General features: G+C 73.6%; 53 protein-coding genes and 1 pseudogene (1 of these 54 cut by a window edge). 21 read left to right on the top strand and 33 right to left on the bottom strand.

Features of this window, described 5'->3' with window-relative positions:
* Positions 1 to 30 precede the first annotated feature (30 nt).
* Positions 31 to 408, top strand: a complete 378-nt coding sequence (locus tag ACQEVU_RS38415; protein ID WP_433332537.1) for a MarR family winged helix-turn-helix transcriptional regulator — start codon at positions 31 to 33, stop codon at positions 406 to 408.
* Entirely contained in the window at positions 408 to 1,277 is an 870-nt protein-coding gene (locus tag ACQEVU_RS38410; protein WP_433332535.1) for an aldo/keto reductase, read from the top strand. The genes ACQEVU_RS38415 and ACQEVU_RS38410 overlap by 1 nt, the downstream gene beginning before the upstream one ends.
* On the opposite strand, the gene ACQEVU_RS38405 is transcribed toward ACQEVU_RS38410, so the two are convergent.
* Positions 1,241 to 1,723, bottom strand: coding sequence for a DUF2306 domain-containing protein (locus ACQEVU_RS38405; protein WP_433332533.1), 483 nt, complete (start codon positions 1,721 to 1,723; stop codon positions 1,241 to 1,243). The genes ACQEVU_RS38410 and ACQEVU_RS38405 overlap by 37 nt on opposite strands.
* Positions 1,724 to 1,745: 22 nt before the next feature.
* Here ACQEVU_RS38405 and ACQEVU_RS38400 point away from each other — a divergent pair, with 22 nt between their 5' ends.
* Positions 1,746 to 2,297: a TetR/AcrR family transcriptional regulator gene (locus ACQEVU_RS38400; protein WP_433332531.1), complete on the top strand. Its 552-nt coding sequence runs from the start codon at positions 1,746 to 1,748 to the stop codon at positions 2,295 to 2,297.
* A 75-nt stretch (positions 2,298 to 2,372) separates the two neighbouring features.
* Here the strand turns inward: ACQEVU_RS38400 and ACQEVU_RS38395 are convergent.
* The 3 genes and pseudogenes from ACQEVU_RS38395 to ACQEVU_RS38385 all read right to left on the bottom strand — a co-directional run bounded on the left by ACQEVU_RS38395 (position 2,373) and on the right by ACQEVU_RS38385 (position 6,135).
* Positions 2,373 to 2,882, bottom strand: a pseudogene (locus ACQEVU_RS38395) (nucleotidyl transferase AbiEii/AbiGii toxin family protein).
* Positions 2,883 to 3,233, bottom strand: a complete 351-nt coding sequence (locus tag ACQEVU_RS38390; protein WP_433332529.1) for a hypothetical protein — start codon at positions 3,231 to 3,233, stop codon at positions 2,883 to 2,885.
* Positions 3,234 to 3,375: 142 nt separating this feature from the next.
* Complete coding sequence (locus tag ACQEVU_RS38385) at positions 3,376 to 6,135, bottom strand: LuxR C-terminal-related transcriptional regulator (RefSeq protein WP_433332527.1); 2,760 nt, start codon at positions 6,133 to 6,135, stop codon at positions 3,376 to 3,378.
* A 98-nt stretch (positions 6,136 to 6,233) separates the two neighbouring features.
* Here ACQEVU_RS38385 and ACQEVU_RS38380 point away from each other — a divergent pair, with 98 nt between their 5' ends.
* From ACQEVU_RS38380 to ACQEVU_RS38370, 3 genes are read left to right on the top strand one after another with little or no spacing between them, the layout of a single operon-like run.
* Positions 6,234 to 6,593 (top strand): VOC family protein, encoded by a 360-nt coding sequence (locus ACQEVU_RS38380; RefSeq protein ID WP_433332525.1) that lies wholly within the window; start codon positions 6,234 to 6,236, stop codon positions 6,591 to 6,593.
* 26 nt (positions 6,594 to 6,619) lie between these two features.
* Positions 6,620 to 7,048, top strand: coding sequence for an iron chaperone (locus tag ACQEVU_RS38375; protein WP_433332523.1), 429 nt, complete (start codon positions 6,620 to 6,622; stop codon positions 7,046 to 7,048).
* Positions 7,045 to 7,494: a pyridoxamine 5'-phosphate oxidase family protein gene (locus ACQEVU_RS38370; RefSeq protein WP_433332521.1), complete on the top strand. Its 450-nt coding sequence runs from the start codon at positions 7,045 to 7,047 to the stop codon at positions 7,492 to 7,494. Before ACQEVU_RS38375 ends, ACQEVU_RS38370 begins: the two co-directional genes overlap by 4 nt.
* Before the next feature lie 16 nt (positions 7,495 to 7,510).
* Here ACQEVU_RS38370 and ACQEVU_RS38365 read toward each other — a convergent pair whose 3' ends face one another.
* From ACQEVU_RS38365 to ACQEVU_RS38315, 11 genes are read right to left on the bottom strand one after another with little or no spacing between them, the layout of a single operon-like run.
* The gene (locus ACQEVU_RS38365; protein ID WP_433332519.1) at positions 7,511 to 8,017 is read right to left on the bottom strand and encodes a hypothetical protein; all 507 of its coding nucleotides are present in this window, start codon (positions 8,015 to 8,017) and stop codon (positions 7,511 to 7,513) included.
* A gap of 14 nt (positions 8,018 to 8,031) precedes the next feature.
* The gene (locus ACQEVU_RS38360) at positions 8,032 to 8,697 is read right to left on the bottom strand and encodes a hypothetical protein (RefSeq protein ID WP_433332517.1); all 666 of its coding nucleotides are present in this window, start codon (positions 8,695 to 8,697) and stop codon (positions 8,032 to 8,034) included.
* Positions 8,698 to 8,722: 25 nt separating this feature from the next.
* A complete protein-coding gene (locus ACQEVU_RS38355) occupies positions 8,723 to 9,898 on the bottom strand; it encodes an MCE family protein (RefSeq protein ID WP_433332515.1) in 1,176 nt (391 codons plus the stop codon).
* Positions 9,895 to 11,250: an MCE family protein gene (locus tag ACQEVU_RS38350; RefSeq protein ID WP_433332513.1), complete on the bottom strand. Its 1,356-nt coding sequence runs from the start codon at positions 11,248 to 11,250 to the stop codon at positions 9,895 to 9,897. Before ACQEVU_RS38350 ends, ACQEVU_RS38355 begins: the two co-directional genes overlap by 4 nt.
* Complete coding sequence (locus ACQEVU_RS38345) at positions 11,247 to 12,374, bottom strand: MCE family protein (RefSeq protein ID WP_433332511.1); 1,128 nt, start codon at positions 12,372 to 12,374, stop codon at positions 11,247 to 11,249. Before ACQEVU_RS38345 ends, ACQEVU_RS38350 begins: the two co-directional genes overlap by 4 nt.
* Entirely contained in the window at positions 12,374 to 13,360 is a 987-nt protein-coding gene (locus ACQEVU_RS38340; protein WP_433332509.1) for an MCE family protein, read from the bottom strand. The genes ACQEVU_RS38345 and ACQEVU_RS38340 overlap by 1 nt, the downstream gene beginning before the upstream one ends.
* Positions 13,357 to 14,370, bottom strand: coding sequence for an MCE family protein (locus ACQEVU_RS38335; RefSeq protein WP_433332507.1), 1,014 nt, complete (start codon positions 14,368 to 14,370; stop codon positions 13,357 to 13,359). The genes ACQEVU_RS38340 and ACQEVU_RS38335 overlap by 4 nt, the downstream gene beginning before the upstream one ends.
* Positions 14,367 to 15,656, bottom strand: coding sequence for an MCE family protein (locus ACQEVU_RS38330; RefSeq protein WP_433332505.1), 1,290 nt, complete (start codon positions 15,654 to 15,656; stop codon positions 14,367 to 14,369). The genes ACQEVU_RS38335 and ACQEVU_RS38330 overlap by 4 nt, the downstream gene beginning before the upstream one ends.
* Complete coding sequence (locus ACQEVU_RS38325; RefSeq protein WP_433332503.1) at positions 15,653 to 16,456, bottom strand: MlaE family ABC transporter permease; 804 nt, start codon at positions 16,454 to 16,456, stop codon at positions 15,653 to 15,655. Before ACQEVU_RS38325 ends, ACQEVU_RS38330 begins: the two co-directional genes overlap by 4 nt.
* Position 16,457: 1 nt before the next feature.
* On the bottom strand, positions 16,458 to 17,207 hold the full coding sequence (locus tag ACQEVU_RS38320; protein WP_433332500.1) for an MlaE family ABC transporter permease: 750 nt from the start codon (positions 17,205 to 17,207) through the stop codon (positions 16,458 to 16,460).
* A 5-nt stretch (positions 17,208 to 17,212) separates the two neighbouring features.
* Positions 17,213 to 18,148, bottom strand: coding sequence for an ABC transporter ATP-binding protein (locus ACQEVU_RS38315; RefSeq protein WP_433332498.1), 936 nt, complete (start codon positions 18,146 to 18,148; stop codon positions 17,213 to 17,215).
* Positions 18,149 to 18,293: 145 nt separating this feature from the next.
* On the opposite strand from ACQEVU_RS38315, the gene shbA reads away from it, so the two are divergent.
* The 4 genes from shbA (at position 18,294) to ACQEVU_RS38295 (ending at position 22,397) form a co-directional block, all read left to right on the top strand.
* Entirely contained in the window at positions 18,294 to 18,872 is a 579-nt protein-coding gene (gene shbA / locus ACQEVU_RS38310; protein WP_433332496.1) for an RNA polymerase sigma factor ShbA, read from the top strand.
* Positions 18,869 to 20,272, top strand: a complete 1,404-nt coding sequence (locus ACQEVU_RS38305) for a hypothetical protein (RefSeq protein ID WP_433332494.1) — start codon at positions 18,869 to 18,871, stop codon at positions 20,270 to 20,272. Before shbA ends, ACQEVU_RS38305 begins: the two co-directional genes overlap by 4 nt.
* A gap of 527 nt (positions 20,273 to 20,799) precedes the next feature.
* Positions 20,800 to 21,015 carry a hypothetical protein gene (locus ACQEVU_RS38300; RefSeq protein WP_433332492.1) on the top strand — a complete coding sequence of 72 codons (216 nt, stop codon included), beginning with the start codon at positions 20,800 to 20,802 and terminating at the stop codon, positions 21,013 to 21,015.
* Between the two features lie 128 nt (positions 21,016 to 21,143).
* Entirely contained in the window at positions 21,144 to 22,397 is a 1,254-nt protein-coding gene (locus tag ACQEVU_RS38295) for a condensation domain-containing protein (RefSeq protein ID WP_433332490.1), read from the top strand.
* A gap of 19 nt (positions 22,398 to 22,416) precedes the next feature.
* On the opposite strand, the gene ACQEVU_RS38290 is transcribed toward ACQEVU_RS38295, so the two are convergent.
* Complete coding sequence (locus ACQEVU_RS38290) at positions 22,417 to 22,710, bottom strand: hypothetical protein (RefSeq protein WP_433332488.1); 294 nt, start codon at positions 22,708 to 22,710, stop codon at positions 22,417 to 22,419.
* A 215-nt stretch (positions 22,711 to 22,925) separates the two neighbouring features.
* On the opposite strand from ACQEVU_RS38290, the gene ACQEVU_RS38285 reads away from it, so the two are divergent.
* Complete coding sequence (locus ACQEVU_RS38285; RefSeq protein ID WP_433332486.1) at positions 22,926 to 23,420, top strand: YcxB family protein; 495 nt, start codon at positions 22,926 to 22,928, stop codon at positions 23,418 to 23,420.
* Here the strand turns inward: ACQEVU_RS38285 and ACQEVU_RS38280 are convergent.
* Both ACQEVU_RS38280 and ACQEVU_RS38275 read right to left on the bottom strand, forming a co-directional pair.
* The gene (locus ACQEVU_RS38280) at positions 23,415 to 23,846 is read right to left on the bottom strand and encodes a sigma factor (RefSeq protein WP_433332484.1); all 432 of its coding nucleotides are present in this window, start codon (positions 23,844 to 23,846) and stop codon (positions 23,415 to 23,417) included. The genes ACQEVU_RS38285 and ACQEVU_RS38280 overlap by 6 nt on opposite strands.
* Positions 23,847 to 23,895: 49 nt before the next feature.
* Positions 23,896 to 24,657: an SDR family NAD(P)-dependent oxidoreductase gene (locus tag ACQEVU_RS38275; protein ID WP_433332482.1), complete on the bottom strand. Its 762-nt coding sequence runs from the start codon at positions 24,655 to 24,657 to the stop codon at positions 23,896 to 23,898.
* Positions 24,658 to 25,253: 596 nt separating this feature from the next.
* Between ACQEVU_RS38275 and ACQEVU_RS38270 the strand changes: the two genes are divergently transcribed.
* From ACQEVU_RS38270 to ACQEVU_RS38255, 4 genes are all read left to right on the top strand, one after another.
* A complete protein-coding gene (locus ACQEVU_RS38270) occupies positions 25,254 to 28,295 on the top strand; it encodes a glycosyl hydrolase family 95 catalytic domain-containing protein (protein ID WP_433332480.1) in 3,042 nt (1,013 codons plus the stop codon).
* Between the two features lie 105 nt (positions 28,296 to 28,400).
* Positions 28,401 to 29,462, top strand: a complete 1,062-nt coding sequence (locus ACQEVU_RS38265) for a glycoside hydrolase family 18 protein (RefSeq protein ID WP_433332478.1) — start codon at positions 28,401 to 28,403, stop codon at positions 29,460 to 29,462.
* Complete coding sequence (locus tag ACQEVU_RS38260) at positions 29,441 to 30,064, top strand: hypothetical protein (protein ID WP_433332476.1); 624 nt, start codon at positions 29,441 to 29,443, stop codon at positions 30,062 to 30,064. Before ACQEVU_RS38265 ends, ACQEVU_RS38260 begins: the two co-directional genes overlap by 22 nt.
* Positions 30,065 to 30,069: 5 nt before the next feature.
* Positions 30,070 to 30,234 (top strand): hypothetical protein, encoded by a 165-nt coding sequence (locus ACQEVU_RS38255; RefSeq protein ID WP_433332474.1) that lies wholly within the window; start codon positions 30,070 to 30,072, stop codon positions 30,232 to 30,234.
* Between the two features lie 88 nt (positions 30,235 to 30,322).
* On the opposite strand, the gene ACQEVU_RS38250 is transcribed toward ACQEVU_RS38255, so the two are convergent.
* From ACQEVU_RS38250 to ACQEVU_RS38230, 5 genes are all read right to left on the bottom strand, one after another.
* Positions 30,323 to 30,682: a hypothetical protein gene (locus tag ACQEVU_RS38250; protein WP_433332472.1), complete on the bottom strand. Its 360-nt coding sequence runs from the start codon at positions 30,680 to 30,682 to the stop codon at positions 30,323 to 30,325.
* Between the two features lie 15 nt (positions 30,683 to 30,697).
* Entirely contained in the window at positions 30,698 to 31,084 is a 387-nt protein-coding gene (locus tag ACQEVU_RS38245) for a hypothetical protein (RefSeq protein ID WP_433332470.1), read from the bottom strand.
* 363 nt (positions 31,085 to 31,447) lie between these two features.
* Positions 31,448 to 31,720, bottom strand: a complete 273-nt coding sequence (locus ACQEVU_RS38240; RefSeq protein ID WP_433332468.1) for a DUF4235 domain-containing protein — start codon at positions 31,718 to 31,720, stop codon at positions 31,448 to 31,450.
* On the bottom strand, positions 31,717 to 32,013 hold the full coding sequence (locus tag ACQEVU_RS38235; RefSeq protein ID WP_433332466.1) for a DUF3618 domain-containing protein: 297 nt from the start codon (positions 32,011 to 32,013) through the stop codon (positions 31,717 to 31,719). The genes ACQEVU_RS38240 and ACQEVU_RS38235 overlap by 4 nt, the downstream gene beginning before the upstream one ends.
* Positions 32,010 to 32,417: a phage holin family protein gene (locus ACQEVU_RS38230; protein WP_433332464.1), complete on the bottom strand. Its 408-nt coding sequence runs from the start codon at positions 32,415 to 32,417 to the stop codon at positions 32,010 to 32,012. Before ACQEVU_RS38230 ends, ACQEVU_RS38235 begins: the two co-directional genes overlap by 4 nt.
* A 183-nt stretch (positions 32,418 to 32,600) precedes the next feature.
* Here ACQEVU_RS38230 and katG point away from each other — a divergent pair, with 183 nt between their 5' ends.
* The 3 genes from katG (at position 32,601) to ACQEVU_RS38215 (ending at position 37,287) form a co-directional block, all read left to right on the top strand.
* Positions 32,601 to 34,760: a catalase/peroxidase HPI gene (gene katG, locus ACQEVU_RS38225; RefSeq protein ID WP_433332462.1), complete on the top strand. Its 2,160-nt coding sequence runs from the start codon at positions 32,601 to 32,603 to the stop codon at positions 34,758 to 34,760.
* A gap of 70 nt (positions 34,761 to 34,830) precedes the next feature.
* A complete protein-coding gene (locus tag ACQEVU_RS38220; RefSeq protein WP_433332460.1) occupies positions 34,831 to 37,065 on the top strand; it encodes an MMPL family transporter in 2,235 nt (744 codons plus the stop codon).
* A gap of 63 nt (positions 37,066 to 37,128) precedes the next feature.
* Positions 37,129 to 37,287 (top strand): sigma factor-like helix-turn-helix DNA-binding protein, encoded by a 159-nt coding sequence (locus ACQEVU_RS38215; protein ID WP_433332458.1) that lies wholly within the window; start codon positions 37,129 to 37,131, stop codon positions 37,285 to 37,287.
* 65 nt (positions 37,288 to 37,352) lie between these two features.
* Here ACQEVU_RS38215 and ACQEVU_RS38210 read toward each other — a convergent pair whose 3' ends face one another.
* Positions 37,353 to 38,204 (bottom strand): DUF1996 domain-containing protein, encoded by an 852-nt coding sequence (locus ACQEVU_RS38210; protein WP_433332456.1) that lies wholly within the window; start codon positions 38,202 to 38,204, stop codon positions 37,353 to 37,355.
* 178 nt (positions 38,205 to 38,382) lie between these two features.
* Here ACQEVU_RS38210 and ACQEVU_RS38205 point away from each other — a divergent pair, with 178 nt between their 5' ends.
* Positions 38,383 to 38,667, top strand: coding sequence for a hypothetical protein (locus ACQEVU_RS38205; protein WP_433332454.1), 285 nt, complete (start codon positions 38,383 to 38,385; stop codon positions 38,665 to 38,667).
* On the opposite strand, the gene ACQEVU_RS38200 is transcribed toward ACQEVU_RS38205, so the two are convergent.
* A complete protein-coding gene (locus ACQEVU_RS38200; protein ID WP_433332452.1) occupies positions 38,618 to 39,892 on the bottom strand; it encodes an ATP-binding protein in 1,275 nt (424 codons plus the stop codon). The two genes, ACQEVU_RS38205 and ACQEVU_RS38200, sit on opposite strands and share 50 nt — an antisense overlap.
* A gap of 39 nt (positions 39,893 to 39,931) precedes the next feature.
* On the opposite strand from ACQEVU_RS38200, the gene ACQEVU_RS38195 reads away from it, so the two are divergent.
* Positions 39,932 to 40,924: a glycoside hydrolase family 26 protein gene (locus ACQEVU_RS38195; RefSeq protein WP_433332450.1), complete on the top strand. Its 993-nt coding sequence runs from the start codon at positions 39,932 to 39,934 to the stop codon at positions 40,922 to 40,924.
* A gap of 334 nt (positions 40,925 to 41,258) precedes the next feature.
* Here the strand turns inward: ACQEVU_RS38195 and ACQEVU_RS38190 are convergent, their stop codons facing one another.
* From ACQEVU_RS38190 to ACQEVU_RS38160, 7 genes are all read right to left on the bottom strand, one after another.
* Complete coding sequence (locus tag ACQEVU_RS38190; RefSeq protein WP_433332448.1) at positions 41,259 to 42,332, bottom strand: glycoside hydrolase family 26 protein; 1,074 nt, start codon at positions 42,330 to 42,332, stop codon at positions 41,259 to 41,261.
* Positions 42,325 to 43,644: a glycosyltransferase gene (locus ACQEVU_RS38185; protein WP_433332445.1), complete on the bottom strand. Its 1,320-nt coding sequence runs from the start codon at positions 43,642 to 43,644 to the stop codon at positions 42,325 to 42,327. Before ACQEVU_RS38185 ends, ACQEVU_RS38190 begins: the two co-directional genes overlap by 8 nt.
* Before the next feature lie 6 nt (positions 43,645 to 43,650).
* Positions 43,651 to 45,246 carry a glycosyltransferase family 39 protein gene (locus ACQEVU_RS38180; protein WP_433332443.1) on the bottom strand — a complete coding sequence of 532 codons (1,596 nt, stop codon included), beginning with the start codon at positions 45,244 to 45,246 and terminating at the stop codon, positions 43,651 to 43,653.
* A 23-nt stretch (positions 45,247 to 45,269) separates the two neighbouring features.
* Entirely contained in the window at positions 45,270 to 47,402 is a 2,133-nt protein-coding gene (locus tag ACQEVU_RS38175; protein ID WP_433332441.1) for an acyltransferase family protein, read from the bottom strand.
* 267 nt (positions 47,403 to 47,669) lie between these two features.
* Positions 47,670 to 49,529, bottom strand: coding sequence for an endo-1,4-beta-xylanase (locus tag ACQEVU_RS38170; protein WP_433335232.1), 1,860 nt, complete (start codon positions 49,527 to 49,529; stop codon positions 47,670 to 47,672).
* On the bottom strand, positions 49,529 to 51,421 hold the full coding sequence (locus ACQEVU_RS38165) for a sensor histidine kinase (protein ID WP_433332439.1): 1,893 nt from the start codon (positions 51,419 to 51,421) through the stop codon (positions 49,529 to 49,531). Before ACQEVU_RS38165 ends, ACQEVU_RS38170 begins: the two co-directional genes overlap by 1 nt.
* 28 nt (positions 51,422 to 51,449) lie before the next feature.
* Positions 51,450 to 52,109, bottom strand: a complete 660-nt coding sequence (locus tag ACQEVU_RS38160) for a response regulator (protein WP_433332437.1) — start codon at positions 52,107 to 52,109, stop codon at positions 51,450 to 51,452.
* Between the two features lie 194 nt (positions 52,110 to 52,303).
* Between ACQEVU_RS38160 and ACQEVU_RS38155 the strand changes: the two genes are divergently transcribed.
* The gene (locus ACQEVU_RS38155) at positions 52,304 to 52,711 is read left to right on the top strand and encodes a hypothetical protein (protein WP_433332435.1); all 408 of its coding nucleotides are present in this window, start codon (positions 52,304 to 52,306) and stop codon (positions 52,709 to 52,711) included.
* A gap of 890 nt (positions 52,712 to 53,601) precedes the next feature.
* Here ACQEVU_RS38155 and ACQEVU_RS38150 read toward each other — a convergent pair.
* Positions 53,602 to 55,935, bottom strand: the 3' portion of a protein-coding gene (locus ACQEVU_RS38150) for an ABC transporter substrate-binding protein (RefSeq protein ID WP_433332433.1). Its footprint extends 780 nt past the window's final position; only the last 2,334 of its 3,114 coding nucleotides appear in the window; its start codon lies off the right edge, out of view; its stop codon occupies positions 53,602 to 53,604.

Here is a 55,935-nt window from a genome sequence, read left to right as displayed (position 1 = left end):
TCGCACTCGCGGAAGAGTAGGATGCCGCCCATGAGGTCCGACGGAGTCCTGATCGAGCGTTGGCGGTCGCTGCTGACCAGCTACAACGAGGTCGCGGGCCATCTGGAGCGGGCGCTGTCGGAGCGGCACGGCCTGACGCTGAGTGAGTTCGAGATCCTCGACCGTCTCATCGAACAGGACTGTGAGAAGCGACGCATGCAGGATCTCGCCGCGGACATGTATCTCAGCCAGAGCGCCCTGTCCCGGGCGGTGGCCCGGCTGGAGAAGAACGGGCTCGTCGCGCGGGCGCTGTGCGAGGCCGACCGCCGCGGCGTGTTCGTCAACCTCACGCCGGAGGGCCTGGCCCGCCACGGCGACGCCCGGCGGACCCACCTGGCCATCCTGGCCGAGCACCTGCAGCCCGCCTGATGGGCTTCGACCGCCTCGACACGACGGTTCCGGCGCACCGCATCGGGCTGGGCCTGGCCGCCGTGGGCCGCCCGGGGTACATCAACCTCGGCCGCGACCGGGACCTGCCCGCCGACCGCTCGGTCGCCGCGATGCGCGAGCGCAGCCACGAGCTGCTCGACGCCGCGTACGCCGCCGGCGTGCGCTACGTCGACGTGGCCCGCTCCTACGGCCGCGCGGAGGAGTTCCTGGCCGGCTGGCTGGCCGGTCATCCGGACGTCGTCGTGGGCTCCAAGTGGGGGTACACCTACGTCGCCGGCTGGCGCGTCGACGCCCCCGTCCACGAGACCAAGGACCACTCGGCGGCGACGTTCGAGCGCCAGCTGGCCGAGACGCGGGCGCTGCTGGGGGAGCGCCTCGACGTGTACCACATCCACTCCGTCACCCCGGACAGCCCGGCGCTCGCCGACCGCGAGCTGCACCGCCGCCTCGCCGGCCTCGCCGCCACCGGGGTCACGGTCGGCCTGTCGGTGAGCGGCCCGCGGCAGGCCGAGGCGATCCGCGCCGCGCTGCGCGTCGAGGTGGCCGGCGAGCCGCTCTTCCGATCCGTCCAGGCCACCTGGAACCTGCTCGAGCCGTCGGCCGGACCGGCCCTGGCCGAGGCCCACGCCGACGGCCGGCGCGTCATCGTGAAGGAGGCCCTGGCCAACGGCCGCCTGGCCGCCCACGACGCGGAGGCGATCGCCGCGGTACTGCACCAGCCGTGGGCCGCCGTCGTCCTCTCCGGCGCCGCGACGACCGCCCAGCTCGCCGCGAACCTGCGCGCCCTCGCGCTGGCCGAGCCGCCCGAGGCCTACTGGCGGACCCGCTCCGGCCTGGACTGGTCGTAGCTTCCGGCCCGGATGACGCCCGCCGCCACGGCGACGCAGGCGAGCAACCCCAGCCCGAGCTCCACCGGCCGGTGCACGATCCACTGTGGAATGTCGCGGACCGGCACCACGACCGCGCCGGCGAACGCGCCGAGCAGCCCGAGGTAGGACCCGGTCATGAACCGCCGGTGGGTCTCGGTGCGCCCGGTGAGCGCCGCCCACAGCCCGATGCTGAGCGTGCCGAATGTGAAGACGGACAGCCCGTGGATCCAGCTGAAGTGCCCCGGGTCGAGGGCCCGGATGAAGAACGAGCTGACGATCGAGGCGTACATCGCCCCGACCCACACCCGCCCGACCACCTTGTGCGCCCGGTCCCCGCGGACCCGCCGCAGGAGGTTGTACCCCCCGAGCAGCAACGCCAGGGTCGACGCCGCGGCGTGAAGCGGTATAACGACGTTATTGCTCATAACGCTGTTATAGTCGTCGTTCGTGGCGTACGTCAACCCCGAGCTCACCGCCCGACTCGTCGACGCGGCGGCCCGCATCCTGGTGGAGGAGGGCCCCGCCGGCCTCTCCCTGCGCAAGGTGGCCGCCGCGGCGGGCGTGTCGACGATGCCGGTGTACACCCTGTTCGGCGACAAGCAGGGCCTGCTGGACGCGATGCACCGCGAGGGCTTCCGCCGCCTCGGCCGGGCACTGGCCGCGGTCCCGCGCACGGACGACGCCCTGGCGGACCTGGCCGCACTCGGCTTCGCCTACCGCGAGGCCGCGCTGGCCAGCCCGCACCTGTACGGCCTGATGTTCACGAGCGGCTTCCCGAGCACGGAGGCCGCCGACGCCACGTACGAGCCCCTGGTGACCGCGGTGGCGAGATGCCAGCGCGAGGGCCGCTTCATGCCCGGCTCCCCGGAGCCGGTCGCGCTGCACCTGTGGGCCCTGGCCCACGGCATGGTGAGCCTGGAACTGTCGGGCAAGGTGGACGGCACCCAGTTCGCCGAGCAGCTCGGCTACGCCGGCCTCCCCTTCCTGGCTGGCTCATAGCCCGCTTCGCTCCCGGCGTGGGAGCCGCGCTCCTACTTGAGCAGGTGTGCTGTGCTCACTGAGCGGCCGCAGCGATCAGCGCTGCGGCAGTTGCCGGCGCCAATCGGCGAAGCGGGCTCGCAGGGCGGCGATGTGCTCGCCGTCGACGCCGTAGGCGGCGAAGCGCCGGTCCGGATACCGTTCCAGCACGCCGAGAGCTCGGCCAGCACGCGGCGGTCGAAGCCGGCGTCCGCCTGCTCCGCGAGTTCGCACAGCCGCTCCCGGCTGTAGCGGCCGGAGGCCACCGCGGCGTCGACGTCGAGAAAGTCGCGTGGCTCCGCCCGGGTAAACAGGGCGGACATCTTGCCGGCGACCACGTCGTCGATGTGCAGGACGGGCCCGATCCCATCGCGACCGGTGGCTGGGCTCGCCAGTTGGCTGCCAGCTCGACCTTGTACGGCTCGCCGGGACGGTCCTGATCGGTGACGGCGAGGCGCGCAAACGTCTCGAACCCGCCTGGACTGCATACCCGCCGGCCAGCGCAAAGCCATACTGCGCGGCCACCTGCAAGCCGATCTCCGCCAGGTGGAGGTGGATCGGTTGCATTCAGCTGGCCAGCCTTTGCGGCGGCCCTGCCAACTCAGGGAACCTCGCCTGCCACAGCGCTCGCAGTCGGTGCGGCAGCCACAGGTCCGGCCAGATCCGCCGCAGCGTCGGACCGTCGAGCCACCGGCACAGGTCGTCCACGCTCGACGCCTGGTTCAGCACCGTCTGGTACATCAGCTGGAGATCGCCGGGATCATCGAGGTCGTAGTGCCCGTCGCCGGACCAATCCAGCCGGCGGTCGAGTGTCACCGTTGCGCCGGCGGGACCGCGGAGTTCACGCAGGTCCGTGGCGACGACATAGTGCCGCTGGTCGGCATAGCCCGAACCAGCGGGCGCCACCCTGCCACTCACGTCCTGCCCTCCGATCAGCTCACTCCCGATCGTACGGCCGCGCCGTAGCGGGTTCCAGCCGCGGTCAGGATCAGTCTTGGCCAGGCCGTCGACGATCCAGGGGCCGCGGGGCGAAGGCTCGGGGCTGGCAAGTCGTCGTGGCTCATGCCCCATTGCCGGCGGGCGGCACGGTGGCGGCCAGTGTCAGGCTGCGCGCGTGCTGGTAGTGGGCGCCGGCCGCCTCGAAGGCCGACGCCGTGGCCAGCACGCGGGCCGGGTCGGCGTCCAGGAGGGCCTCGGCGCGGTCCAGCTGGGCCGTCGCGATCGGGTTGCCGGCCACGACCCTGCGGGCCGCGGCGATGCGGGTGCGCGCGTCCGGGTGGGCGGCGAGGACCGCGGCCTCGGCGCGCAGGGCGACGTACCAGTGCAGCCAGATCCACGTCACCCACTTCCACACCTGCTCCGGCTCGGGGGCCAGGACGGCCAGTGCTGCGCCGGCGCGGCCGTGGTGCAGGTGCACGGTCGCGTCGAAGACGGCGCCGTAGCCGACGCTGCGCTCCGGGGTCGCGCCGAGGCGGTCGGCGATGTCGAGCCAGCGGGCCCGCTCCGCCTCGTCGCCGCGCAGGGCGTGGGTCAGCGCCACGCCCGCGGCGGCCGAGGCCAGGCGCGGGGCGCGGAGGCGGCCGGTGCGCTCCCAGGCCTCGAGGAAGCGCTCGCTCGCGGCCAGCACGTCGGCGGTCTCGCCGGCCAGGACGTCGACCATGAGCCGCCACGACAGCGCGTAGTGGCCGACCTCCGCCAGCTGCGGCAGCTCGGCCAGCCGGCGGCTCCAGCGGCGGGCCGTGGGCAGGTCGCCGACGCCGACGCTGGTGTCGACGCCCGAGACGAGGGCGTCGGCGAGCTCGTGCAGGCTGGCGGGTGTCGTCGGTACCGCGGACAGCATCGCGATCCGCCCCCGCGCCGTGGCGGCGGCGGCGAAGCTGTCCCCGGCCCAGCTGTGCGCGCCGGCGAGGGAGTCCAGCGCCGCGGACTCGGCCAGGGGGTCGCCGGCGCGGCGGGCCAGGGCGACCGCGCGCTCGGCGGCGGCGAGGGTCTCGGTCACCGCGTTGTCCGACGGGCCCTGGTCGGAGCCGAAGGCGTCGGCGAGTACCGCCGCCTCGGCCAGCACCACCGCGGCCTCGGTGGCCGGGTCGTCGCCGGCCAGGTCGCGGGCCTCGCGCAGCAACGCCGGCGGCTCGTCGTCCGGCGGGACGCGGGTGAACGCGCCGGAGAAGCGGTGGGCGGCGGTGGCCGCCGCCGCGAGCTGCCGGGCGGCCCCGGTCGCGTCGCCGGCCCGGCGGTAGGCCTCGGCGGCGGCGCGGTGCAGCCGGTACATGTCGTCGCCGAGCAGCCGGCATCCGGCCACGGCGGCGGCGCCGCGCAGCGCCTCGGCGGCGTCCGCGGGGTCCCCGGCGAGGGCGGCCGCCTGCTCGTAGCGCTGCTGCGCCTCCCCGACGAGGTTGCGCGCGAACGCGAGCTCGGCCAGCGCCTGCGCCAGCCCGCGAGCGTCCGCGCGGTGCTCGGGGACGCCGGCCGCCCAGCCCAGCGCGGCCCGCAGGTCGTCGGCGACGGCGTCGAAGCGGGCCCGCCACGGCCCGTCGCCCGGCCCGGCCGCGCCGGTGAGCTCCGCGGCGCTGGCCACGCACCACGCGAGGTGCGCCGAGCGGACGGCGTCGAGCTCGCCGGCGGCGGCGAGGCGCTCCGCGCCGTACTGCCGGATGGTCTCCAGCGTCCGGTAGCGGGTGCCGCCGGCGCCGGGGGCCGCGGTGAGCAGGCTCTGCTCGGCCAGCCGGGACAGGCCGTCGGCGACGGCGGCCAGGCTCGAGCCGGTGACGGCGGCGGCGGCGCCGGCGGTGAACGGCGCGACGAAGACGGCGAGGCGGCGCAGCAGCGCGCGGTCGGCGTCGTCGAGCAGGGCGTAGCTCCAGTCGAGCACGGCCCGCACGGAGCGGTGCCGGTCGTCGGCCCGGGCGCCGCCGGTGAGCAGCCGCAGCTGGTCGCCGAGCACGGCGGCCAGCCCGTCCAGGCCGAGGGTGGGCAGCCGGGCGGCGGCCAGCTCGATCGCCAGCGCGACGCCGTCGAGCTGCCGGCAGATCTCGGCGGCCGCGGCGTGCTGCTCGGCGGCGACGGGCCAGCCGACGGCGGCGGCCCGCTCCAGGAACAGCGCGAGGGCGTCGCCGTCGCCGGTCAGCGACAGCGGCGGCACCGGCTGGACCCGCTCGAAGGGGACCATGAGGCGGGCCCGGCTCGTCGCGAGCACCGTCAGGCGGGGGCAGGCGGCCAGCAGCCGCTCCAGGAACGGGGCGACGCCGTCGCGGACGTGCTCGCAGTTGTCGAGCACGAGCAGGGCGTGGCGGTCGGCGAGCGCGGCGGCGACGGACTCGTCCAGGCCGCGGCCCTGCTGCTCGCCGATGCCGGCCGCCGCGGCCACCGCGGCGCCGACCATCGCCGGGTCGGTGATCGGGACGAGGTCGACGAACCAGACACCGTCGGCGAAGTCTCCGGCCGCGTCCGCGGCGACGGTGAGGGCCAGGCGGGTCTTGCCGACGCCGCCCGGGCCGACCGCGCTGACCTGCCGGTGCGCGCGGATCGCGGCGGCGAGCTCGGCCCGCTCCCGGGCGCGGCCGACGAAGCGGGTCACCGGCGCCGGCAGCCCGGCCGCGGCCCGGCCGCCGCGCGCGGCCCGGCCCCACTCGGCGGCGAGCGCGGCGAGGGCCCGGCGGTCGGCGGCGCCGAGCTTGCGCAGCAGGGACGAGACGTGGGTCTCGACGGTGCGGACGGAGATGTACAGCTTGGCGCCGATCTCGGCGTTGCTCATGTGCTCCGCGAGCAGCGTGAGCACCTCCGCCTCCCGGCCCGAGATCCCCGCCTGCGTCGCCTCCACGGCCCCCATCCTGCCGCACCCCCGCGGCCGGGCTCCGTGGTGCTCTCCGTGGTCGCCACGGATGTCCGCGGGCGGGTCGCCGGGCGAGGCTTGGTGCCATGAACGACGCCACCGCAGGAAACATGATCAAGACCGTGCTGCACCCCGTGTCGGACCTGGCCAAAGCCAAGGAGGTGTACGCCGCCCTGGCCGGCGTCGCGCCGCAGACCGACAGCTCCTTCTACGTCGGCTTCGAGGTCGGCGGCCAGCAGATCGGGCTCGTGCCGGGCGGCGGGCCGCAGGCGATGGCGGCGCCGGTCGCGTACTGGCACGTGCCCGACATCGAGGCCCGGCTCGCCGCGGTCGTCGCCGCCGGCGCCACGGTCAGCGACCCGGTCCGCGACGTCGGCGGCGGCCGCCTGGTGGCCACCGTCACCGACCCCGACGGCAACGTGCTCGGCCTGCTGCAGGACTCCTGAGAACCCCCACGGAAGGGACTTTCGCCATGAAGACCACGTTTTCGGACGCCGAGAAGGCCGCGATGCGGGAGCACGCGCGGGAGGTCCGCACGAGCGCGAAGCGCGACCCGCGCACGGCGCAGGCGGAGGCCGAGCGCGACGTGCTGGCCAAGATCGCCGAGATGGAGCCGGCCGACCGCGCGATCGGCGAGCGGCTGCACGCCATCATCACGGCCGCCGCGCCGGGGCTGGCGCCGAAGCTGTGGTACGGCATGCCGGCGTACGCCCGCGACGGCAAGGTCGTGTGCTTCTACCAGTGCGCGCGGAAGTTCAACTCGCGGTACGCGACGCTGGGCTTCAGCGACGAGGCGAACCTCGACGACGGCGCGATGTGGCCGAGCGCGTTCGCGCTCACCGAGCTGACCGCCGCCGACGAGGAGCGCATCGCCGCGCTCGTGGCCCGGGCGGCGCGATGAGCGGGGCACCGCCGCGGCCGCGCGAGCAGCGCCGGCTGGACACCCTGCACCGGCTCGAGCAGGACGTCGACGCCTGGGTGGCCACCGCCGGCGCGGACGCCACCCCGTACCTGGTGCCGCTGTCGTTCCTCTGGGACGGCGAGACGCTGCTGATCTCCACCGCCGCCGCCAACCCGACGGCGCGCAACCTGCGCGCCGGCGGGCGGGTGCGGCTGACGATCGGGCCGACCCGCGACGTCGTGCTGATCGAGGGCACCGCGGAGACCCTCGACGCGGTCAGCGACGAGGCCGGGGACGCGTTCGCCGAGAAGACCGGGTTCGATCCGCGGCGCGAGCGCACCCACTACCCGTACTTCCGGATCCGCCCGTCGCTGATCCAGGCCTGGCGAGAGGTGAACGAGCTCGCCGGCCGCGACGTCATGGTCGCCGGAGCGTGGCTGCCGTAGCGGCGCCTGAGCGTCGTCACAGGGCCACGGCGTGGGAGACCTTCCAGGTGCCGTCGGCCGGGACCATGGTCAGCACGACGCGGTTCTGGTCGACCTTCTCGCCGGTGATGTTCGTGTTGCGGCGGTACTGGTTCACGTACAGCAGCAGGTCGACGCTCTGCGCGGACGCGGTGACGACGCCGGTCGCGGAGACCTCGGCGCGCACGATCGCCTGCTCGGCGACGGCGTTCGATTTCAGGGCGGCCGTCGTCTTCGCGTACTCGGCGGCGAAGTCGCCGGTGATGAACGCGCGGGCGTTGGACGTGCTGGCGTCGAAGCTGCGGTAGTCGTAGGAGAAGATCGCCTGGGCCGCCGCGGGGGCCGCGGCCAGGGACTGGCGCACGGCCACGTCGCGCCGGTGGGACTCGTCGTGGGCGTACCAGGCGGCGGCTCCCGCGCCGGCGGCCAGCACCAGCGCCAGCAGGAGCGCGGCGGTCGAGCGGCGGCCGCGGCGGGCGGTCAGCAGGTCCTTGAGCTTGGCCATGGTCGAAGGTCCTTTCAGCCGACGAACTGCAGCTTGTTGACGAGCCAGCGGTCGGAGTCGCGGTCGTGGGTCAGGTCGAGCTGGATGCGGTAGTGGGAGGCGCGGCCCTCCGGGGACTTGGCGTTGCGGACCGTGGCGTCGATCGCGACGAGCACGACGGCGGTGTTGCGGTCGCCGGAGACGAGCGCGGCGCGCAGGACGGTGCCGCGGGAGTCGACGTTGTTCTCCACGACCGCGGCCCGGACCTGGGCCTGGCCGCGGGTGAACTCGTCGTGGAAGTCGCCCGTCGCGGCGGCCACGATGCGCTGCAGGTCGCGGTCGACCGTGGCCGCGCTGACCGAGACGAAGTCGACCGTCGCCTGCTTCGCGGCGGCGACGGCGCGCTGGTGGGCGCTGTCCAGGGCGCGGTCCTCGTACCAGCGGTACCCGAGGAAGGCCGCCGCGGCCAGCACCGCGCACAGCACGGCGGCCAGCGCGACGGTGACCCACCGAAACGTTGCCGGCGGTTCCTCGGCGGCCGGCTCCTCGTCCAGCCGGGACAGCAGCTCGACGATCGGGTCGCGGCGCACGGTGGCCCGGCGGCGGGTGGCGGCCCGCCGCTGGACGCTTCGGGGCGGGGGCGAGGGCTGCTCGGCGCCGCCGGGGACGAGCCGCAGGGCGCGCTTCGAAACGGTTGACACGGCAGTGCCTCCGGGGGTCGGGGGGTCAGGGGGTGAGGCCGGACAGCAGGAGCTGTTTCCAGGACTGGTCGCCGGCCAGCGCGTACTGGCCGCCGGTCGCGCCGAACAGCAGCGGGCTGCCGTCGGAGCCGTTCACCGTCGTCGCGGGCGGCGGCGGTGCCGGGTCGGTGCCGCCGGGCCGCGGTGCGTTGTTCGTGCCGCGGACGGCGGTGCAGCGCGCGCCCTGGCCGTACTGGCACGACGGCGGGTTGTCGACGTTGAGCACCAGGCCGAAGTGCGCGGTGCCGTCGCCGGGCGTGACGGTGAAGCCGCCGGCGACCGCGAGCGGGTACACCACCAGCAGCTGCTCGATGCCGGGCAGCCGGCGGGCGGCGACGCCGTCGACGGCGATGAGGTTGGCCAGCAGGGTGCCGATCTGCGGGTTGAGGTCGTCGAGCAGGCCGACGAGCTCGCGCGCGGCGGGCGGGGCGTCGGCGATGATGCGGCGCAGGTCCGGGTCGGCCGAGCGCAGCGTCGCGGCGATTTGGGCCAGGCCGGCGGCCCACTGCCGGATGGCGGCCGCGGACTGCTCCTGCGTGGCCAGCACCGTGCGGGCGTCGTCGATGAGGGTGCGGGTCTGCGGCAGCGTCGCCGAGGCCTCGCGCAGGATGAGGTCGCCGGCGTCGATGATGCGCCGCAGCGCCTGCTCGTTGCCCTCGAACGCGGTGCCGAGCTCGTCGATGACGGTCGACAGGGCGTCGGGGTCGACGGAACGTACCAGCGCGTCGAGGTTGGCCAGCAGCGTCTCCGGCGCCAGCGGCGTGCCGGTGCGCTCGCGCGGGATGACGGAGCCGTCGCGCAGGTACGGCGCCGCGTCGGCGTCGGGGCGCAGGTCCAGGAACTGCTCGCCGACCGCGGAGCGCTGGGCGACCACGGCGCGGGTGGCGGCCGGCACGCGGACGCCGTCGTCCAGGTGCAGCCGGGCGCGGGCGCCGCCGCGGTACAGCCCGACGTCCTCGACCCGCCCGACCGGCACGCCCCGGTAGGTGACGGGCGCGTTCGCGAACAGCCCGCCGGCCTCGGCCAGGTCGACGTAGACGGTGGTGCCGCGGCCGAGCAGGAGCTCGCCCAGGCCCACGTAGTTGAGCCCGACGTAGGCGATCCCGACGGCGCCGACGACGAGGAAGGCGAGGACCCGCAGCTTCGTGGAGAGCCGTATCACGGCAGCAGGCCTCCTCCGAGGACGTCGCTCACGCCGCCCTGGACCCCGTCGATCGCGCCGGTGACCGGCGGCAGCAGGCAGGCCGGGGACAGGGCGTAGCCGGGCGGCAGGACGGTGCCGGGCGGGAACACGGTCCCGGGCGGGACGATGCCGCCGGGCGGGCGCAGGCTGCCGGGCGGCGCGGCGGTGCCCGGCGGGATGAGCAGGCAGTCCTTCGGCAGGCCGCAGCCGTCCGGCGGCTTCCAGCCCGGCTTGAGGATGCCGTCGACCGGCAGGCACTGCAGCGGCAGGACCGGCGGCTTGGCCGCCCCGCCGCCCCCGGACGAGGAACCCGGGGACGACGACCCGCCGGAGGCCGACGCCGGCGGCTTGGCGGTGGCTGTGGCCGCGGTCGGCGGCGGGGCGATGAGGAGGTTCGACAGGATCGTCGCGGCGTCGAGGTCGGCGGTGGCGCCGAGGTTGACGTAGTCGCCGACGATCGCGCCGCTCACGTTGGGCGGGAACGGGAACGTGAGCATGAAGTCGAGGGACTTCGGCAGCGCGTCGCCGGCCTCCGCGAGCCGCTGCAGGATCGGCTGCAGCGCGCGCAGCGACGCGACGGTGTCGTCGCGGCTCTGCTCGACGACCCGCGTGCCGACCCGGCCGAGGTCGCCGAGCGCGGTCAGGGCGACCGTGAGCTGGCGGCGCTGCTCCTCCAGGACGGTCAGGCCGGGGGCGAGGGACTGCAGTGCGGTACCGATGACGTCGCGCTGCCTGGACAGAGAGGCGGTGAGGCGGTCGAGCGCGTCGAGGGCCCGGACGATGTCGGCCTTCTGCGCGTCGAGGCCGCCCACGAACGCGTCGAGCTGGACCAGGGCGTCGCGGGCCTCGGGCTCGCGGCCGTCGAGGGCCTTGGCGAGCTCCTCGTTGATGGTCTTGAGCTGGGCCAGGCCGCCGCCGTTGAGCAGCAGCCCGAGCGCGGCCAGGACCTCCTCGACCTCGGCGCCGCGCTTCGTACGGCTGAGCGGGACGACGGCACCGTCGGCGAGGCGGCCGCGGGGCGCCTCGGTGGCGGGGGCCTGCAGGGCGACGTACTTCTCGCCGAGCAGGCTGCTCTGGCGCACGGCGGCGGTCGCGTTCGCCGGCAGCTCGACGCCGCGGCCGATCCGCAGCCGCACGCGGGCGGTCCAGCCGGACAGGGAGATGTCCTCGACGCTGCCGACGGTCACGTCGTCGACCTTGACGGCGGCCCGCGGTACCAGATCCAGCACATCGGCGAACTCGGCGGTCACCTCGTAGCCGTCGCCGGCCGGCACCCGGCACCCGCCGGCGAGCAGGGCCGCGGCGATGACGATCGCAACCTTGGCTCTCATGGCAGGATCCCGCCCAGCGTGAGGTCGTGCGTGACCTCCGGAGCCCGGGCCACCTCGGTGGCCTTGGGGTCCGGCGCGGCGGGCGGCTTCTTGTTGCCCAACGCGAGGCACTCCTTCGGAAGCTGGGCGACCGGCAGGGCGTCGGCCAGCGCGGCGCAGACGTAGGTGGCCGCGTCGTAGGGGCCGAGCGCGTTGTCGCGGGTGTCGAGGGTGCCGGAGCGGGCGTTGTACGCCAGGTGGAGGTTCGACACCGCCAGCGGCGCGACGTCGAGGATCTCGATGATGGCCTTCTGCTGGCGCACCAGGATGCCGGTCACGTCGGCGAGCGCGTCCACATTGGACTTCAGGGCGTCGCGGTTGTCGCGGATGAACCCGGTCACCTGGGACAGGGCGGTGGCCAGGCCGTGCAGGGCGGCGGCGAGGTCGTCGCGCTCCCCGGCGAGTTGGCCGGCGACGTCGGCGAGGCGCTGGTTGAACAGGCGCACCTGCGCGTCGCTGCGGGCCAGGGCGGTGGTGAACGCCTGCAGGTTGACGAGCGTGCCGAAGAGGTCCTGGCGGCCGTCGGCGACGGTGGCGAAGGCGCGGTCGAGGCCGGCCAGGGCGGCGTGCAGGTCGTCGCCGTTGCCCTCCAGGTTCGCCTTGCCGGCGGCGACGAGGTCGGTGAGGGCGCCGTCCGCGTTGGCGCCGCCGGGGCCGAGGGCCCGGTTGAAGTCGTCGAGCGCCCGGTAGATGTCGTCGATCTCCAGGGGTACCGCGGTGCGCTCCACGGGCAGGTCGGCGCCGTCGGCGAGGGTGGGCCCGCCGGTGTACGCCGGGGTCAGCTGGACATAGCGGTCGCTGACCACGCTCGGCGGCACGATGAGGGCCTGCGCCCCGGCGGGCAGGGGCCAGCCGGCGTCGTAGCGCATGTCGACCCGCACGGTCGAGCCCTGCGGCGTGACGGCGACGACCTCCCCGACCCGCACCCCGAGGACGCGCACGGACGAGCCCGGGTGGATGCCGACGGTGCGGGTGAAGTGCGCGACGAGGCGCCGCGGCGGCGGCCCGCCGCTGCCGTGCAGCGCGAGGACGGCGGCGGCGACCACGAGGGCGGCGCCGACCGCGACGGCGCGACGTCTACGCATCAGCGGCCTCCGGTCGTTGGCGTGTAGGGCTGGAGCAGGCCCGCGACGTAGGAGTCGAACCAGCGCCCGGTGCCCACGACGTTGGCGAACGCGTCGACGAACGGGCCCATGCGCTGCAGGGTCTGCTCGAGGTTGTCGCGGTTGCGCTGCAGGATCGCGACCACGCCGCGCAGCTGCTCCAGCGCGGGCCTGAGCTTGTCGCGGTTGTCGGCCACGACGCCGGACAGCTGCGTGGCCAGGGCGTTGGTGCCGACGAGCAGGTCGTGCACGGCGTCGCGGCGGCGGCTCACCTCGTCCAGCAGCGCGGCGCCGTCGGCGACGAGCTTCTGGAACTCCTCGTCGCGGGCGGCCAGGACGCCGCTGACCTCGTGCGCGCGGGCCAGCAGGGCGCGCAGCTCGGCGTCGCGGTCGCTGACCGTCTTCGACAGCCGCGACAGCCCGTCCAGCGACGCCTGGACGCTCGCCGGGGTGTCGGCGAAGGTCCGGGCGATGGTGGTGAAGGCGTCGGCGAGCTGGACGGTGTCGATGTGGTCGAGGGTGTCGGCGAGCCCGCTGACCGCCTGGACGACGTCGAAGGGCGCCGCGGTGCGCTCGAGCGGGATCTCGGCGTCCTCGGCCAGGCGGCCGGGGCCGGCGGGGGACAGGGCGAGGTACTTCTGCCCGAGCACCGTCTTGATGCGGATCGTGGCGGCGGTGGCGGTGCCGAGGCGCACGCCGTCGTCGTCGACCCGGAACGTGACCCGCACGTACGCGCCCGAGCGGTTGCGGGCCAGCCCGACGCCGGTGACCTTGCCGACGCGCACGCCGGCGACCCGGACCTCGTTGCCGGGCGCGAGGCCGCTGGCGTCGCGGAACGCCGCCCGGTAGGTGGTGGCGGCGAGCCCCGCGATCGCGTCGATCTTGAAGGCGCCGAGGACGAGGGCGGCCAGCAGGGCGAGGCAGACGGCGCCGACGACGGCGGGGTTGCGCTCCCGGAACGGTTTCATGCCGCACCCGCGCAGCGGGCGGCCGGCGAGCTGAACGTCGCCGGGTTGAGCTTTGTGCCGTTGATCGTCACCGTGCCGTCAAAGTCGCAGAGGTAGAAGTTGAACCAGGAGCCGTAGGAGGCGACGCGGGTCAGGTCGGCGTAGCGCTGCGGCAGCCCGGCCAGCGTCCGGTCGATGACCGCGGCGTTGTCGTTGAGCGTGCCGGCGACGGTGCCGAGCGCGTCGAGGTCGGCGCTCAGCGGCGGCCGGGCGTCCTGCAGCAGCCCGGCCGTGTCGACGGTGAGCGTGCCGAGGTTGGCCAGCGCGTCGCCGATCGCCGCCCGGTCGCCGGCCAGGCCGGAGACGAACTGCTGCAGCCGCGCGATGACGGTGTCGAGGTCGTCGCGGTGGTCGTCCAGTGTGGACAGCACGGCGCTGAGGTTGCTCACGACGCGGCCGATGACCGCGTCGCGGTCGGCGAGCGTGCCGGTGAGCGACGCGGTGGAGCGCAGCAGGCTCGCCACCGTGCCGCCCTCGCCCTGCAGGACCTGGATGATCTCGTACGCCAGCTGGTTGACGGCCTGCGGCGTGAGCGCGGTGAACAGCGGCCGGAAGCCGTTGAACAGCACGGTGAGGTCCAGCGCCGGCGTGGTCTGCGACTGCGGGATGAGCCCGCCGGTGCGCAGCGGCGTGCCGTCGCCGGGGCCCTCGGTGAGGGCGACGTAGCGCTGGCCGACGAGGTTGCGGTACCGGATCTTGGCCCGGACGCTCGTGGTGAGCGAGATATCGCCGGAGACGGTGAACGCGACCTCGGCGGCCGAGTCGTCCACGACCTTGATGCCGACGACCTCGCCCACCCGGACGCCGGAGATGCGCACGTCGTCGCCCTCGAGCAGCCCGGTGACGTCGGCGAAGCGGGCCCGGTAGCGCGTGCCGCCGCCGCCGAACGCGCCGAGCGTCTGGGCGAGCAGCCCGGTCAGCGCGGCGGTGACGAGCGCGAACGCGACGAGCTTGAGCAGCGGGCGCATCATTTCGCGTTCACCACCGCTCCGCGCAGCAGCGGGCCCCACAGCAGCACGGCGATGTCGGGCACCTCGGCCGGCGGCACGCCCATCGCCGCGCCGAGCAGCGGCTGCAGCAGCCGCTTCTCCTCGGCGGTGCCGGCGTCGGCGGACGGCAGCGCGGCCGGTGCTCCGGGGACTGTGCCGGGGACCGTGCCGACCGGGAGCTTCGCGGCCGGCGGCCGGGCGGCGCCGTAGTCGTAGCCGTCGTTGATCGGGGTCTCGGGCGCCGGGACCGCCGGGTTGGGCAGGCCGCGGCAGTCGGGGCCGTTGCGGGCGCCGTAGACGGGTTCGTCGCCGTGGCGGTACGGGCCGTTGTCGCGGGTGATCTCCAGCGTGATGTGCATCCGCCCGCCGGCGAAGACCTGCTCGACGCGCGGCTGCAGCGCGACGAGGCCGCGCATCAGGCAGGGGTACTCCGGGGCGTACGCGGCCAGCAGCTCCAGCACCGGCCGGCCCACGTCGCCGACCTGGATGAGCTGGTCGCCGTGGCGCTCGAGGAAGAACCGGGTCACGTCGGCGGCCTCCGTCGCGTCGGTGTAGAAGGTGGCGAGCTGCGCGCGCTCGTCGGCCACGGTGGTCGCGGTGACCGACGCGTCGCGCAGGATCGAGAGCAGGTCCGGCAGCGCGCCGTCGTAGACGTCGAGCACGGCGGCGAGGCGGCGCACGTCCTCGGCGATGGCCGGCATGTCCTGGTTGAGCGCGGCGAGGTAGTCGTCGAGGGTCGCGATGTCGCCGCCGAGCTGCTCGCCCTTGCCCTCCAGGGCGGTGGCGAGGGCGCCGAGGGTGGCGGCGAGCCGGTCGGGGTGGATCGCCTGCAGCAGTGGCAGGGCGTCGTCGAGGACCCGCTCGAGCTCGACGCCGCTCGCGGTGCGGTCCTGGCCGATGACGTCGCCGTCCCGCATCGGCCGTCCACCCTGGACGGCGGGGGGCACCAGGGCGACGTACCGCTCGCCGAACAGGGTCTTCGGCAGCAGCCGGGCGCTCACGCCGGCCGGGATCTGGGGCAGCAGCGCCGGGTCGAGCGCCAGGCGCAGCGTGGCGCCGGAGCCGTCGGAGGAGACCGTGCGCACCTCGCCGACGACGACGCCGTGCAGCTTCACCTCGGCGCCCGGGTTGAGCTGCAGCCCGGTGCGCTCGGCGCGCAGGGTCACCCAGACGACGTCGTCGAAGGCCTTGCGGTACTGCAGCACGGCCAGCCCCAGCCCCGCCGCCAGCAGCAGCACGAACGCGATGCCGAGCAGCCGCCGCCTCATCCGGCGATCCGGACCGTCGTCGTCGCGCCCCAGATGGCCAGCGACAGGAAGAAGTCCACGACGTTCACCGACACGATCGCCAGCCGCACGGCCCGCCCGACGGCGACGCCGACCCCGGCCGGCCCGCCGGCGGCGGTGTAGCCGTAGAAGCAGTGCACGAGCACGACGATGACGCTGAACACCAGCACCTTGGCGAACGACCACAGCACGTCGCCGGGCGGCAGGAACAGGTGGAAGTAGTAGTCGTAGGTGCCCGACGACTGTCCGAAGTAGACGATGGCCATGGTGCGGGTGGCCAGGTAGCTCGACAGCAGGCCCACCACGTACAGCGGCACCACGGCGATCAGCCCGGCGATCATCCGCGTGGTGACGAGGAAGGGCAGCGACGGCACCGCCATCACCTCGAGCGCGTCGACCTCCTCGGAGATGCGCATCGCGCCCAGCTGGGCGGTGAAGCCGCAGCCGACGGTCGCCGACAGCGCGAGCGCGGCCACCAGCGGCGAGATCTCGCGCGTGTTGAAGTAGGCCGAGACGAACCCGGTGAACGCGCTGCTGCCGATCTGGTCGAGGGCCTGGTAGCCCTGCAGCCCCACCTCCGTACCGGTGAAGAACGTCATGAAGCAGATGACGCCCACGGTGCCGCCGGCCACGGCCAGCGCGCCGCCGCCGAAGCTGACCTCGGCGAGCAGGCGGACGATCTCGCGCTTGTACCGCGCCAGCGTCCGCGGCGTCCACGAGAACGCCCGCAGGTAGAACGCGAGCTGCCCGCCGAGGTCGTCGAGGGCACGCAGGATGGCCATGTCAGCTCCCCTTCTGCGGCACGATCTGGAAGTACACGGCCGTGATGACGAAGTTGAGCGCGAACAGCAGCATGAAGGTGATGACCACGCTCTGGTTCACCGCGTCCCCGACGCCCTTCGGCCCGCCCTTGGCCGTCATCCCCTTGTACGAGGCGACGAGCGCGGCCACCGCCCCGAACACGAGCGCCTTGATCTCGCCGACGACGAGGTCGGGCGGCTGCCCGAGGGCCTGGAAGCTGGCGAGGTACGCGCCCGGGGTGCCGCCCTGCAGCACGACGTTGAAGAAGTACCCGCCGCACACCCCGACGACGCTGACGAGCCCGTTGAGCAGCACCGCGACGAGCATCGTGGCCGCGATGCGGGGCGCCACCAGCCGGTGCAGCGGGTCGATGCCCAGCACCTGCATCGCGTCGAGCTCCTCGCGGATCTTCCGCGCCCCGAGGTCGGCGCAGATCGCCGACCCGCCAGCGCCGGCGATGATGAGCGCGGTCACGATCGGCCCGGCCTCGCGCACCACGGCGAGCACGGCGGCGGCCCCGGTGAACGACTGCGCGCCGAGCTGGCGCACCAGGGAGCCCAGCTGCAGCGCGATCACGGCGCCGAACGGCACCGACACCAGCGCCGCCGGCAGGATCGACACGGAGCTGACGAACCACGCCTGCTGCACGAACTCGCGGAACTGCCACGGCCGGCGGAACAGCCCGCGCAGCGCGTCGAGGGCGAAGGCGAAGAAGAGCCCGGCGGCGGCCATCGGCTTCATCGTTGGAACGACCCTTCCGGCGGGAGCACGGCGTTGGCCGCGCACCACATGCCCGGCCGGCGCTCGGCCCGCCGCGGCCCGCCGTCGCTCGGCCGCAGCTGCAGCGGGATCGGCGGCAGCGGCGGCGGCTCGGCGCCCGCGTCGGCCTCGGCCTGCAGCTCGTCGGCGTCCTTCTCCTCGGCCATGCCGATCGGCCCGATCCGCTGCGCGTTGAGGAACTGCCGGACCACCGGCTCGGTGCTGGACAGCAGCATCTCCCGCGGCCCGAACATCGCCAGGTGCCCGTGGTAGATCAGCCCGATGTTGTCCGGCACCGTGCGGGCGGTGTTGATGTCGTGGGTGACGATGAGGAACGTCGCCTCGATCTGCTGGTTGAGGTCGATGATGAGCTGGTTGAGGTAGGCCGTGCGGACCGGGTCCAGCCCGGAGTCCGGCTCGTCGAACAGCACGATCTCCGGGTCGAGCACCAGCGCCCGGGCCAGCCCCGCCCGCTTGCGCATCCCGCCGGAGATCTCGCCCGGCAGCTTCGCCTCGGCGCCGGCCAGCCCGACCATGTCGAGCTTCTCGGCGACGATCGCCCGGATCTCGCGCTCCGGCTTGCGGGTGTGCTCGCGCAGCGGGAACGCCACGTTGTCGTAGATGTTCATCGACCCGAACAGCGCGCCGTCCTGGAAGAGCACCCCGAAGAGCTTGCGCACCTCGTACAGCTCCCGCTCCCGCAGCCGGGTCAGCTCGTGCTCCCCGACCCAGATCGCGCCGCGGTCGGGCTTCAGCAGCCCGACGAGGGTCTTGAGGAACACCGACTTGCCCGTGCCCGACGGGCCGAGCAGCACCGAGATCTCCCCGGCCGGCAGGGTGAGGCTCACGTTCTCCCACACCGGCTGGGCCCCGAAGGACTTGGCCAGCCCCTCGACCCGGACCTCGACGCCCATCGACCCTCCCTCGTCCGCTCGCTTCGTGGGTTACATCGCGGCGGCCCGCCCGGGCGTAACAGGGCTGACGAAATTCTTTCGTCCGAGTGGTGGTTCAGCACCGCAGCGGTTAGCGTGCGAGCACCCCCTGCAAGCGAAGGCTCCCATGACGGCAGCGATCGACGAGGACCTTGTGCACCGCGCCGTGCACGGTGATCCGGAGGCCACGGCGGCGCTGCTGGCCGGCCTGCGCCCGGGCCTGGTCCGGTACTGCCGCGCGAAGCTGGGCCGCATCGGCGGCGCCTACACCACCGCCGACGACGTCTCCCAGGAGGTCTGCCTGGCGCTGCTGCGCGCCCTGCCCCGCTACCGTGACCAGGGCCGGCCGTTCAGCGCGTTCGTGTACGCCATCGCCGCCCACAAGGTCGCCGACGCCCAGCGGGCCGCGGGCCGCGTCCCTGGTCCCGCCCCGATCGAGCGCCTCGACGACCGCCCGGACGCCGCGCCCGGCCCCGAGCAGCAGGCGGTGAGCACGGACCTGGCCCGGCGCCTGTCGGGCCTGCTCGCGCGCCTGCCGGAGCAGCAGCGCGAGATCGTGGTGCTGCGCGTGGCGGCGGGCCTGCCGGCGGAGGAGGTCGGCGCGATCGTGGGGATGTCGGCGGCGGCGGTGCGGGTCGCGCAGTCCCGGGCGCTGGCCCGCCTGCGTACGCTGGCGGGCGACACGCTGGGCGAGGTGGCGGCATGACGGATCGCAACGACGGTTCCCCGGACCGCGCCGTCGACCTGTCCACCCTCCAGGCCGACGACGCGTTGCTGTCCGCCCTGGCCGCCGGCACCGACCCGGGCCCCGACCCCCTGGCCGACCTGCTGGCCGACTGGCACGACGACCTGTCCGCGGACCTCCCCGCCCTGCGCCCGGACGTGATCGCGGCGCTGTCCTCTGCCGCCTCTTCCTCCACGGCCGCGCCCACGTCGCCCGTGGACATGCCCGCTTTGCGCGCAGACGTGCCCACTCCGCCCGGGGACGTGGCCTCTTCCTCCGCGGCCGCGCCCACTTCCTCCGCGGCCGCGCCCACTCCGCCCGTGGGCATGCCCGCTTTGCGCGCAGACGTGCCCACTCCGCCCGGGGACGTGGCCTCTTCCTCCGCGGCCGCGCCCACTTCCTCCGCGGCCGCGCCCACTCCGCCCGTGGGCATGCCCGCTTTGCGCGCAGACGTGCCCACTCCGCCCGGGGACGTGGCCACTTCCCCCGCGGACGCTGTTCCCTCGCCTTTGGATGTTGCCTCTTCGCCGTTGCGCCTCGTCGAGGGTGCCGATCCGCCGGTGTTGCGCGATGACGTGCCGTTAGAGCCGAGCGTTCCGGACATTTCCGAAATGTCGGATCACCGCGAGCGTCAGGGCCAACGGCGGGCCGCGCGGGCGGCGGGGCCGGGGTCGACGGCGCGGCCGGAGCGGGCGGCGCGGCCGGGGTCGACGGGGCGGCCGGAGCGGGCGGCGCCGACGGGGCGGCCGGAGCGGGCGGCGCCGACGGGGCGGCCGGAGCGGGCGGCGCCGACGGGGCGTGGGCTGCGGCGAGCGTTCGCCGGGACGATCGCCGCGGCCGTGCTGCTGACCGGCGCCGCGCTCGGCGCCCGCCAGTCCGGCCCGGACGGCCCGCTGTGGCCGCTGACCCAGGTGCTGTACCCGGAGCAGGCCCACGAACGCGCCGCCCAGCAGGCCATCGACGACGCCGCCGCGGCGATCGCCAACCGCGACCCCGAGACCGCCCGCCGCCTCCTCGACACCGCCGCCCGCGAGGCCGCGCAGGTCGACGACCCGGCCGCCCGCCAGCGCCTGCTCGACCGCATCGACGCGCTGCGCCGCTCGCTGCCGGCGGCCGCAACCCCGGCCCCCACCGCCACGGCCGGCGCGCCGGGCGCGACCGCCGCGCCGACGACCGCGCCCGGCGCGCCCGGGCCCGCACCGACGGCGACCCCGGCGCCGGGCGGCACGACGCCGGGCACCCAGGGCGGCACCGGCAACCCGACCGGCGGGACCGGCCCGCTGCTCCCCGGCCTGCCGACCCAGATCCTGCCCACCCCGGGCCTGCCGCTGCCCACCCCGAACCTGACCTCGCTGCTCCCGATCCCCAAGCTCGGCGGCTGACCCCTCACGGAGCCGCGCGAGCGGGCCGGCACCCTATCCCCGACCCGCGCAACGCGAATCCGGCAGGCGTATCCCTCGGCGTGCCCCGACGGGCACCTGCGCGGCCGCCGCCGGCGCCGGCTCGGCGGCCCGCCCCGGCATTGCGGAAGCCCGCTTCGCCGCCCGGCGGTGGCCGCATTTCTCGTCGTCATCGGCCTGACTCACGCTCGCGGCAATCTGCGGCCCGCCCCTGAGGCGGGCCGCCGACCGGCCGCCGTTTGCGGCGAGGCGACGACGACAATGGCCGGAACACCCGGTCCGGAAAGACCAATATCATCGATATCGGTCGTTCAGTAGAACTTGCCCGGAAGCCCGGTTCGGTAGTGGTTTGCGATATGTCGGATGCCGTGCAGACGTCGGCGGCCGGATCAGGTCGAACCACCTCAAGCCAGAACAAGCCGGGGTCCAGCCCCGGCATTACATCGGTTGACACGGATCAAACGCGGGGTAATGCTTCTTTCGGCCATCGACGGTTGACGTTTCCGCGAATGGCCGCCTTTCCTGGCTCGCCGCGATTTTCGGACTGGCCAGCGGAAATCGTCGCTGCCTTCCGCGTGCATTCGCTCGATCAGCGTGCACGCCCGTCCAAGGAGGTCAACATGTCGGACACGAAGCAGAGGGTCGTCTCGGGGCGCGTCGTCTCGGGCCGCAGGGTGGTCTCGGGCCGCAAGGTCGTGTCGGGTCGCAAGGTCGTCTCGGGCTGACCCCACCGGGGCCGGGCCGCCGCGCCCTCGGTTGCGGCGGCCCCGCCCCACCTGCACGTCGCGGGCGGACCGGGAACATCCGGCCGCGGGCCGCCCGCCCCGGTCCCGGCGTCCACTGTGGAGGCAGCGTGAAGACGTACCCGGCCACCGTCGGCCAGTTGTCGGTCTGGCGCGACATCGAGAAGATGCCGCCCGGCCGGTCCTGGGAGGCCAACCTGACCTTCGTCTGGGACCTGCCCCCGGACGCGCCGGCGCAGGAGGCGGACGTCTGGCGCGCGCTGGCCCGGCTCGCGCTGCGCCACGGCTCGCTGCGCACCCGCTACGTCGTGGACGACGCCGGGATGCCGCGCCAGTGGCTGTGCGAGGACGGCGAGGCCGGGATCCTCGAGCAGATCCGGCAGGGTACCGCCGACGTCGCCGAGCGGGCCGGCCTTGAGGAGCGGGAGCTGCAGCGGGCCATCGACGTCACCCGCGAGCTGCCCTGGCGGGCCTGGCTGCTGCTCGACGGCCCGCGCCCGGCGCAGGTGCTGGTCATCGTCAACCACATGGCCGCCGACGGCGCCGCGGCGCTCGTGATGCGCGACGACTTCCTGCGGCTGCTCGGCGGCGAGGAGCTGCCCGCGGCCCCCGGGCCGCTGGAGATGGCGCTGGAGCAGCAGGAGGACGGCGGCGGGCGGCTGCGCACCGCCGAGCGGTACTGGCGGCGCACCCTCGCGGCGGCGCCCCGGCTCGCCGACGGCGCCGGCGAGCCCGAGCGGGTCGGCGCCACGCTGCACACCGGCGTGCCCATGCCGGACGCGCACGAGGCCGCCGCGAAGCTGGGCGTGAGCCTGGCCAGCGTGCTGCTCACGGCGTATCACCGGGCGCTGCGCGCGGCGACGGGCGAGGGCACGCACCTGCTGTTCCCGATGTCGTCCAACCGCTACGACGAGCGCAACGCGAGCCTCGTGACGAGCCTGAACCAGTGGGTGCCGCTGCTGGTCGACCTCGACCCCGCCGAGCCCTTCGACGCCGCGGCGGGCAGGACGCACTGGAAGTCGTTCAACGCGCTGAAGAACGGCGTCTGCTCCCCGGACGCGATCGTGGCGATCCGCGCCGAGCACGCGGACGCCGACCCCGGGTACTACTACAACCCGATCCTGGCCCCGCCCGGCTTCCCCTCGCAGGACGCCCCGGCGCCGGCCACCGTGGAGTGGTACGAGCCGGCGCGCACGACCGGTCCCGGCTTCTACCTCATCGCCCGGGGCCTCACCTCCCTGGACCTGATCCTGCGCGTGAACCGCCCCGGCTGGGACCGCCCCCGCGTCGAGTCGTTCCTGCACGCGATCGCCGGCGAACTGTCGCCCATCGGCGTCGCTCAGCCCGCCGCGATGCTCACCTGAACCGGGCCGGTCGCGGCGATCAGCTGACGCCGGAGACTTCCCAGTGGTCGTCCAGCGGCTCGCGGACCACGCGGCAGGTGTACGGGCTCCGGCCGGCCGAGCCGCGGACCAGGAACGTGTCGTCGTCGACCCGGTCGACCGAGGCGACGCCGGCCGGGGCCGCGAACCGCGCGGTGGCCGCGGCCGTGCACAGGTCGCGGGCCGTGCGCGAGTCACCGCGAGACGTCAGCACGACGGACAGCCCGGCCAGCGCGAGCAGCCCGCCCGCGACCAGGGCGGCGCGGCGCAGGAAGCGCGGCTCGGGCGGCAGCACGCCCACGAGCGTACGCGACGCGCAATCGCCGCGTGACCCCGCGATGCTCGACGCCGGCCGCGGATGAGTCCGCCGACGTCCGGGCCGGCCTGGCCCGGGCGCTCGGCCGGAGCTGCCGGTCCGGCGCCCGCCCGCTCCGCGCGGATCCGGACCGGCGCGTGCGGACCCACGCCGGCGCCGCCCTGAACCGTCGGTGACGCACTATCGTCTTCGACGTGCACATCAGATTCGACGTGCCGGCCGACCCGGCCTATCCGGGCCGCGTGGCCGCGGTGCTCGCCGGCGTCCGGCTGCGGCGGTACACCACCATCGGCGCCTTCCTGGCCGGGCTCGGCGTGGTCGGGCTGGCCGTGTCGCGGTTCGTCTCGTGGGGTGACAAGATCTCGTCGCTGTGCTGGGCGCTGCTCGTCGGCGGGGTGCTGTCGATGCTGTACGCGCCCTGGGTGCGGGCCAAGGCGCGGCGCCGGTCCGGCGACTACGCCGTCGAGGGCGACTACGACATCACCGACGACAACATCATGATGCGCAGCGGCTCGGAGTCCGGCGGGATCGCCTGGGACGGGGTGACCCGGGTGGTGGAGACGCCCGACTTCTGGGTCGTGTACGTCGGGCGGATGCCCGCCACCGTCATCCCGCGCTGGCTGATGTCCGATGCGGACGCCGAGACGCTGCGCGCGTTCATGGCCGAACAGGAGCTGCTGCCGTCATAGGTCGCGGCGGGCGAGCAGGGCCAGGCCGCTCACCGGCCGCAGGCGGCCTTCTCGGTGATGCACCGGCGCGATCGCCTGCCGGCGGGGGAGCCGGGCGAGCGCCGCGCGCACGCGGCGGCGCTCGTCGCGGGCCACGACCGCGTCGGCGACGTCCGGGGCGACGCCGTCGCCGGCGTGGGCCCGCTCGCGGGAGGCGCGCCGCCGCCCGGCGCGCAGATGGTTCAGCGCGGTGTGCGCCGCGGCGACGCTGAGCCACCCCAGCGCCTCACCCGCCGGCACCGAGGACCGGCTGAACCCCAGGAACACCTCCTGGGCCACGTCCGCGGCGTGGTCGCGCGCGCCGAGGACGCGGGCGGCGACGGCCACCACCTGCGGGTACGCGGCGCGGAAGCCCTGCTCGAGGTCCGGCCGCACTTCCTTCTGCACACCCACTCAGCACCGCCGCCGCCTCGCATGTGACAGCGTTCTTTGTCGTTCAGGCCTGCTGCTGCGTCGGCCGGATCAGCATCTCGTTGACGGCCACGTAGCGGGGCCGGGTGACGATGTACGCGATGGTGTCGGCGATATCCTCGGCCTGCAGCCGTTCGACCCCTTCGAAGCGCGCCTGGATCGTCTCGCGCACCTCGGGCCGGTTGTGCCCGGCCAGCTCGGTCTCGGTCGCGCCCGGCTCGACGAGCGACACCCGGACGAACCGCCCGGTGACCTCCTGGCGCAACCCCTCGCTGAACGCCCCGACGGCGTGCTTCGTGGCGTTGTACACCGCGCTGCCGTTGCGCGCGACCCGCCCGGCCACCGAGCTGATGTTCACCATGTCGGCCACGTTGCGCGGCCCCTGCTCGGCGGCCTCCAGCAGGTGGGGGAGGGCGGCGCGGGCGCAGTACAGCAACCCCATGACGTTGATCGAGACCATCCGCTCCCACTCGTCGACGGGCGCCCCGACGACGGGCCCGAGCAGCATGACCCCGGCATTGTTGACGAGCGTGTCGAGCCGCCCGAGCCACTCCACGCTCCGCGCGACGGCGTTGTCGGCCTGCTCCCGGTCGGTGACGTCGGCGACGATGACGAGCGCCCGCCCCCCGCGGTCCTCGATCCGCTTGGCGAGCCCTTCGAGCCGGTCACCCCGCCGCGCCGCGATGGCGACCGCGGCCCCACGCTCCGCCAGCGCGAGCGCGGCCGCCTCCCCGATGCCGCTGGACGCCCCGGTGACGAGCGCGACTGTTCCATCCAGAGTTCCCATACCCCGAACGTACGTTACGGCCAGGACCCCGTCTGATCGATCGCCGCCGCCCACCCGACCTCCTCCGTGGGTCCCGTCGGCCGCGCAAACCATCGCCTCGCAACTCCCACGTCGCCGGAGGTTCTCATCGGTCAAGGCGCCGTGCCGCTCCGTCGCCGCCCCAGAGCCGGCGCGACAGCGTTCACCGAGCGGGTGTCGGGCGCTGTGTCCGGCCTGTGTGCGCAGAGGTCGAGCGCGTCCCGGGCGGCGAGGCGGCGAACGGTGGTCCGGCGGCTGTCGGCGGCCGGGTACCAGAGCGACCGTGACTACGCGCGGGCCTGGCTTGGCCCGGGAGTCACGGGCCCGGACCACGGCGGGCGTCGCGGTAGCGCAATGCTTCGAATCGCTGTTATTGACATCACACCGAAATCATCCTATGTTTCGCTTCTGTGTAAACCGCATCTGCCGCCCAGGACCGCCACCGTGGGGCCGCCTACCTCACGGTCATCCAATGAATGTCGGTTCCGGGCGGTGCAGGGATGCGTGGCACACGGGTCGTCGGCGAGGCCCGCACGTTGCCAGCGCGATCGGTCAGCCCCGTCCGACAAGGAGAACCGATGTCTCCCATCCGCTGGCGGCGGGTCTTTGCGCCCGCCGCCGTCGCCGCCACGCTCGCCGGCTTGTTGTTGTATTCGGTCGTGCAGTCCGGGCCCGCCAGCGCCTCGACGACCGACGCGGCCTTCAACTCCAGCACCGGCACGCTCAACGTGGACTACGGCTCGTACCTCGCCAAGCACGATGTCGTGTACAACTCGCCGCAAACCAACCCGCTGTACGGGCTCACCGTCGGCAACGGGAAGACCGGCGCGATGGTGTGGAACGCCAACCAGCTCAACATGCAGGTGTCCGGCGTCGACCTCTCCGAACAGTCGGCCTACGCGGCCGGCAACGTCAACCTCTCCACGACGCCGTCGATCAGCTCCGGGTACTCGACGTTCCAGCAGCGGCTGTCGCTGTACGACGGCACGCTCACGACGAAGTACGACTCGAACCGGACCGTCACGATCATGGGGTCGCCCAACTCCGAGGTCATGGGCATCCACGTCGACGATACCCGCACCGGCGTGTCCAACATCAGCCTCGACCTCGGGCTGTGGGACCTCAACGCGGTCACCAACTCCGCCGACGTGCCCAACCTGACGACCTGGAAGACCGCGTCGACGTTCGCCGACTCGACCGGCGTCGGGCTGTCGCGCGGGCAGGCCGACCCCAACGGGTTCGGGTACACGCTCGCCGCGACCGTCGAGGGCGCGTCCTACACGTCGTCCACCGTGGACGGCACGCACGTGCGGCTGACGATCACGCCGACGTCGAGCTACACGATCTGGTTCACGGCCGCGTCGCGGATCAACGCGGCGAACCGGGACTCGGTCGCCGCGGCCAAGAGCCAGCTCGCGTCGGTGAAGTCGACCGGGTACGCCACCACGTTCACCAACTACAAGAACTGGTGGCACGGGTTCTGGGGCAGGTCGTTCGTGCAGTACTCCAACGGCGGCGGCGACGCCGACTACATGGAGAACGTGTACTACCTGGCGACGTACATGATCGCCGCCGGCGGGTTCGGCAACTACCCGTACCACTTCATCAACGGCGTCTTCCGCGCCACGCAGGACAACACGAAGTGGTCCAACGGCTACTGGTACTGGAACCAGCGCGACGTCTACAACTCGTTCCTGTCTTCCAACCACACCGACATGATGGCGACGTTCAACAAGCTCTACAGCCGCAACCAGGCGGCCATGACGTCGTACACGCAGACCCGCTACGGCGTCGCCAACGCGCTGTGGGTGCCCGAGACGATGGGCTGGGACGGCAACGCCCGCGGCACCATCAACTCCGACTACGTCAACGACATCTACTCCACCGGCACCGAGGCCGCGTACAACATGTACCTGCAGTACCGGTACACCAACGACACCGCGTACCTGCAGAACACCGTGTACCCGTTCATGCGTGACGTGCTGCGCTTCTACCAGAACCGGTTCCAGCTGCAGAACAACGAGTGGGTGATGCCGAGCTCCAACGCCCACGAGACGTACTGGGACGTGCGCAACGCGATCACCGACCTCGCCGCGGTCCGGCTGCTCGCCCCGATCGCGATCCAGGTCTCGACCGACCTCAACGTCGACGCCACGCTGCGCTCGCAGTGGCAGGACCTGGTGAACCGGCTGCACCCGTACCAGGTGTCGGGCGGTGCCTGGCTGCCGCACGACCCGCCGGCCCCGGCCCAGCAGCGCAACGGCGAGAACGTGTCGTCGGAGCTGATCTGGCCGTACGACCGCACCGGCATCGGCGCGAGCGACTACCAGACCGCGCTCAACACGTGGAACACCCGCCCGAACCCGTACTCCAACGTGTGGGCGAACGACGCCGCGCAGGCGGCCCGGCTGGGCCTGGGCGACCAGGCGTACAACGGCATGAAGCTCATGCTGCAGCGGTACCAGAACTACCCCAACGGCATGACGAACAACACCAACGGCGTGTTCGAGTACCTCGGCATCCACCTCGTCGCGATGAACGAGTCGCTGATGCAGAGCTACAACGACAAGATCCGCGTCTTCCCGGCGGCCCCGTCGGTCGGCGGCTTCGTCGGCAAGTTCACGCTCCTGGCCAAGGACGGCTTCCTCGTCTCCTCCGAGCGTGAGGCGGGCGACATCAAGTACGTCGGCCTGCGCAGCCTCTACGGCAAGCAGGCCCGCGTGGTCAACCCGTGGGGCACCCAGCAGGTCCAGGTGCGCCGCACCTCGGACAACGCGATCCTGCAGACCACGACGGCGTCCGAGATCTCCTTCGCCACGGCCGCGAACACCAACTACGTCGTGGAGCGCACCGCGAAGCTGCTGTCGTCGTACAGCGCGACCACCCTGACCGGCTCGCCGAACAACGGCGTCAAGTCCCTGTCCGGCACCGCGTCCACGCTCGGCACCGGCGGCGGCGCGCCCGGCACCGGCCCGACGTTCTACCCGGACATCAACTACGGCGGCACCGGCGTCCAGCTGGCCGCCGGCGACTACGACCTGTCGACGCTGCAGGCGCTCGGCATCGCCAACGACAGCGTCTCGTCGATCCGCGTCCCGTCCGGCTACTCCGTGACCGCGTACGGCGACAGCGGCTTCGCCGGCCCGTCGTGGACCTTCAACGCCGACACCCCGAACCTCGCCACCACGGGCGGCAACGACGCCATCTCGTCGGTGCGGGTGACGACCACGGGCGGGGGCGGCGGCGTCGCGCTGCGCTCGCGGGCCAACAACCTGTACGTCACGGCCGGCACCAACCCGCTCATCGCCAACTCCAGCACGGTCGGCACGGCCCAGCGCTTCACCATCGTCGACCTCGGCGGCGGCAACGTGGCGCTGAAGGCCGCGGTCAACAACCAGTACGTGTGCGCCGAGAACGCGGGCGCGGCGAGCCTCATCGCCAACCGCGCGTCCGCCGGCAGCTGGGAGACGTTCCGCCGGGTCAACAACGCCGACGGCACCGTCTCCTTCCAGGCCACGGTCAACAGCAAGTACGTCACGGCCGAGAACGGCGGCGCCGCCGCCCTCATCGCCAACCGCGACGCGATCGGCCCGTGGGAGGAGTTCGACCTGGTCGCTTAGGATTTTTCCCCAGAGCTCCGCGATGTCCGCCGTGGGCCCGGTCCGTGACTCCCGGGCCCGCGGCGTCCGCCGCCGGTCACCCACCCGTGGTGCTACGGTGCGATGATGATCACGGTCCTCGGCGGGTACCTTCCCGCGACGGCGATCGAATCGTCCGCGATTCCACCCGGCCGGCTGACGCACGTCTTCTACGCGTTCGCCACCATCGAGGACGGCCGCCTGCGCCTCCCACCCGACGCCCCGTCCCACCTGGAGACCCTGCGCCGCCTGGCCCCGAACACGGTCCTGTCCATCGGCGGCTGGGGCGCCGGCGGCTTCTCCGACGCCGCCCTCACCGACCGTTCCCGGGCCGCGTTCATCGAGCAGACCCTGGCCCTGGCGAGCGGGTTCGACGGCGTGGACCTCGACTGGGAGTTCCCGGTCGCGGGCGGCCCGCCGGAGCTGACCCACCGCCCGGACGACCGCCACAACGCCACCCTGCTGGCGCGGGAGCTGCGCGCCGCCCTGGGCCCGGCGCGCCTGCTGACGGCGGCCCTGCCGGCCGGCCGCCTGCAGTCCGCGGGCCCGTACGACCCGGCGGCCAGCTACGGCCTCGAGGCCCTCGCCGAGGTGCTGGACTTCGTGAACCTCATGACGTACGACTTCGGCACCGGCTTCTCCCCGATCGCCACCTTCAACGCCCCCTTCGCCGAGGTCCCCGACGAGCCCATGCCCCCGGCCCTGCGCCGCTGGAACAACGTCACCGCCGCCGTCGACTGCTACACCGCACACGGCGTCCCGCGCGACAAGCTGGTGCTGGGCGTCCCCTTCTACGGCCGCGCCTTCCGCGCCGCGCCGCCCGGCCTGTTCCAGCCCCAGACCGGCACCCTGGAGCCCCCGGACTGGCGCGACATCAAACGCGACTACCTGTCCGACCCGTCCTGGCAGCAGCACCGCCACCCGATCGCCCGCTCCCCGTGGCTCTACCACCCGCAGTCGCAGACGTTCGTGAGCTACGAGGACCCGCAGTCCATCGAGGAGCGCGCGAGGTTCGCCGCCACCAACGGCCTGCGCGGCGCCTTCACGTGGCAGCTCGCGGCCGACGACGACGAGCACACGCTCCTGTCCGCCATGACCCGCCCGTTCGGCCGGGACCATGGAACGGGATGGAACGCCCCACCGGTGTGAGCGAGTTGCTGCTTGAGCTGGAGGCGAAGCCCGGCAAGGCGCGCACCGCGCGCCTGCGGATCACCGGCGACGGTGTCGAGGTCAACGGTGCGGCCTTCGCCTGGCCGGAGATCAGCCGGCTGCTGTACCGCGCCGTCGACCAGCACGTGAACGGCGCCTACCTGCACACGAGCTTCACGATCGGGGTCGGCGACGCCCGGCGTACCGCCACGTTCATGATGTTCTCGGGCACCACCGGCCCCCTGAAGACCCGGGTCGACCACGCCACACGCACCGCGTTCCACGAGCGGTGGGCCCACGCCGTCGACCTCATCGAGCAGCACGCCGGCCTGCGCCTGGTCGCCGACGCCGTCACCACCGTGCACCGCGGCGGCACGACCGAGATGGCCGGCCTGCGCCTCGACCCCGCCGGCGTGCACAAGGGCGGCCTGTTCCGCCGGTCGATCGCCTGGCCGGCGTACGCGGGCGTGCGCCGCGAGAACGCCTACCTGCACCTGCTGGCCCTCCGCGACGGCAGGGCGAGGTCCCGCATCCAGGTCCCCAACGGCACCTGGAACGCGCCACTGCTGCCCCGCGTACTGCAGGCGCTGCACAACACCTGACCCCCGTGGCACGGGTGCTGGTGACGGGCATGTCGGGCGCGGGCAAGTCGACGCTGATCGCCGAGCTGACCCGCCGCGGCGCCACGATCGAGCTGGACGGCCGGCACCCCGTGCCGGCCCGCGCCGACGCCGTCGAGCGGCGGACTTGCCGACGCCGGCGTCGCCGATGACCATGAGCGCTCCGCCGTCCGTGGCGGGCCGGTCGAGGAACGCGCGGACCGCGGCGACGTCGTCGTCCCGCCCGACGAGGGCGGCGGTTTACCGCAGGTGGCGCAGCGCGGCCTCGGCGGTGTCGTCGGGGGTGCTGTTGAAGGCGATGGCGGCGCCCGGCGCGTGGCGGTGGACCAGGTTGACGACGCTCTCGAAGAGGTCCAGGAGCGGCTCGTGCTTGCGGATGCCGCCGCCGATGACGACGCAGGCGTACTCGCGGGCCGTGAGCGCGGCGGTGATCGCGGCCTCCGGGTTGTCGTCGGGGGCGACCAGGCACTGGTCGGCCTCGATGCCGTGCTCGGCGAAGCGGGCGTGGCCGCGGGCGATGGCCGCGATCACCGGGGCCGGGTCCCAGCCGTCGATGCGGGCGGGGTCCAGGCCGATCACGAGTACGGGTCCGCGGGCCATGCGCGCAGCGTACGCCTACGACGGGCGGGGGGCGGCGGACGTGGCGGCGAGGTCGAACTCGGCCTGGCAGGCGCTCTCGTGGTCCACGCGGGCCACCTCGGCGTGGTCGACCTCGATCGCGCAGGTCAGCCGGGGGCGGCCGGGGGCCTTCGCGGTGACGTGCAGGTCGGGGTTGGCGGTGCTGACCGTGGTGCTCCAGGTCTTGCGGGCCGGCTCGAAGCTGGTCTTCGCGGTGCCGCCGTCCTCGCCGGCGTAGGCGACCTCGACCTCGTCGCCGGCGGTCCCGGCGATGGCGATCGAGTAGGTGACGGTGTGCACCTGGTCGATCTCGTCGCGCCGGTCACCGCCGCTCCGGCAGGCGCCGAGCAGCACGACCGCGGCGACGAAGGGCATCAATCGCACGAATGCCACCCTATCGAGGGTCGGGCGGTCGCGCAGGGTGAGCCGCCCCGGGTGACTGCGCGCGGACGCCGCAGGCCCGGGAGTCACGGGCCGCGCCCACGGCGGACGTCGCGGTAGCGCGGCCTATGAACGGGACTGTGCGCGGACGCCGCAGGCCCGGGAGTCACGGGCCGCGCCCACGGCGGACGTCGCGGTAGCCCGGGCCGAGCTCGGCTGGCGGCCCCGGCACGACGCCCGGCTGGCGGTGGTGGCCCTGCGACGGGCGGCGGCCGCCGGCACGGGGACGGGCAGTGCGATCCTGCGTCCCCGGCCCGGCGGCCGCTCCTCGCCCGCGTAGCGCTCGGCGGGCTGCTCCCGCTCCGGTCAGCCCGGCCAGGTGCCGGTCGTGCGCCGCACCGCCGTCGCGCCGGCCCGGTCGACCGCCGCCTTGACCGCCGCGAAGATGGCGCCCTGCAGGGCCGCCGCGACGAGGATCTCGCCCCAGCCGCGCGCCTCGTCGGTGGCGTTGGGCGCGTCGTCGTCGTGCCCGGCCAGGCGCCACACCTGCTTGAACAGCAGCCCCGAGATCAGCCCGGCGCCGGCGCCCAGCAGCAGGCCGACCGGCTTGTACGCCAGCTTCGCCGCCGTGCCGCTCATGACCGCCGCCGCCGTACCGCGATGATCGCCAGCGCGACCAGCCCGATCCCGGCCGCCAGCGCGACGGCCGGCACGGGACGGCGCACCTGCTCGGCCGCCACGACGGCGGCGTCCTTGACGTCGGCGGCGGCGTCCTTGGCGCGCTCCTTGACGTCGGCGGCGGCGTCCTTGGCGCGTGCCTTCACGTCCGTCTTGGCCGCGAGGGCCTCCACCGTGCCGGCCAGCTCGTCGCGGGTCTCCGCGATCTCCTCCTTGAGCCGGCCGGGGTCGGCGCTCGTCTTTTTCCCGCTCATGATGCCCGTCCCTCCCGCACCGCGGTCCTCACCGCGGCGACGTCCGCGTCCACGCTGCGCACCGCCGCCTCCGGCTTCAGCGGCGTCGCCCGCTGCAGCTCCCGCCGCCCGAGCAGCGCCGCCACGCCGGCCGCGGCGAGCACGACCAGGAGCACCACCAGGACGGCCAGCCACAGCGGCCAGGCCAGGTCCAGCAGCACCACCGCGAGCGCCAGCGCCAGCGCGACGGCGAACCAGGCCAGCACCGCCGCGGCGCCGAACAGCCCGCCGCCGACACCGGCGCGCCGGCCCTTCTCGACCAGCTCCGCCTTCGCCAGGGCCAGTTCGTCGCGCACCAGCGTGGATATCTGCTCGGCGGCCCGGCGGACAAGATCGCCGGTCGACTCCTCCACCACGTCCACCACCTCCGATCGTTCGACGTGATTCCCGCGCGGTGGGCACGCAAACACCGGTGGACCATCCCCGGCGCCGCCGACCCGCAGGTCGGCACTTTCAAGGTGCACGCCGGTCAGGCCGGGCGTTTGACCTAGGCTTCGGTGGGTACGGCAACGCGGCCGTATGACGCCCGCGAGCACGGGAGAACCGACGTGTCTGACCACAACAGCGAAAGCGAAAACCCGGCGATCCCCGCCCCCAGCGCCAAGCAGACGCGGCCGCGGACCAACCGGGACTGGTGGCCCAACCAGGTGGACCTGTCGGTGCTGCACCAACCCTCGCCGCGCGCCAACCCGCTCGGGCCGGGCTACGACTACCGGCAGGCGTTCGCCGGGCTCGACGTCGAGGCGCTCAAGCGCGACGTCATCGCGCTGATGACCGACTCGCAGGAGTGGTGGCCGGCCGACTACGGGCACTACGGGCCGCTGTTCATCCGCATGAGCTGGCACGCCGCGGGGACCTACCGCATCGCCGACGGTCGCGGCGGCGGGGGCAGCGGCGCGCAGCGGTTCGCGCCGCTCAACAGCTGGCCCGACAATGCGAGCCTCGACAAGGCGCGGCGGCTGCTGTGGCCGATCAAGGAGAAGTACGGCCGGCAGATCTCGTGGGCCGACCTGCTCGTGTTCGCGGGCAACTGCGCGTACGAGTCGATGGGGTTCAAGACCTTCGGCTTCGGCTTCGGGCGCGAGGACATCTGGGCGCCGACCGAGATCTTCTGGGGGCCGGAGGACACCTGGCTGGGCGACGAGCGCTACAGCGGCGACCGCGAGCTCGCCACGCCGCTCGGCGCCGTGCAGATGGGGCTCATCTACGTCAACCCCGAGGGGCCCAACGGCAACCCCGACCCGCTCGCCTCGGCCCGCGACATCCGCGAGACGTTCGGGCGGATGGCGATGAACGACGAGGAGACCGTCGCGCTCATCGTCGGCGGGCACACCGTCGGCAAGGCGCACGGCGCCGTCGACCCGAGCAACCTCGGCCCGGAGCCGGAGGGCGCGCCGCTGGAGCAGCAGGGGCTCGGCTGGCGCAACGCCGCCGGCACCGGCAAGGGCGGCGACACGCTCACCAGCGGGCTCGAGGGCGCCTGGACGAACGCGCCGACCCAGTGGGACAACGGGTTCCTCGAGAACCTGTTCAAGTACGACTGGGAGCTGACCACCAGCCCGGCCGGCGCGAAGCAGTGGACGCCCAAGGACCCGGGCGCCCAGGGGACCGTGCCCGACGCGCACGACCCGGGCCGGCGGCACGCGCCGATGATGCTCACGTCCGACCTGGCGCTGCGCCTGGACCCGGTGTACGGGCCGATCGCCCGCCGCTTCTACGAGCACCCGGAGGAGCTCGCCGAGGCGTTCGCGAAGGCCTGGTACAAGCTGCTGCACCGCGACATGGGGCCGATCTCGCGGTACCTCGGGCCGTGGGTCGCCGCGCCGCAGCTGTGGCAGGACCCGGTGCCCGCCGTCGAGCACGAGCTCATCAACCCCGGCGACGTCGCCGAGCTCAAGGCGAAGCTGCTCGACTCCGGCCTGTCGGTGTCGCAGCTGGTCGCCACCGCGTGGGCGGCCGCGGCGAGCTTCCGCGGCACCGACAAGCGCGGCGGCGCCAACGGCGCGCGCCTGCGCCTCGCGCCGCAGAAGGACTGGGCGGTCAACAACCCGGCCGAGCTGGCCAGGGTGCTGCCGGTGCTGGAGGGTGTACAGCGGGACTTCGCCAAGCCGGTCTCCCTCGCCGACCTGATCGTCCTCGGCGGCTGCGCGGCGGTGGAGAAGGCGGCCCGCGACGCCGGCTTCGACATCACCGTCCCGTTCGCACCGGGCCGCACGGACGCGACCCAGGACCAGACCGACGTCGAGTCCTTCGCGGTGCTCGAGCCGCGGGCCGACGGGTTCCGCAACTACGTGGGCCCGGGCGAGAAGCTCTCGCCGGAGACGCTGCTGGTCGACCGGGCGTACATGCTGAACCTCAGCGCGCCCGAGATGGCCGTGCTCGTCGGCGGCCTGCGGGTGCTCGGCGCCAACCACGGCGGCACCGCGCACGGCGTCTTCACCGACCGGCCCGGCGTGCTCACCAACGACTTCTTCGTCAACCTGCTGCGCCCCGGCGCCGAGTGGAAGGTCTCGGCGGAGCAGGAGGGCGTGTACGAGGACCGCGGCCGCACGGCGACCGCCGCCGACCTGGTCTTCGGCGCGCACTCGCAGCTGCGGGCGATCGCCGAGGTGTACGCCAGCCGCGACGGCCAGGAGCCCTTCGTCCGCGACTTCGTGGCCGCCTGGGACAAGGTCATGAACCTCGACCGGTTCGACCTCGCGTCGTAGGGAAACCGGCCGGAAAAGCCGATCGATCGGGGCCGTTTTCGGTGCCCGGGCGCCGGGTACCCCATCGTCCGTGACGGATGTTGAGCAGGTACGCAGCGGCTGGCGCCCGAGCCTGTTGCTGCGCGGGTATGCGGGACTGCTCGTCCTGCTGCGGTGGCCGATCGTGCTGGGCTGGCTGGCCGCGGCGGCCGCCTCGGTGGTGTACCTGCCGGCGGTCGGGCAGGGCGGCAGCGACCTGGAGCAGCTGGTGTCGGCGAACAACCCCGCCGTGGCCAACGAGGTCCGCTCGCTGCAGCGCTTCGGCTTCCCGTTGCTCAGCCGCGTCGCCGTGGTGCAGCGCAAGGCCGACGGGCTGCCGGACGCGGTGCAGCGCAAGGCGGTCGAGCGGGCCAAGGCCGTGAGCGACGGCACGATCACCGACGCCGGGCCGATCCGGGCGGCGGTACCCGTGATGAACACGCTCGGGCTGTTCCCCGGCTCGGCGGAGGACGGCACGACGATCGTCACGCTGCTGTTCACCGACCCCGACGTGACGTTCGCCGACCAGGCCGCCGCGGCGCAGCAGTTCGTGGCCGCCCACTACGACGCGGGCGACGCCGTCGTCGGCGTCACCGGGTCGGTGCCGGCCCGGGTCGAGCAGACCCGGCTCGTGCAGCACTCCGTGCCGACGCTCGAGCTGATCACGATCGCGGCCGTGTTCCTCATCGTGGCCTTCGCGTTCCGCTCGCCGGTCGCGCCGCTGCTGGCCCTCGGCGTGGCCGCCGTGGCGACCCTGCTGACCCTGCACGTCGGCGGCGCGCTGGCGCAGCGGCTCGGGGTGCCGGTGCCGCAGGAGACGCAGCCGCTGCTGGTGGCGCTGCTGCTCGGCGTCGTCACCGACTACGTCGTGTTCTACCTGTCGGCCGCCCGGCGCCGGCTCGCCGAGGGCGACACCCGGCTGGCCGCCGCCCGCCTCGCCACCGCGCGGTTCACGCCGATCATCGCCACCGCCGGCGCGACCGCGGCGGCCGGCACCGGCGCCCTCATCGTCGCCGGCGCGCCCACCTTCCGCGCCTTCGGGCCCGGCATGGCGCTGGCCATCCTGATCGGGATGCTCGTCGCCGTCACCCTGGTCCCGGCGGCGCTGGCGATCCTCGGCCGGGCTGCGTTCTGGTCGCCGCTGCGCCCGCGCGCCGCCGATCCCGTCCCGGCGCCCACGGGCGGCCGGTGGTGGGCCCGGCTGCTCACCCGCCGCTGGTTCGCGCTGCCCGTGCTGCTGGCCTGCCTGGCCGCGCTCGTCGTGGCGGCGCTGCCGATCGGGCACATGCGGCTCGGCGTGTCGTTCGTCGAGGCGCTGCCGGCCGGCAACGAGACCCGGGTCGCGGCGCGCGCCGCCGAGACCGGGTTCGCGCACGGGATCCTGTCGCCGACCGAGGTGCTCGTGGAGGGCGACGGCGTCGCCGGGCGGGCCGCCGAGCTGGCCCGGCTGCAGCAGGCCCTGTCCCATGAGCCCGGCGTCGCGGCGGTCATCGGCCCCGGCACGCAGGGCCTGCCCGAGGGCTTCAGCGTCTTCCAGGCGCGCGACGGCGGCGCCGCCCGCTTCCTGCTGATCCTGGCCGACGAGCCGCTCGGCGCCCGGGCGGTGGGCACCGTGCAGCGCCTCGACCGCGACCTGCCGGGGCTGCTGCACGCCGCCGGCCTGGACGGGGCGCACGCCGGCCTCGGCGGCGACACCGCGGTCGCCCGCGTCATCGTCGACCAGACGGTGCACGACCTGGGCCGCATCGCGCTGGCCGCGCTGCTGGCCAACCTGCTCTTCCTGGTGCTGTTCCTGCGCGCCCTGATCGCCCCGCTCGGCCTGCTCGCCTGCAGCGTGCTGGCGATCGGCGCCACGCTGGGCCTGACCACGTGGCTGTTCCAGGACCGGCTGGGCGGCGACGGCCTGACCTTCTATGTGCCGTTCGCGGCGGCGGTACTGCTGGTCGCCCTCGGCTCGGACTACAACATCTTCGGCATCGGCCCGGCGTGGCGGGAGGCCCGCGCCCGCCCGCTGCGCGAGGCCCTCGCCCTGACGCTGCCCCACTCGGCGCGGGCCATCCGCACGGCCGCCTTCACCCTGGCGGTGAGCTTCGGCCTGCTGCTGATCGTGCCGCTGCGCCCGTTCCGCGAGCTGGCCTTCGCCCTGTCCGTCGGCGTGCTGATCGACGCGTTCGTGGTCCGCTCGCTGCTGGCCCCGGCGCTGCTGAGCGTGCTCGGCTCGGCCGTCGCCCCGGCCGTGGAGGAGCCGCCCGTCGCCGAGCCGGAGCCCGTCACCGCGGACGCCTGAACGCCGCCCGCGGCCGCGGCGCTCCTCGATGGCCGGCCCGACCTCGCCCGTTTCGCCGAGCCGGTGCCCCGGAATCGCCGGGCCCGAGCGGTGGCCCGGGTGCGCTTCTACGGCAACCTCTCCCAGCCGCAGATCGCCGAGCGGATCGGCCGCTCGCAGATGCACGTGTCGTGCTCGCTGCGCCACGCCCTGGGGTTCCTGCAGCGCCACCTCGAGTCGTAGGCGCGCGGCGGCCCGGGAGCCGCGGTGGCGGCCGGGCTCCCGGGCCGGTCAATCACGCGGGCGGCTCAGGGCTTCTTCGGATCCTCGCCGAAGCCGTTGCACTGGCGGCCGCCGTTGATGCAGTACGACACCAGGTAGGCCTGCCGCGCCGGGTCCCACCCGTTCATGAAGTCGTAGTGGAACGTGTAGCTGCCTCCCGAGGAGTAGGCCAGGCCGCTCGTGTTGCCGTTGCGCAGCGGGTACGGCAGCTTGATCTCCAGCATCGGCAGCGGCACCGGGTGGTCGGCCGGGCAGACGCCCGAGACCGGCCATGCCATGTGGGACTTGTGGTCGGGCATGTCCAGGTGTACGCCGTCCCAGCAGCTCGGCGCGGTCAGGCGGACCTGCAGGGTGGCCCCGGACGGGCAGGACGGCGGGATGTCGGCGCCCTTGTAGCCGGTGCACTGCCAGTTGCCCTGGAAGTGCGCGACGTCCGGCGTCTTGGCGTCGCCGACGAGCAGCTTGAAGCCGGCCGGGAACGGCTTCACCGTCCGGTAGTCCTTGACGTCGGACTTGTAGTACACGGTCGGCTTGTCGGGCTGCAGCGGTACGCCGTTCTGCAGCAGGGTCGGGAACCAGTACCCGGAGGCGTCGAGGGTGTCCTCGCACGACGTGGCCCCGCCGACCAGCGACTGCGGGGTGGAGTTCGCGTTCGTGGCCGGGTTGCCGATGAACGAGTGGTTGTGCGACGCGCCCGGCAGCCCGGGGAACACGATCGGGTCGTCGCTCAGGCTGTGGTTGACGGTGCAGTTGGCGTGCATTTCGTGGTACGCCGCGCGCGGCGGGTCGTCCGCGGCGAGCGCCGGCCCGGCGAGGGCGATGCCTCCGACGAGGGCCAGCGCGGCCGCGGCAACGGGCAGCGCCGATCGGATGCTCATGTCGACTCCTTGGCGGTGAATCGAGCATCAACTATGGATAGTTGCGGACCGTAGCAGGCGCCGAAAGGGCTAGGAAAGCGCTTGCCAAACAGTTGCCAAGACGATCACGGTCCACAGTGGACTCGCGGAGATCGTCTTGGCAACGCGTGGCAAACGCTTGACGCGCAGGCTCGTGGGCGTGTCGAATGACCCGTACCGCGCCGCCGACGACATCGTGCAGGCCGGCCATCCCGCCGTGCGCGCGGCCGCGGCCCGGCTGCGCGGCGCCCACCCGGACGACGCCGGGTTCGCCCGCGCGGCCTGCGAGTTCGTGCGCGACGAGGTGCGCCACACCTACGACGCCGACGACCCGCGCGTCACCATCGGCGCGGCCGAGGTCCTCGAGCACCGCGTCGGGCTGTGCTACGCCACAGCTAGCCGCGGCGGAGCTTCTCGATCGTGGCGGCGAGGTCGGCCTGGGTGATCGGGGCCGACGCGGCGCCGGTGCGGGCCTCCCGCATCGCCTTGTCCAGCTGGGCCCGGCGCAGCACCTCCTTCAGGTCCGCGCCGGTCAGGCCGGTGGCCGGGGCCGTCAGCGCCGCCACGTCGATGTCGTCGGCGAACATGCGGAAGCCCGGCGTCTCGTGGCGGGCGATCAGCGCGCGGATCTGCTTGGCCAGGATCTCGGCGCGGGCCCGCGGGCCGGGCGGCGGCACCGACAGCTTGAGGTCGAAGCGGCCCGAGCGGGTCAGCGATGCGTCGACGCGGTCCGGGAAGTTGGTCGTGGCCACGACGATGACGTTGGGGTTGGCCTCGATGAGGTCGTTCATCTCCTGCTTGAAGATGCCGGCCACCGCGTTGATCATCTGGCCGGCGGCGTCGAGCGCGGCACCGGTGTAGCTGATGATCGAGTCGAACTCGTCGAAGAGCAGGACGGTGGGGGAGCGCAGCGAGCGGGCCTCGGTGAAGATGCGCTGGATGTTCTTCTCCGAGTTGCCGACCCACTTGTCGAGGATCTCCGGGGTGCGGATCTCGCGCAGCTCGCCGCCGATCTCCGCCGCCAGGGCCTGGGCCAGCATCGTCTTGCCGGTGCCGGGCGGGCCGTAGAGCAGGATGCCCTGCGGACGGGTGGCGCCCCAGCGGGCCATGACGTCGGGGTGGCGGAACGACACGGCCACGTCGCGGAACTGCGCCACCACGTCGTCCAGGCCGCCGATGTCGTCGAGGCGCACGCCCGTCTCCCTGAACGGCACCGGGCTGACCGTGATCGGGCCCGGTGCGCCGGTGAGCTGCATGACGGCCAGCACGAGCGCGGCCAGCGACGGCGAGTCCAGCACCAGGTCGGGGCCGTCCTCGCGGACCGTGACCGTAGGGTCCTCGACGTCGGACGGTTGCGCCGGGCGGCCGGCCCGGGCCAGGCCGACGGCGATGACGGCGCCGAGCACGGCGCCCGGCAGGCCCAGCAGGCGGAACAGCGCCCCGCCGGCCGCGCCGCCGGCGAAGAGGCGGGCGAGCGCGGACGCGCTGAAGGAGCCGCGCACCCAGCGGGCGCGGTAGCCGTCCGGCGTGGTCGTCAGCTCGACGCCCCGGTGGGGCAGGTCATGCCCGATCGGCGCACCGGGCGCCAGCAGGTGCCCGTCGACGATCCGGACGATCCGGCCACCGGCGTCGACGACTTCAACAGCGGGCCGCAGCCCCATCTCGGCCATGTGTTCGAGTCTGCCACGGCCTCTGTACACTGATCGACCGTGATCACACGCCGTCAGCTGCTGCTCGCCGGTCTGGCCGGCGGGGTCGCGACCGTCGCCGGGTGCTCGTCCGGGTCGAAGGAGGCCGGCAACGGCCGGCCGGTGCGGGAGTTCGGCATCGCCTCCGACCCGTGGAAGGCCGCGGACTGGGAGAAGGCGGTCGGTGCGAAGCCCACGATGGTGATGGAGTTCGAGTCGTGGGACCGCAACCGGGCCCTCGACACGCACTTCCAGGCGGCCAAGGACCTCAAGCTGGAGTCCTACGCGATCACCTGGGAGCCGTGGACGCCGGTGGAGCAGTCGGCGACCCAGCAGACCCGGGCGGCGCCGCAGCCGAAGTTCAGCAACCAGTCGATCGCCGGGGGCTCGCTGGACGGCTACATCCGCACCTTCGCCACCGCGGTGAAGAAGTCGGACCTCACGGTGTACATCCGCTACGCCCACGAGATGAACGGCGAGTGGTACCCGTGGAGCCGCGACCCCGCCGTCTACATCCAGGCCTGGAAGCACGTCGTGGACGTCTTCCGCTCGGTCGGGGCGAGCAAGGCGAAGTTCGTCTTCGCGCCGGCGGCCAACCTCTACCAGGCCGACGACGCCGCCTGGATGGCCCAGGTGCAGCGGTTCTGGCCGGGCGCGGACTACGTCGACCAGGTCGGCACCACGATGATCAACATGGGGGGGACGAAGACCTACGCGGTGAAGGACTTCGTGCCGCGGCTGACCCAGCTGCACGACACGTTCAAGAAGGACATCGTGCTCGCCGAGGTCAACAGCGCGGCCGACGGGCGGATCAAGTTCTTCACCGACCTGCGCACCTGGCTCGGCACGCCCGAGGCCGACTGGGTCCGCGGCCTGATCCTGTCGCAGCTGCCGTCGTACGGCCAGGCCAACCTCGGCGACAAGGTCGGCGACCTGAGCTGGCAGGTGCCGACCGACGACGAGTCGAAGCCGGTCATCAAGGCGCTGATCAAGGACATCACGCCGGCCAGCTGACGTGACCCGTCAACATTGACGCGCTCCGTCAATGTTGACGCATGACGTCAATGTTGACCCGGGTGGCGTCAACACGCATCCGCGGCGTCGACACCGATCCGTGGCGTCGACACTGACCCGTGCTGTCGACACCGATCCGTGGCGTCGACACTGACCCGTGCTGTCGACACCGATCCGTGGCGTCGACACTGACCCGTGCTGTCGACACCGATCCGTGGCGTCGACACTGACCCGTGCTGTCGACTCCGAACCGTGCTGTCGACGCCGATCCGTGGCGTCGACACCGAACCGTGGCGTCGACGCTGATCCGTGGTGTCGAGACCGAACCGTGGCGTCAGTGCGGGGGCGGATCGGCCAGCCGCACCGACTTCAGGCCCTGGCCGACCGCCTCGGCGATCGGCGGGTGGTCGGTGAAGCGCCAGTCGGACCGGCCACCGTCGCTCTTGCTGAAGTTGAACCAGATGAAGCCGACCATGTCCGGGTGGGCGTTCATCCACGCGAAGAAGTCGGCGATCCACGCCAGCTGGTGCGGGCCCTTCTCCACCGCCGTCTCGGTGATGACGAACGGCTTCTGCGTGAACTTGCGGATGGCGTCCAGCGTGGAGGAGTACACCTGGGCGGCGGTGCTCTCCTCGATGGCGTAGCCGACCATCCCGACCCAGTCGACGTAGTCGTCGCCGGGGTACAGCGGATCCAGCTTGGTCTGCGGCATCGGCGTGATGACGTTGGGGCTCCAGATCCAGATCACGTTGGTCGCGCCGGCCCGGGCGAAGATGTCGTGGACGTGGCGCCACATCTTCACGTAGTCGCCGGGGCGGTTGCCGGAGTTGCGCTCGGCCCACGGGTACCAGTTGCCGTTCATCTCGTGGGCGAGGCGGATCGCGACCGGCCAGCGCTGGTCGCGCACGCCGGTGGCGAAGCGGGCGATGTAGGCGTCGTACTGCCCGCTGATGATCTTCTCCAGGGCGAACTTGCCCTGGCTGGGGCCCTTCTTGACCCCCTCCCACGGCTCCCAGGAGATGACCGGCAGCGCGCCCTGCTTGTAGCTCTGCGGCACCGAGTCGGGCCGGAACTCCTCGGTCCACTTGACGAAGAACTGCACCATCGTCGGGTGCGCGCCGACGGCCTGCGCGGCCTTGTCGATCTCGACCGACGACCACGGCGCCTGCGGCGTGCTGATGCCGAACCGGACGCCCGGGATGGCGAGGATCTCCGCCTTCGTCGGGGCCGGCTTCTCGGCCTGGCGGCGGTTCTCGGCCTGCACGGCGGCGTTGGAGGTGACCTGCGTGGTGTCGGGGTCCTGGGTGGTCGGGCTGAAGATCCAGGCGGCCAGCCCGACGACGATGACCGTGTTGACGGCCATCCAGACGCGGTACGTCCGCGGCGACTCGTACTGATGCCTAGCCACCGAGCAGCACCGCCCCGCACATCATGACCGCCCCGAGGATGTACGGCAGCACCAGCATCGGGTTGCGCCGGCGCTCCCCGGCGAAGCCGCCGGACCGGGTGCCCCACCCGGCGTTGTGCGCCATGCGGAAGAAGCCCAGCACGCGTACCGGCATGAGGATGACCGTGTTGATGACCATGAAGATCGGCAGGTACGCGATGTCGGCCGCCCGGTAGGCGAAGTGCCGCCCGAAGCGCAGCCCCAGCGACGCCAGCGTCATCAGCGCGGTCAGGGCGAGGATAATGCCGACGCGCTGCCACGACGACTCGGGCAGCATGAGCACGCCGTAGAGCTCGGCCTTGCGGCCGGTGGCGATCGCCACGCCCCAGTTGATGAAGCAGCCGAAGAGGATGAAGGGCACGACGATGTCGGAGAGGTACATCACCGCCAGCACCGGCGCGTTGCGCAGCATCCACGGCAGCATCCGCAGGGTGTTGTACTGCGACCCGCGCGCCCACCGGTACTGCTGCCTGGCGAGCTTGGCCAGCTTCGTGGGCGCGTCGGTGAACACCAGCGACGTGGACTGGTAGACGGTGCGGTAGCCGGCCTGCAGCGTGTAGTTCGTCAGCGTCCGGTCGTCGCTGACCTCCAGGAAGACCCCGAGGAACCGCTCGGACAGGAACCGGTCCATGTACCGCACCAGGATCTCGCGCCGGAAGGCGATCGTCCGCCCGGGCAGGCAGCCGACGGTACCGAGGACACTCATCGCCGGCATCGAGTACTCGTTGCGGACGTTCTCCAGCCAGTCCGCCCACCGGGTGAGCACGGTCCGGGTCGGGTCGAGGATGCGCTGGCGGGTGGTGACCCCGCCGACCTTCGGGTCGCGGAACGGCTTGACGAGCTCCCGCAGCGTGCCGCCGGTCCACATCGTGTCGGAGTCGACGAGCACGACGACGTCGCCGCTGGACATGCCGACGCCGACCCGCACGGCGTTGCGCTTGCCCGGGATGTCGGTCCAGACCCAGCGCACGTCGAGGTCGGTGCAGATCTTCTCGAGGATCTCGTTGCGCGGCCCGTTGATGACCACGACGACCTCGTCCGGGTGCTGCTCGCGGATGCGGCCGATGACCTCGCGGAACAGCTCCTCCGGCTCGTCGACGACCGGCACCACGACCGACGTGCGCACCTGGTGGGCGGCCTGGTACGGGCGGTACTGCGCGGCCAGGGTGATCCGCAGCAGCCACAGGAACCACACCCAGAGCATGAACACCGCGAACGGGAAGATCTGCCCGCTCTTGACGAACGCGTTGACCTGCAGCAGGAAGGCGAGCATCGGCCGCTACGCGCCCGGCTTGAGGGTGAAGAGGGTCAGCGTCAGCCCGGTGAGGTTCCAGGTCTGTGCGGCGGTGTAGCGCACCCGCAGCGCGCCGTCCTTGCCGGCCTCCAGCCCCGTCAGCGGCGAGTCGAGGGTGCCGACGCGGACCAGCCACACCCGGGCGGTGCGGCCGAGGCAGGCGTCGACGTCGGGGCACTCGCGGGGGTGCATGCGCCCGTTCTCGCGCGGCTTCGTCTGGGCCAGGATGTCGCGCGGGCGGTGGCCGGCGGTGAGGTACCGCTCGACGATGTTGCGCCCGGCCGGTCCGTCGCCGTCGGCCGGGCCGTAGACGATGGCGTCGCCGGGCTGGCCCTGGCGGTACAGCACGTTGGCGAGCTCGTGGCTGGCCTGCCCGTGCCCGTCCGGCCGGCGGATCGAGAGCTGGTCGGGGACGCCGATGGCCGCGATGACCAGCACGATGGCCAGGCCGCGGACGATGAGCGCCCGGCCGAGGAACATGCCGGCGAGCCCCACCCAGCCCAGCAGCGACACGATCGCCACGTCGTCGGTGCCGATGGTGGTGAGGCGGATGACGGGGTAGAGCAGCAGCAGCGGTACCAGCGCCCAGGCGGTGAAGACGATGCCGGGCTTGTGCACCGACAGCGCGAGGATGGCCAGGCCCAGCAGCACGCCGCCGGCCAGGACCGAGCCGAACGTGTGCTGGCTGAGCACCGAGACCGCCGGGAACGCCGGGCGGCTCGCGCCGGTCGCCGGCAGCGGGGCCCCGAAGAGCGCGATGAGCGCGGCGGCGGGCAGCGCGCCGATGACCAGGGCGCCGAGCCACGCGCCGATGAGGCGGCGCTTCATGGCCAGCACCACGGCGCCGTGGGCCAGCACGAGCAGCAGGCCGGTGAGGTGGGACAGGCCGGTGAGGGCGACCGCGGCGGCGTAGCCGGCGAACGGCCAGGCCCGCGGGCGGTCCAGGTAGTTGACGAGGGCGAGGGTGGCCAGGGCGGCGCCGAACAGCGTGAACGCCTCGGGTCCGGCCTCGGCGGCGTACCGGCTGGTGACCGGCAGCGTGGCGACCAGCAGCCCGGCGAGCAGGCCGACCCGCGGGTTGACCAGGCGGGTGCCGACCTTCGCGATGAGCGCGGCGGCGCAGGCCATGGCGATGACGGACGGGGCCCGCAGGGCGAAGTCACTGCGCCCGGCGAGGCTCGCCCAGCCCTTGAGCAGCAGGTAGTACGGCACCTCGGCCGGGTCGGCCTGGCGCAGCAGGTTGTACAGGTCGGCCTTCGGCGCGAGCGTGAAGCTCCACGCGGCCAGCTCCTGCACCCGCATGCTCGGGTAGTTGAGCCGCACCAGCGACAGCGCGCCGGTGGCGACCATCGTGATGACCCAGGCGAGGGTCCCCAGCGCCCGCTCGGCGGCGTACGGCGAGCCCTCGATCGCCGCCTCGCCCCGGGCCGGCGGCTCGTCCCACTGCGCCGCCCGCGCCTGCTCGTGCGCCTCGTCGAGCGTCGCCTTGGGCATGACGACGGTCTCGTCGTCGCCGGCCACAAGCTCGTCGGTGGCGGCCCGCTGCCGGGGGAGATGGAACGTCTGCTCTGGATCGCTCACTGCGCTCATCTCAGGAGGGGCGGTCACGGCAGCTGCGCACCCAGCACAGGGGCCAGCACGGAGGCGTACGTCGTCGTCATGTGGCTGTCGTCGCGGTACACCAGGATGTTGCCGACGACGACCGGGCAGGTCTTCGCGGTGCAGAACCACGCGGTGGGGTCGATGACGGTGGCCCCCTCGGCGGCGGCCGCGGCGGCGACCATCTGCCGCCGCTTGGGCAGCACGAGGGCGGTGTCGGCGCCCCGGACGCACTCGCCGACGTCGCCGGTGTGCTCGGAGACGCAGTCGGGCACGTTGGCCTTCGGGTACGGGGTGTCGCTGAGCACGACGAGCTTCGTGCCGTCCTGCTTGACCTTGCGCAGCGAGGCGATCCACGCGTCGGTCCACGCCTTGTCGGGATCGGCCGGGTTGTCGACGAGGCCGCCGGTGTCGGTGCCGTTGCTGGTGAGCACGACCATCGCCGGCTTCGCCGCCCTGACCGCCTCCAGGGTCTGGTCGCGCCACTGCACGCACTCGTTGTAGGCCCGGTTGAGCGCCGACTGGTACACCAGCACGGACGCCGCCGGGCAGGCGCTCTTGGTGTGCACCACGAGCCGCCAGTGCCGCTGCCGGGCGATGCGCTCGAAGGCGGGGAACCACTGGGCGGCGTGGGAGTCGCCGACGAGCGCGACGGTCGTCGGCGAGGCGGGGTCGCCGTAGGCGCACTCCGGGTTCTTGGTGGCGGTGAAGCTGAGGTGGCAGCCGGCGGCGTAGACGGCCGGGCTGTCCTTGGCCACCGCGGCCAGGGTCGGCGTGAGGTTGCTCGGCAGGGCGTCGGTGCCGGTCGAGTCGGCGATGAGCTTCGTCAGCTGCCCGGCCGGGTCGCTCGCGGCGGCCATGACGGCGGCGGTGTCGGTCGCCGGGCCGCCGGTGCCGAGGCCCGGGGTGAGCCGGCCGCCGCCGTAGGCCAGGGCGGCGGCGCACAGCGACAGCGCGAGGCCGAGGGAGATGCCGCGCACGGGCCGGGTCTTGAGGCCCTTGCGGGACCGGACCGGGTTCTCGACGAGGAAGTACGACCCGGCGGCGACGGCGAGGGAGGCGCCGGCCAGCGTCAGGTTGAGGCCGAGGCTCGCGTCGCGGTGCAGCGCGGCCGGTGCGATGACGAGGATCGGCCAGTGCCAGAGGTACCAGCTGTAGGAGAGCTTGCCGAGCCACTGCAACGGCGCGAGGCGGAGCACCGCGACGACGCCGCCGGCCGCCGCGGCGCACCCGCCGGCGATGATGAGGCCCGCGCCGCCGACCGGCAGCGCGGCGGCGTAGCCCGGGAACGGCGTCTTGTCGGTGAACAGCAGCGCGGCGGCGACGACGGCGGCGAGGCCGAGCCAGGTCAGGCCGGCGGCGATCGCCGCGGGCAGCCGGGCCAGCGCCGGCGCGAGGATCGCGATGAGCGCGCCGAGGGCCAGCTCCCAGGCGCGGGTGTGCGCGCCGAAGTACGCCCACGGGGCCGCGTCGCGCGTCTGCGTCACGCTGCCGTAGAGGGAGAGGCCGCCCGCGGCGAGCAGCGTGAGGACGATCGCGGAGCGGCTCAGCCGGGTGCGCCGCCAGCGCCAGGCCAGCGAGGAGGCGAGCAGCAGCAGCGGCCAGACGAGGTAGAACTGCTCCTCCACGGCCAGGGACCAGAAGTGCTGCAGCGGCGAGGGCGGGGCGCCGGCGTTGAGGTAGTCGACGCCCTCGGCCGCGAGCCGCCAGTTGATGCCGTAGAAGGTGCTCGTGAGCGCGTCGAGCGCGGTCGACGGGAAGCGCGTCGGCGGCAGCCAGCAATAGGCGGCCACGAGTGTGGCGACGAGCACGGTGGTCGAGGCGGGCAGCAGCCGGGTGGCGCGGCGGGCATAGAAGCGGCTGACGGAGATCGTGTGCCGGGTCTGCAGTTCGCCGTACAGCTGCGTGGTGATGAGGAAGCCCGAGATCACGAAGAAGACGTCGACGCCGACGTATCCGCCGCCGAAGACGGTCACGCCGGCGTGATAGAGCACCACGAGCACCACGGCGACGGCCCGCAGGCCCTCGATATCGGGCCGAAATCGGGATGCCGAATCGGGGGAATCGGCGGCGGGCGTGATGATCAGCCCCGGTTTTGCCGGCTTTCCCCGCGAAACGTAAACCGTGGTGGAGGTCAAGTGCTGTTCTCCCTGGACGGCGAAGCACAGCGCTCGCCCCGTGCAGCGGTTGAGCCTAGCAAAACGGCGGCTGACTCGTGTACCGCGAACGGCGCGGAATTGTCCGTTATGGGCGCTGCTGAAGGCTTATGCCGACCCTGGGAGTGGCGACGAACACGATGAAATACCGCATCTTGCGTATGCGGTCAAATGCTGCCGTAACGGAACCCTGACAGGCTCGAAATCCTACCGTGACAGCGAGTAATATTATTGGCGTTGCGCGATGCCTCAGCTCGGGTTGGCGGCGACGGCCCAGAATGCGGGTTTCGGCGCGAGATCGGTGCCGAAGAGCAGTGGCGCATCGACGCGCGCGATCGGATACGTGCTGAGCCAGGTCTGGTTGTCGGCGATGCCCCAGAAGGTCACCGAGCTGATCTGGTCGCGATAGCGCTGCAGCACCGCGAACAGCGCCTTGTACTGCGCCGCCTGCTGCGCCAGCAGGTTGGCCGGGACCGCCGGGTAGGACGAGGTGTTGTCGGTGTACACGCTCATGTCCATCTCGGTGATCTGCTGGTCGACGCCGAGCCGGGCGAACTTCTCGATCGACGCGGTGAGCCCGGCCGCGCTCGGCACCGAGATGTTGACGTGCGTCTGGCTGCCGATGCAGTCGACTGGAATGCCCTCGGTGCGCAGCTCGGCGACGAGGTCGTACATGCCGTCGCGGCGGCTGGGCTGGGTGAGGTTGACGTCGTTGATGCACAGCTTGGCGGCCGGGTCGGCGGCGTGGGCGGCGGTGAACGCGGTCCTGATGTAGTCGAGGCCGGCGATCTGGTACCAGCGGCTCTGGCGCGGCGTCCCGTCGTCGCTGAGCACCTCGTTGACCACGTCCCACGACGTGATCCGGCCGCGGTAGTGCTGGACGAGCGCCGTGATGTGGCTGGTCATCCGGGCCAGCAGCAGCGCCTTGTCCGGCGGGGTGGCGCTCATCGGACGGCCGTCGGCGTTGGTGAAGACCCAGTCGGGCGTCTGGTTGTGCCAGACCAGCGTGTGGCCGCGCACCTGCATGCCGTTGGCGACGGCGAAGTTCACGATCTTGTCCGCGTCGTCGAACGTGAACCTGCCCTCGGCCGGCTCAGTGACCGTCCACTTCATCGCCGCCGTCGGGGTGACCGAGCCGAACTGCCGCTTGAGCAGCTCGGCCTCGGGGCCCGACAGCTGCTGCGGGTTGACCGCGGCGCCGACGTCGAAGCGGCCGGCGAAGACCTCGCGCAGCGAGGGCACGGAGCGCGGCGGGGAGGCGTGCCGGGTGACCACGAAGTCGTCGACCAGGAAGTCGACCGGGTCGCCGGCCGGCTCGATCCGCACGCTGAGCAGGTCGACGTTCGTGACGGGGGAGTACTGCGCCTCCAGCCGCGCCCAGTCGGACCCGCCGGCCTCGACGGTGGCCACGACGTTGTCCTGCACGGCCGACGCCCAGCCCCAGGAGACGGTGAGCCGCAGCGAGGCCGGCGCGCCGCTGCCGGCCAGCCGGACCCAGGCCGACAGCGTGTAGCCGGACTCCGGGGTGAGGCTGCCCTGCAGGTTGCGCCAGGCGCCCTGCTGGCCGTTGGCGCGCCGGCTGACCTGCAGGCTGTGCCGGCCGGTGTGCGCCGCCGCGGTGGTGTCCTTGAGCTTCGAGCCGGCCCCGGCCAGCCACTCCTGGGCCGTGCCGTCCTCGAAGTCGCTGGTCAGGATGGTGTTGGGCGGCGGGCTCACGGTCGGCGCAGGGCTGGCCGGCGGCGCCTGGGCGGCCTTCTGTACCCCCGGCGGCCCCGAGAACGCGCTGACGGCGAGCACGACGACGGCGGCGACGACGGTGAGGAACCCTCCGCTGACCATCGCGAGCATGTGCGTCCGGCCGCGCGGATACCACACTCGTGCCCCGGCCAGCTGGTCCTCCCTCAACACCGCCTCGAGCGCCAAGCGTATGGCCTGGCGGACATCGGCCCCGAGGCGGGACAGGCGTTGCCACGCGGTGCGCAGCCGTGGCCCGGCCCCGGCCCGGCGCCACGCCTCGATCCAGACGTGTACGGCGACCCAGCCCCACAGCTCGAGCCGGCGCCACACCGCCGCCCCGGCCCGGCGCAGCGCCGAGCGGCCGCGCGGCATCACGGCGCGACGTCCAGCGGAATCTCGGCGATCACCGTCGAGCCTTCCTCCCCCGAGTCGACGGTGAGACTACCGCCGATCTGCTCGACCCGCTCGCGCATGGACGTCAGCCCGATGCCGGGCCGCCACGGCGCGCCCGCCGGCCCGCCGTCGTGCACGGCCACGCGCAGGGCGCGGTCGCCCAGCAGCGCGAGGTCCACGCTGGCCGCCGCGACGCCGGCGTGCCGGGCCACGTTCGTCACCGCCTCCACCGCGACCCGGTACGCGGCCACCTCCACGGCCGCCGGCAGCTCCGGCAGCTCGGGTGCGGTGATCGTCACCGCCAGCGCCGAGCCGTCGGCGGCCCGCAGGTGCGACACCTGCTGGCGGACGGCGCCGACGAGGCCCAGCTCGTCGAGGGCGCGGGGCCGCAGCCCGTAGACGATCCGGCGGATCTCGGCGATCGCGTCGCCGGCGTCGGCCCGCAGCCCGCGCAGCAGCCGGCCGGCCTCGTCGGGGTCCGCGCGCAGCAGGTTGGCCGAGGCGTCGGCGCTGTACGCGATGCCGGTCAGCGTCGGCCCCAGCCCGTCGTGCAGGTCGCGGCGCATCCGCCGGCGCTCCTCCTCGAGCGCGGCGACGACCCGCCCGCGTGAGGCCCGCAGCTGCCCGGCGAGCTCGGCCGCGTGCAGCGACTGCGCGAGGGGCGCGGCGACGAGGGCCAGTACGGCCGCGGTGCGCGGCGGCAGCCCCAGCTGGTCGGGCGGCAGGGTCACGACGAGGTCGCCGACCGGCCGTCCGTCGGCGCGCAGCGGCGTGACCGCGGTCACCGGCTCGGCCCCGCCGGCGGGCGGACCGGGCTCGCGGCCGGCCCGGGCCACCACCGCGCCGGTCTCGTCGCGCAGCTCGATCGCGGGCACGCCGAGCGCCGCCCGCAGCGTGTCCAGCCACTGCCCGGGGGCGGCCCCGCCGGCGAGGTGGCTGCCGAGCCGCGCGAGCGTGTCGATCGGGTCGGGCGGCGCGCCGAAGAGCAGCTCGTCGATGCTGCCGCGGACCCACCCCATCGCCGGGCGAAACGCGGCCGCGATCGCGAACACGGTCAGCACCCGCACCCAGCGCGGCGCGGCCCCGCCGGTGGTGATCTCGGTGAGGGTCTCCACGCCCACGTACACGGCGCCGACGAGCGCGAACATCACCACGAGCAGCGTGCCCCGCCGCGCCACCGCGCGCACGTCGAGGGCCCGCGGCCGGACCAGGGCCAGCGCGGCGCAGGCGGGCAGCACGAGCGTCAGCACCGCCAGCCCCGCGCCCGCGGCCACGCCGCGCGCTCCCGGCCCGTCGAACACGACGAGCAGCATCATCCCGGCCGGCACGGTGACCGCGGCGCCGAACACGATCCACAGCACGCGCCGGCGGTCCTCGCCGGCGGTGACCTCGAACAGCAGCCAGCCCGCGCACAGCGCGACCGTGGCGGCCGCGGTGACGGCGCCGAGCGCGACGTCGAGCCGGCCGAGCGCCCCGGCGATCACCCCGGCCGCGCCGGCCGCGACGATGGCGACGTCCGCGCCGGCCAGCAGCCGCGGCACCGGTCGCGGTTCGACCACCCTCAGCAGCGCCGGCGGTACGGCCACCAGCCCCGCCCCCGCGACCAGCCCCGAGCCCGTGGCCGGCCCGGCCAGCAGGACGACGCCGCCGGCCAGCAGCAGCCATCCGGGCGTGCGCGGCCCGCCCGCGAGCAGCACCACCACGCCGGCGGCGGCGAACCCGGCCCCGCCGGCGAGCTCCCAGACCACGGCCCACACGCCCGTACCGTGCGGGGGCCGCCACCACACGCCCGCGCCCGCGGCCACGAGCGCCGCCGCGGCGATCGCCACCACGAGCGCACCCCGGCCTCTTGGCACAGCGACGGCGTTCACGGCGCGCTCCGGCCTCTCGGTTCGGCGGTCACGGTGTGCCCCGGCCGAGGCCCTCCTCGCGGGCGCGGACGATCGCCTCGGCCCGCCCGGGCACCCGCAGCTTGGCGAAGATCGACGACACGTTGTTGCCGACCGTCTTCGGGCTGACCCCGAGCGCCGCGGCGATCGCGCCGTTTCCCTGCCCCCGCGCGATCCGGTCGAGCACCTCCCGCTCCCGCGGGGTCAGCTCTGGAAACGGCGTGCGCGGCGGCGGGGGCGCGCTGAGGTGCGCGATGAGCCGGGCCGCCACCCCGGGCCCGATCACCAGCTGCCCGGCCACGACGGACCGGATGGCGGCGAGCATGTCCTGCTGCTCGGCCCCCTTGAGCAGGTACCCCTTGGCGCCCGCCCGCATCGCCGACAGCACGCTCTCGTCGTCCTCGAACATGGTCAGCACGAGCACCGCCACGTCCGGCAGCAGCGTCGCCAGCCGCCGCGTCGCCTCGATGCCGTCCATCTGCGGCATCTGCAGGTCCATCATGACCACGTCGGGCCGGCTGAGCTGGGCCTCGCGGACCGCCTCGGCGCCGGTCGTGGCCTCGCCGACCACCTCGACCCCGTCGAGGGAGCCGAGCAGCGCCCCGATGCCGCGCCGGACCACGAGATGGTCGTCGGCGACGAGCACGCGGATCGACTGGGGCGCGGTCACCGCTCAATAATGGACGCCGGGGTACCGCCCGTCACCGCTCACCGTTCCCGGACGGCCCGGGCAATCTCCCGGCCGCACCGGGAACCCCTCCGGCGCCCCCGGGGTGCGCGCCCCCTGCCCGCGGGCGGCGCCGGCGCGAATGCTGGCGGTCGCCGGGCGGCCGCCCGGCACCACCGCCGTCCAGGGAGCACGCCATGACCGCACAGGCCAGCCCGGTCGAAATCCCGAACCGGGCCCCGTCCACCCGCAACAAGATCGGTCTCGTCCTCGCCGTCCTCTTCGGCCTGAGCGACCTCATCACCCCGTTCACGCCGGCCGGAGCCACGGACCAAGGGCCGGGCGCGCCGATGCCGGTCCTGGTCGCCGACGCCGTCCTGGGCCTGGTCACCCTCGGCGCCGTCGTCTTCGCCTGGCGCAGCGCCAGCCGGGTCGCCGCCCGGATCGTGGCCGGCACGCGCATCCTGTCGGCGCTGACCGCCCTGCCCGCGTTCTTCGTCTCCGGCGTGCCCGCCCCGGTCGTCGCGATCGTGGCCGCCACCGTCGTGCTGACCGTCGTCTGCGTCGTGCTCGTCCTGGCCCCGCCCCGCGAGCGCACCGCCTGACCCCCGCCGCGGCCCGTGCACGGCTCGAGCGCGCTGCGACAAGTCGGGCGCCGGCGCGCGTGGTGCTGATTGCCGTCTGCGTGGTGCTCGTCCTGGCCCCGCACCGCCTGACCGCCGCCACGCGGCCCGTGCACGGCTCGAGCGCGCTGCGACAAGTCGGGCGCCGGCGCGCGTGGTGCTGATCGCCGTCTGCGTGGTGCTCGTCCTGGCCCCGCACCGCCTGACCGCCGCCACGCGGCCCGTGCACCGCCCGAGTGCCCTCCGATCGAGCGCGCTGCGACAAGTCGGGCGCCGGGGCGCGTGGTGCTGATCGCCGTCTGCGTGGTGCTCGTCCTGGCCCCGCACCGCCCGAGTGCCCTCCGATAAGTCGGGCGCTGGCGCGCCCGACTTATCGGACTTATGCCCCGCCGGGAGATAAATCCGTTAAGTCGTGGCGCGCCAGCGCCCGACTTAACGGGCGTTCCTCACGGTGACATCGCGGGAGGGCGCTACCGCCCGGCGAGCCACGCGCCCGCTGGGCGCTGCGCGCCGCGGTGTCGATCTCCCCGCGGTGGCGCCGCGCCCGGCAGGCCGGGTGCCCGCCGACTCGCGCACGCTGGGCGCTGCGCGCCGCGGTGCCGCGGCGCCTCGGCGGGCCGGCTGTCCGCGGACTCGCGTCCGCGAGCTGCGCGCCGCGGTGGTCGACCTCCCCGGCGGTGGCGCCGCGCGCCGGCGGGCCGGCTGTCCGCGGACTCGCGTCCGCGAGCTGCGCGCCGCGGTGGTCGACCTCCCCGGCGGTGGCGCCGCGCGCCGGCGGTCCGGCTGTCCGCGGACTCGCGTCCGCGAGCTGCGCGCCGCGGTGGTCGACCTCCCCGGCGGTGGCGCCGCGCCCGCGTCCGCGGATCGCCGGGTCAGCCGACGCCCAGGCTGCCGAAGTCGTACATGCCGTAGTAGTCGGTCACGAACACGTTCGTGAGGCGGGGGTTGCGGTAGTTGAGCGCCTTGTCGTACACGAACGGCACCATGACGGCCTCGTCCATGACGATCTTGTTGATCTGGGCCCAGTCGTCCGCGGATCTCTGCGGGTCGGTCTCGGCGACGGCCTTGTCGATCAGGCTGTTGACGTCGGCGTTGTTGAACTCCGAGTAGTTGGTGTTGCCCGACGGCAGGATCAGGCGGCCGTCGACGAGCAGGGCCAGGAAGCCGTAACCGGTCGGGAAGTCGGCGCCCCAGCCGGCCATCATGAGGCCGTAGCCCTTCGTGTGCACGTTGGACGGCGAACCGATGGTCGAGCGGAAGTACTGCGACACGTCGGTCTTGTCGAGCTGGGCGTTGATGCCGACCTTCTTCAGCGCATCCTGCAGCGCCGTGGCGCTGACCGGCTCCTTGCCGGAGTTGCGGCTGGCGATCACCGTGTCGAAACCGTCCGGCTTGCCGCAGGCGGCGAGCTCCTGCTTGGCCTTGTCGACCTGCGGCTTGCCCGACCTGGTGTTGTACGGGTCCAGGTTCGCGTCGTAGCCGGCGATGCCCGGCGGCAGCATGCTGGTGGCGATGTCGCCGCCGGCGTCCGGGCCGCCGCGGGCGAACTGCATCGTGACCTTGTCGGTGGCGTACTGCACCGCCTTGCGGCAGTGGACGTTGTCGAAGGGCGGGACCTTGGTGTTGATCGAGAAGTACCGGACGAAGCCGGTGTTCGGCGCGTCCGCGTGCTGCTTGGTGGCGGCGTTCTGCAGGATCTGCGCCTGCGTGCTCTGCTGGACACCGGTCTGCGCGACGTCGATGTCGGCGGTGCCGGCGAGGAGCTGGTTGTCGATGTCCGCCGCCGCCACGCCGATGGTCAGCTCGATCTGGTCCGGCAGCGCCTTGCGCACGGTGTCGGTCGCCGGGTCCCACTTGTCGTTGCGCACCAGCACGGCCTTCCTGCCCGCGTCGTACGACTGGAACTTGTACGGACCGGATGAGACGGGCCGGTCGCCGTACTTGTCGCCGGTGTCCTTCCCCGCCGGCACCGGACCCGCGGTCGCCATGGCCAGCACGTAGGGGAAGTCCGCGAACGGCTTGGCCAGGGTGAACACGATCGTCTTGTCGTCGGGCGTCTGCACCGACTTCAGGCCGAGCCGGTTCGGGTCGGTGTCCTTGTACGGGCCGGGGTAGCTCTGGCCCTGGTCGAGCAGCTCCACCAGGTAGGTCGGGCCGCCGGCGAGCACGTCCTGGGCGAAGCCGCGCTCGATGCCGTACTTGACGTCCTTCGAGGTGATCGGCGAGCCGTCCTCGAACTTCAGGCCGTCCTTGAGCTTGAAGGTGTACCTCTTGCCGCCGTTCTCGATCGCCGGCAGCGCGGCCGCCAGGTCGGGAACCAGCTTGAGGCCGTCCGGACCCGGCTTCGCCTGGTTGGTCAGCAGGGTGCGGGCGTAGTAGCTCTTCTGGAAGTTCCACACCCAGGCGTAGTACGAACGCGCCGGGTCGAACGAGTCCGGGTCGGAGTTGCTGACGAGCCTGAGCGTGCCGCCCTTCTTGCCGGAGGGGTTGACGACGCCCTTGACGGCGGCGTTGAAGCCGGTCACCCCGCCGGTCGTCTGGCCGGAGCCGGTCGGCCCGCCGGAGGTGGAGCCCGGCTGGTTCTCCTTCGTCAGGCGGCTCAGGAAGGGCAGGCTGGCCAGGACGAGGACGACGGCGCCCGCGGCCAGGCCCGCGGCCAGCCAGCGGCGCGAGCGCGGCGCCTCGGGTTGCGGGATCCCTCCGGTGATGTCGACCGGGCCCTGCGGCGCCGGAACGCCCGGAGCGTCGATGCGCGGAACCGGCGCGACGAACGGGGCGGTGGGGGGTGCCATCGGCGGGAGTGCCGGCGCCGATGGTGCCGCGGCCGCCGGTGAGACAGGCGCGGCCGCGGGCGACACGGGTGCCGGCGACGCGGGCGCGGCCACGGGCGACATGGGGGCCGTGGCGTTGCCGGGGCCGGACGCGATGGCGTGGACGGCGCCGTCGGCGACGACGAGCTGGGGTTCGTCGAGGACCGTCGCCGGTTGGCCGGAGGCTCGCAGCAGCATCGTGGCGACCAGCGGTGTACGGGTGGCGCCGCCGACCAGGAACCAGCCGACGATGCTCTCCGGCCGGACGCGGGCCTCCCGGACGGTGGCCAGCGTGGTCGCGATGGTCTTCTGCAGCACGCCGGTCGCCGCGCGCTCGAACTCCTCCCGGGTCACCATCACGTCGCGCTGGGCCGCGGCGATGTACAACGTCGCGGA

The sequence above is a fragment of the Dactylosporangium sp. CA-139066 genome (assembly GCF_050936175.1).
In the GTDB taxonomy this organism is placed as follows: Bacteria; Actinomycetota; Actinomycetes; order Mycobacteriales; family Micromonosporaceae; genus Dactylosporangium.
This window is presented reverse-complemented; position numbering and strand designations above follow the sequence as displayed.

Coding starts and splice junctions, on each gene's coding strand:
- ACQEVU_RS38415 (WP_433332537.1), top strand. CDS start 31: ATGAGGTCCGACGGAGTCCTGATCGAGCGTTGGCGGTCGCTGCTGACC.
- ACQEVU_RS38410 (WP_433332535.1), top strand. CDS start 408: ATGGGCTTCGACCGCCTCGACACGACGGTTCCGGCGCACCGCATCGGG.
- ACQEVU_RS38405 (WP_433332533.1), bottom strand. CDS start 1,723: ATGAGCAATAACGTCGTTATACCGCTTCACGCCGCGGCGTCGACCCTG.
- ACQEVU_RS38380 (WP_433332525.1), top strand. CDS start 6,234: ATGAACGACGCCACCGCAGGAAACATGATCAAGACCGTGCTGCACCCC.
- ACQEVU_RS38375 (WP_433332523.1), top strand. CDS start 6,620: ATGAAGACCACGTTTTCGGACGCCGAGAAGGCCGCGATGCGGGAGCAC.
- ACQEVU_RS38370 (WP_433332521.1), top strand. CDS start 7,045: ATGAGCGGGGCACCGCCGCGGCCGCGCGAGCAGCGCCGGCTGGACACC.
- ACQEVU_RS38365 (WP_433332519.1), bottom strand. CDS start 8,017: ATGGCCAAGCTCAAGGACCTGCTGACCGCCCGCCGCGGCCGCCGCTCG.
- ACQEVU_RS38350 (WP_433332513.1), bottom strand. CDS start 11,250: ATGAGAGCCAAGGTTGCGATCGTCATCGCCGCGGCCCTGCTCGCCGGC.
- ACQEVU_RS38345 (WP_433332511.1), bottom strand. CDS start 12,374: ATGCGTAGACGTCGCGCCGTCGCGGTCGGCGCCGCCCTCGTGGTCGCC.
- ACQEVU_RS38340 (WP_433332509.1), bottom strand. CDS start 13,360: ATGAAACCGTTCCGGGAGCGCAACCCCGCCGTCGTCGGCGCCGTCTGC.
- ACQEVU_RS38335 (WP_433332507.1), bottom strand. CDS start 14,370: ATGATGCGCCCGCTGCTCAAGCTCGTCGCGTTCGCGCTCGTCACCGCC.
- ACQEVU_RS38330 (WP_433332505.1), bottom strand. CDS start 15,656: ATGAGGCGGCGGCTGCTCGGCATCGCGTTCGTGCTGCTGCTGGCGGCG.
- ACQEVU_RS38325 (WP_433332503.1), bottom strand. CDS start 16,456: ATGGCCATCCTGCGTGCCCTCGACGACCTCGGCGGGCAGCTCGCGTTC.
- ACQEVU_RS38320 (WP_433332500.1), bottom strand. CDS start 17,207: ATGGCCGCCGCCGGGCTCTTCTTCGCCTTCGCCCTCGACGCGCTGCGC.
- ACQEVU_RS38315 (WP_433332498.1), bottom strand. CDS start 18,148: ATGGGCGTCGAGGTCCGGGTCGAGGGGCTGGCCAAGTCCTTCGGGGCC.
- shbA (WP_433332496.1), top strand. CDS start 18,294: ATGACGGCAGCGATCGACGAGGACCTTGTGCACCGCGCCGTGCACGGT.
- ACQEVU_RS38305 (WP_433332494.1), top strand. CDS start 18,869: ATGACGGATCGCAACGACGGTTCCCCGGACCGCGCCGTCGACCTGTCC.
- ACQEVU_RS38300 (WP_433332492.1), top strand. CDS start 20,800: ATGGCCGCCTTTCCTGGCTCGCCGCGATTTTCGGACTGGCCAGCGGAA.
- ACQEVU_RS38275 (WP_433332482.1), bottom strand. CDS start 24,657: ATGGGAACTCTGGATGGAACAGTCGCGCTCGTCACCGGGGCGTCCAGC.
- ACQEVU_RS38270 (WP_433332480.1), top strand. CDS start 25,254: ATGTCTCCCATCCGCTGGCGGCGGGTCTTTGCGCCCGCCGCCGTCGCC.
- ACQEVU_RS38265 (WP_433332478.1), top strand. CDS start 28,401: ATGATCACGGTCCTCGGCGGGTACCTTCCCGCGACGGCGATCGAATCG.
- ACQEVU_RS38260 (WP_433332476.1), top strand. CDS start 29,441: ATGGAACGCCCCACCGGTGTGAGCGAGTTGCTGCTTGAGCTGGAGGCG.
- ACQEVU_RS38250 (WP_433332472.1), bottom strand. CDS start 30,682: ATGGCCCGCGGACCCGTACTCGTGATCGGCCTGGACCCCGCCCGCATC.
- ACQEVU_RS38240 (WP_433332468.1), bottom strand. CDS start 31,720: ATGAGCGGCACGGCGGCGAAGCTGGCGTACAAGCCGGTCGGCCTGCTG.
- ACQEVU_RS38235 (WP_433332466.1), bottom strand. CDS start 32,013: ATGAGCGGGAAAAAGACGAGCGCCGACCCCGGCCGGCTCAAGGAGGAG.
- ACQEVU_RS38210 (WP_433332456.1), bottom strand. CDS start 38,204: ATGAGCATCCGATCGGCGCTGCCCGTTGCCGCGGCCGCGCTGGCCCTC.
- ACQEVU_RS38200 (WP_433332452.1), bottom strand. CDS start 39,892: ATGGCCGAGATGGGGCTGCGGCCCGCTGTTGAAGTCGTCGACGCCGGT.
- ACQEVU_RS38185 (WP_433332445.1), bottom strand. CDS start 43,644: ATGCTCGCCTTCCTGCTGCAGGTCAACGCGTTCGTCAAGAGCGGGCAG.
- ACQEVU_RS38170 (WP_433335232.1), bottom strand. CDS start 49,529: ATGCCGCGCGGCCGCTCGGCGCTGCGCCGGGCCGGGGCGGCGGTGTGG.
- ACQEVU_RS38155 (WP_433332435.1), top strand. CDS start 52,304: ATGACCGCACAGGCCAGCCCGGTCGAAATCCCGAACCGGGCCCCGTCC.